Source organism: Leptothoe kymatousa TAU-MAC 1615, assembly GCF_018739865.1.
In the GTDB taxonomy this organism is placed as follows: Bacteria; Cyanobacteriota; Cyanobacteriia; order Phormidesmidales; family Phormidesmidaceae; genus Leptothoe; species Leptothoe kymatousa.
Map to the genome: position 1 here is coordinate 1 of NZ_JADOER010000014.1, position 57,671 is coordinate 57,671.

At 50.3% G+C, this 57,671-nt stretch carries 48 protein-coding genes (1 of these 48 running past the window's edge); 25 read left to right on the top strand and 23 right to left on the bottom strand.

The genetic code is table 11. From position 1 onward, the window contains the following. The first annotated feature begins 144 nt into the window (after positions 1 to 144). The gene (locus tag IXB28_RS15145; protein WP_246559814.1) at positions 145 to 831 is read left to right on the top strand and encodes a GUN4 domain-containing protein; all 687 of its coding nucleotides are present in this window, start codon (positions 145 to 147) and stop codon (positions 829 to 831) included. A 104-nt stretch (positions 832 to 935) separates the two neighbouring features. Here IXB28_RS15145 and IXB28_RS15150 read toward each other — a convergent pair whose 3' ends face one another. The 3 genes from IXB28_RS15150 to IXB28_RS15160 all read right to left on the bottom strand — a co-directional run bounded on the left by IXB28_RS15150 (position 936) and on the right by IXB28_RS15160 (position 2,892). Further along, positions 936 to 1,706, bottom strand: a complete 771-nt coding sequence (locus tag IXB28_RS15150) for a transposase (RefSeq protein ID WP_215619448.1) — start codon at positions 1,704 to 1,706, stop codon at positions 936 to 938. Between the two features lie 32 nt (positions 1,707 to 1,738). Beyond that, positions 1,739 to 2,317, bottom strand: coding sequence for a Uma2 family endonuclease (locus IXB28_RS15155; protein WP_215619449.1), 579 nt, complete (start codon positions 2,315 to 2,317; stop codon positions 1,739 to 1,741). A gap of 86 nt (positions 2,318 to 2,403) precedes the next feature. Further along, the gene (locus tag IXB28_RS15160) at positions 2,404 to 2,892 is read right to left on the bottom strand and encodes an ureidoglycolate lyase (RefSeq protein WP_215619450.1); all 489 of its coding nucleotides are present in this window, start codon (positions 2,890 to 2,892) and stop codon (positions 2,404 to 2,406) included. A gap of 164 nt (positions 2,893 to 3,056) precedes the next feature. On the opposite strand from IXB28_RS15160, the gene IXB28_RS15165 reads away from it, so the two are divergent. Together IXB28_RS15165 and IXB28_RS15170 are read left to right on the top strand one after the other, a co-directional pair. Further along, positions 3,057 to 4,211, top strand: a complete 1,155-nt coding sequence (locus IXB28_RS15165) for a hypothetical protein (protein ID WP_215619451.1) — start codon at positions 3,057 to 3,059, stop codon at positions 4,209 to 4,211. Between the two features lie 250 nt (positions 4,212 to 4,461). Further along, positions 4,462 to 5,613: a pyridoxal-phosphate-dependent aminotransferase family protein gene (locus IXB28_RS15170; protein WP_215619452.1), complete on the top strand. Its 1,152-nt coding sequence runs from the start codon at positions 4,462 to 4,464 to the stop codon at positions 5,611 to 5,613. A gap of 238 nt (positions 5,614 to 5,851) precedes the next feature. On the opposite strand, the gene IXB28_RS15175 is transcribed toward IXB28_RS15170, so the two are convergent. Both IXB28_RS15175 and nblR read right to left on the bottom strand, forming a co-directional pair. Then, the gene (locus IXB28_RS15175; protein ID WP_246559815.1) at positions 5,852 to 6,256 is read right to left on the bottom strand and encodes a DUF192 domain-containing protein; all 405 of its coding nucleotides are present in this window, start codon (positions 6,254 to 6,256) and stop codon (positions 5,852 to 5,854) included. Between the two features lie 313 nt (positions 6,257 to 6,569). Continuing rightward, the gene (nblR, locus tag IXB28_RS15180; protein ID WP_215619454.1) at positions 6,570 to 7,259 is read right to left on the bottom strand and encodes a response regulator transcription factor NblR; all 690 of its coding nucleotides are present in this window, start codon (positions 7,257 to 7,259) and stop codon (positions 6,570 to 6,572) included. Between the two features lie 269 nt (positions 7,260 to 7,528). On the opposite strand from nblR, the gene IXB28_RS15185 reads away from it, so the two are divergent. Continuing rightward, complete coding sequence (locus tag IXB28_RS15185; protein WP_215619455.1) at positions 7,529 to 9,043, top strand: cryptochrome/photolyase family protein; 1,515 nt, start codon at positions 7,529 to 7,531, stop codon at positions 9,041 to 9,043. Positions 9,044 to 9,338: 295 nt separating this feature from the next. Here the strand turns inward: IXB28_RS15185 and IXB28_RS15190 are convergent, their stop codons facing one another. The 3 genes from IXB28_RS15190 to IXB28_RS15200 form a co-directional block, all read right to left on the bottom strand. Then, entirely contained in the window at positions 9,339 to 9,503 is a 165-nt protein-coding gene (locus IXB28_RS15190) for a hypothetical protein (RefSeq protein WP_215619456.1), read from the bottom strand. Between the two features lie 492 nt (positions 9,504 to 9,995). Next, the gene (locus IXB28_RS15195) at positions 9,996 to 12,086 is read right to left on the bottom strand and encodes an FAD-dependent oxidoreductase (protein WP_215619457.1); all 2,091 of its coding nucleotides are present in this window, start codon (positions 12,084 to 12,086) and stop codon (positions 9,996 to 9,998) included. A gap of 268 nt (positions 12,087 to 12,354) precedes the next feature. Then, on the bottom strand, positions 12,355 to 13,098 hold the full coding sequence (locus IXB28_RS15200) for a TrmH family RNA methyltransferase (protein ID WP_215619458.1): 744 nt from the start codon (positions 13,096 to 13,098) through the stop codon (positions 12,355 to 12,357). Between the two features lie 360 nt (positions 13,099 to 13,458). Between IXB28_RS15200 and IXB28_RS15205 the strand changes: the two genes are divergently transcribed. The 3 genes from IXB28_RS15205 to IXB28_RS15215 all read left to right on the top strand — a co-directional run bounded on the left by IXB28_RS15205 (position 13,459) and on the right by IXB28_RS15215 (position 17,711). After that, positions 13,459 to 13,671 carry a hypothetical protein gene (locus IXB28_RS15205; protein WP_215619459.1) on the top strand — a complete coding sequence of 71 codons (213 nt, stop codon included), beginning with the start codon at positions 13,459 to 13,461 and terminating at the stop codon, positions 13,669 to 13,671. Positions 13,672 to 14,257: 586 nt separating this feature from the next. Next, entirely contained in the window at positions 14,258 to 14,845 is a 588-nt protein-coding gene (locus IXB28_RS15210; protein WP_215619460.1) for an RNA polymerase sigma factor, read from the top strand. Positions 14,846 to 14,930: 85 nt separating this feature from the next. Further along, positions 14,931 to 17,711: a pentapeptide repeat-containing protein gene (locus IXB28_RS15215; protein WP_215619461.1), complete on the top strand. Its 2,781-nt coding sequence runs from the start codon at positions 14,931 to 14,933 to the stop codon at positions 17,709 to 17,711. 31 nt (positions 17,712 to 17,742) lie between these two features. Here the strand turns inward: IXB28_RS15215 and IXB28_RS15220 are convergent, their stop codons facing one another. The 7 genes from IXB28_RS15220 to IXB28_RS15250 all read right to left on the bottom strand — a co-directional run bounded on the left by IXB28_RS15220 (position 17,743) and on the right by IXB28_RS15250 (position 27,572). Next, positions 17,743 to 19,593, bottom strand: a complete 1,851-nt coding sequence (locus IXB28_RS15220) for an ABC transporter ATP-binding protein (RefSeq protein ID WP_215619462.1) — start codon at positions 19,591 to 19,593, stop codon at positions 17,743 to 17,745. Between the two features lie 367 nt (positions 19,594 to 19,960). Then, positions 19,961 to 20,638, bottom strand: a complete 678-nt coding sequence (locus IXB28_RS15225; RefSeq protein ID WP_215619463.1) for a response regulator — start codon at positions 20,636 to 20,638, stop codon at positions 19,961 to 19,963. Between the two features lie 163 nt (positions 20,639 to 20,801). Then, on the bottom strand, positions 20,802 to 21,896 hold the full coding sequence (locus tag IXB28_RS15230; protein WP_215619464.1) for a sensor histidine kinase: 1,095 nt from the start codon (positions 21,894 to 21,896) through the stop codon (positions 20,802 to 20,804). Between the two features lie 432 nt (positions 21,897 to 22,328). Further along, the gene (locus IXB28_RS15235) at positions 22,329 to 22,850 is read right to left on the bottom strand and encodes a pentapeptide repeat-containing protein (RefSeq protein ID WP_215619465.1); all 522 of its coding nucleotides are present in this window, start codon (positions 22,848 to 22,850) and stop codon (positions 22,329 to 22,331) included. 104 nt (positions 22,851 to 22,954) lie between these two features. After that, the gene (locus tag IXB28_RS15240; protein WP_326521069.1) at positions 22,955 to 24,850 is read right to left on the bottom strand and encodes a hypothetical protein; all 1,896 of its coding nucleotides are present in this window, start codon (positions 24,848 to 24,850) and stop codon (positions 22,955 to 22,957) included. Between the two features lie 681 nt (positions 24,851 to 25,531). Continuing rightward, positions 25,532 to 27,343 carry a PDC sensor domain-containing protein gene (locus IXB28_RS15245; RefSeq protein WP_215619467.1) on the bottom strand — a complete coding sequence of 604 codons (1,812 nt, stop codon included), beginning with the start codon at positions 27,341 to 27,343 and terminating at the stop codon, positions 25,532 to 25,534. An 88-nt stretch (positions 27,344 to 27,431) separates the two neighbouring features. After that, entirely contained in the window at positions 27,432 to 27,572 is a 141-nt protein-coding gene (locus IXB28_RS15250) for a hypothetical protein (protein WP_215619468.1), read from the bottom strand. 407 nt (positions 27,573 to 27,979) lie between these two features. Between IXB28_RS15250 and IXB28_RS15255 the strand changes: the two genes are divergently transcribed. Continuing rightward, complete coding sequence (locus IXB28_RS15255; protein ID WP_215619469.1) at positions 27,980 to 28,720, top strand: cytochrome b/b6 domain-containing protein; 741 nt, start codon at positions 27,980 to 27,982, stop codon at positions 28,718 to 28,720. Between the two features lie 348 nt (positions 28,721 to 29,068). After that, a complete protein-coding gene (gene ndk, locus IXB28_RS15260) occupies positions 29,069 to 29,518 on the top strand; it encodes a nucleoside-diphosphate kinase (protein WP_215619470.1) in 450 nt (149 codons plus the stop codon). 132 nt (positions 29,519 to 29,650) lie between these two features. Here ndk and IXB28_RS15265 read toward each other — a convergent pair whose 3' ends face one another. From IXB28_RS15265 to IXB28_RS15285, 5 genes are all read right to left on the bottom strand, one after another. Beyond that, positions 29,651 to 31,732, bottom strand: a complete 2,082-nt coding sequence (locus IXB28_RS15265) for a glycosyltransferase (protein ID WP_215619471.1) — start codon at positions 31,730 to 31,732, stop codon at positions 29,651 to 29,653. Between the two features lie 334 nt (positions 31,733 to 32,066). After that, the gene (locus IXB28_RS15270; RefSeq protein ID WP_215619472.1) at positions 32,067 to 33,377 is read right to left on the bottom strand and encodes a cytochrome P450; all 1,311 of its coding nucleotides are present in this window, start codon (positions 33,375 to 33,377) and stop codon (positions 32,067 to 32,069) included. A gap of 88 nt (positions 33,378 to 33,465) precedes the next feature. Further along, positions 33,466 to 34,110 carry a vWA domain-containing protein gene (locus tag IXB28_RS15275; RefSeq protein ID WP_215619473.1) on the bottom strand — a complete coding sequence of 215 codons (645 nt, stop codon included), beginning with the start codon at positions 34,108 to 34,110 and terminating at the stop codon, positions 33,466 to 33,468. A gap of 108 nt (positions 34,111 to 34,218) precedes the next feature. Beyond that, complete coding sequence (locus tag IXB28_RS15280) at positions 34,219 to 34,734, bottom strand: GNAT family N-acetyltransferase (RefSeq protein WP_215619474.1); 516 nt, start codon at positions 34,732 to 34,734, stop codon at positions 34,219 to 34,221. Positions 34,735 to 34,901: 167 nt separating this feature from the next. Continuing rightward, complete coding sequence (locus tag IXB28_RS15285; protein ID WP_215619475.1) at positions 34,902 to 35,762, bottom strand: phycobilisome rod-core linker polypeptide; 861 nt, start codon at positions 35,760 to 35,762, stop codon at positions 34,902 to 34,904. A gap of 184 nt (positions 35,763 to 35,946) precedes the next feature. Between IXB28_RS15285 and IXB28_RS15290 the strand changes: the two genes are divergently transcribed. The 12 genes from IXB28_RS15290 to IXB28_RS15345 all read left to right on the top strand — a co-directional run bounded on the left by IXB28_RS15290 (position 35,947) and on the right by IXB28_RS15345 (position 49,831). Continuing rightward, positions 35,947 to 36,756 (top strand): phycobilisome rod-core linker polypeptide, encoded by an 810-nt coding sequence (locus IXB28_RS15290; RefSeq protein WP_215619476.1) that lies wholly within the window; start codon positions 35,947 to 35,949, stop codon positions 36,754 to 36,756. A gap of 26 nt (positions 36,757 to 36,782) precedes the next feature. Then, positions 36,783 to 37,652: a phycobilisome linker polypeptide gene (locus IXB28_RS15295; RefSeq protein WP_215619477.1), complete on the top strand. Its 870-nt coding sequence runs from the start codon at positions 36,783 to 36,785 to the stop codon at positions 37,650 to 37,652. Between the two features lie 223 nt (positions 37,653 to 37,875). Next, positions 37,876 to 40,059 carry an ATP-binding protein gene (locus IXB28_RS15300; protein ID WP_215619478.1) on the top strand — a complete coding sequence of 728 codons (2,184 nt, stop codon included), beginning with the start codon at positions 37,876 to 37,878 and terminating at the stop codon, positions 40,057 to 40,059. A 15-nt stretch (positions 40,060 to 40,074) separates the two neighbouring features. Beyond that, positions 40,075 to 40,455 carry a response regulator gene (locus tag IXB28_RS15305; RefSeq protein WP_215619479.1) on the top strand — a complete coding sequence of 127 codons (381 nt, stop codon included), beginning with the start codon at positions 40,075 to 40,077 and terminating at the stop codon, positions 40,453 to 40,455. Between the two features lie 4 nt (positions 40,456 to 40,459). Continuing rightward, positions 40,460 to 42,385 (top strand): response regulator, encoded by a 1,926-nt coding sequence (locus IXB28_RS15310; protein WP_215619480.1) that lies wholly within the window; start codon positions 40,460 to 40,462, stop codon positions 42,383 to 42,385. 161 nt (positions 42,386 to 42,546) lie between these two features. Continuing rightward, entirely contained in the window at positions 42,547 to 43,323 is a 777-nt protein-coding gene (locus IXB28_RS15315; protein WP_215619481.1) for a phycocyanobilin:ferredoxin oxidoreductase, read from the top strand. A gap of 522 nt (positions 43,324 to 43,845) precedes the next feature. Further along, positions 43,846 to 44,364 carry a phycocyanin subunit beta gene (locus tag IXB28_RS15320; RefSeq protein ID WP_215619482.1) on the top strand — a complete coding sequence of 173 codons (519 nt, stop codon included), beginning with the start codon at positions 43,846 to 43,848 and terminating at the stop codon, positions 44,362 to 44,364. A 63-nt stretch (positions 44,365 to 44,427) separates the two neighbouring features. After that, the gene (gene cpcA / locus IXB28_RS15325; protein WP_215619483.1) at positions 44,428 to 44,916 is read left to right on the top strand and encodes a phycocyanin subunit alpha; all 489 of its coding nucleotides are present in this window, start codon (positions 44,428 to 44,430) and stop codon (positions 44,914 to 44,916) included. An 87-nt stretch (positions 44,917 to 45,003) separates the two neighbouring features. Beyond that, positions 45,004 to 45,816 carry a phycobilisome linker polypeptide gene (locus IXB28_RS15330; RefSeq protein ID WP_215619484.1) on the top strand — a complete coding sequence of 271 codons (813 nt, stop codon included), beginning with the start codon at positions 45,004 to 45,006 and terminating at the stop codon, positions 45,814 to 45,816. 93 nt (positions 45,817 to 45,909) lie between these two features. After that, a complete protein-coding gene (locus IXB28_RS15335) occupies positions 45,910 to 46,779 on the top strand; it encodes a phycobilisome rod-core linker polypeptide (protein ID WP_215619485.1) in 870 nt (289 codons plus the stop codon). Positions 46,780 to 46,830: 51 nt separating this feature from the next. Beyond that, positions 46,831 to 47,097, top strand: coding sequence for a phycobilisome linker polypeptide (locus IXB28_RS15340; RefSeq protein ID WP_215619486.1), 267 nt, complete (start codon positions 46,831 to 46,833; stop codon positions 47,095 to 47,097). Positions 47,098 to 47,179: 82 nt separating this feature from the next. Further along, the gene (locus IXB28_RS15345; RefSeq protein WP_215619487.1) at positions 47,180 to 49,831 is read left to right on the top strand and encodes a phycobilisome rod-core linker polypeptide; all 2,652 of its coding nucleotides are present in this window, start codon (positions 47,180 to 47,182) and stop codon (positions 49,829 to 49,831) included. 18 nt (positions 49,832 to 49,849) lie between these two features. Here IXB28_RS15345 and miaB read toward each other — a convergent pair whose 3' ends face one another. Then, complete coding sequence (gene miaB / locus IXB28_RS15350) at positions 49,850 to 51,205, bottom strand: tRNA (N6-isopentenyl adenosine(37)-C2)-methylthiotransferase MiaB (protein ID WP_215619488.1); 1,356 nt, start codon at positions 51,203 to 51,205, stop codon at positions 49,850 to 49,852. A gap of 43 nt (positions 51,206 to 51,248) precedes the next feature. Next, complete coding sequence (gene ggt, locus IXB28_RS15355) at positions 51,249 to 52,802, bottom strand: gamma-glutamyltransferase (RefSeq protein ID WP_215619489.1); 1,554 nt, start codon at positions 52,800 to 52,802, stop codon at positions 51,249 to 51,251. Between the two features lie 879 nt (positions 52,803 to 53,681). Here ggt and IXB28_RS15360 point away from each other — a divergent pair. Both IXB28_RS15360 and IXB28_RS15365 read left to right on the top strand, forming a co-directional pair. After that, positions 53,682 to 54,449 (top strand): hypothetical protein, encoded by a 768-nt coding sequence (locus tag IXB28_RS15360; protein WP_215619490.1) that lies wholly within the window; start codon positions 53,682 to 53,684, stop codon positions 54,447 to 54,449. After that, positions 54,449 to 54,955, top strand: a complete 507-nt coding sequence (locus IXB28_RS15365; protein ID WP_215619491.1) for a DUF4174 domain-containing protein — start codon at positions 54,449 to 54,451, stop codon at positions 54,953 to 54,955. Before IXB28_RS15360 ends, IXB28_RS15365 begins: the two co-directional genes overlap by 1 nt. Positions 54,956 to 54,970: 15 nt before the next feature. Here IXB28_RS15365 and IXB28_RS15370 read toward each other — a convergent pair whose 3' ends face one another. After that, a complete protein-coding gene (locus IXB28_RS15370; RefSeq protein WP_215619492.1) occupies positions 54,971 to 55,453 on the bottom strand; it encodes an ankyrin repeat domain-containing protein in 483 nt (160 codons plus the stop codon). Positions 55,454 to 56,308: 855 nt separating this feature from the next. Here IXB28_RS15370 and IXB28_RS15375 point away from each other — a divergent pair. Further along, a complete protein-coding gene (locus IXB28_RS15375; RefSeq protein WP_215619493.1) occupies positions 56,309 to 57,514 on the top strand; it encodes a response regulator in 1,206 nt (401 codons plus the stop codon). Then, on the top strand, positions 57,511 to 57,671 hold the beginning of the coding sequence (locus IXB28_RS15380; protein ID WP_215619494.1) for a chemotaxis protein CheW. It continues 919 nt past the right edge of the window; only the first 161 of its 1,080 coding nucleotides appear in the window; the start codon lies at positions 57,511 to 57,513; its stop codon lies beyond the right edge, outside the window. Before IXB28_RS15375 ends, IXB28_RS15380 begins: the two co-directional genes overlap by 4 nt.

Below are 57,671 nucleotides of genomic sequence, written 5' to 3' on the forward strand. Positions count from 1 at the left end.
CAGATTCGTCTAGTGAGCGATCTAACTCAACCGTTGGTCGCTCTCTCAACGTTTTTTGTCTAAACTCCAGTTAATCAGTTGAAATTAGATGTCTATCGGCTGCAGAGAACAAATCCTGTTTTGGCGGAAAAGATTTGCATTCGATTGAATGCACTGGCCATGGGACAGGATTTGGAAGTGATTGATTTACTGACGGATATTCGTAATGTGGTGCGCCGTAGTCCCGCATCTAGTCCCGTATCAGCACCAACAACTACAGACTCGGCTCGAACAGCCTCTGCTACAGCAGGGACGCTATCGGTGGGTAAGGTTGTAGAGCAAAAGATGCCTCCAGTATCTCAGCCAGTTAAGCAGCCAAAAACATCACCAGATGAGCCTGCACTAAAGTCAGAAAAGGGAATTGACTATAGCAAATTGAGAGATCTCCTCAAAGCAGGCGACTGGAAAGCTGCTGATAATGAGACCTATGAGGTGATGATCCGAGCAGTGGGTAAAACGTCAGGGGCTTGGTTCACCAGAGATGAACTCCTGAACTTTCCCTGTGCAGACTTACTAACCATTGATCGACTTTGGGTGCACTATAGCCAGGGTAGATTTGGCTTTAGTGTACAAAAGAAAATCTATATCGAGTGTGGAGCTAAACTCGATGGAAAGTACCAAGGTGATAAAATATGGAAAAAGTTTGGAGACAACGTGGGTTGGCGCAAGGATGGACAGTTGTTGATGTATAACTCCCTAGTTTTTAGTACATCTGCACCACTTGGTCATCTTCCGGGCTGGGCGGCTGGTGTGGTGTTTTGGGGATCTCTTCTCTCGCATCGCGACTTGTAAAGTGTAACCCATAGGCGATTTCACCGTCTTTAAAGTTTTATTTCTAAGGTGCTAACTACCAGGTAATGGGAGTTTCAGAAAGTTGTTACCTAGCACCCTAACCATTACGTACTGTCACTAAATTGCAACACTGCAATATCTGGATTTAAGGCATTTGCCCATACAAATTCCTTGGCTACTTTATAAATTTCTCCGACTGGCACAGTCCAGTCATCCCAAGGTAAACGTTGTTGACCAGGGCTAGTTTTATTGAATTTCTTGCGCAGTTTCAGACCCGCCAGCATTTGTTTACCCCATGTGCGCTTTATTTCAGGTTTCGGCCTGGGACGATATTTTTTACAAAACTGACGATAGGCTACAGCACAGGCATCTAACGTGATTCCTAATGCGAAAAAAGCTGGATGCCACTGGCTGATACCATCCGGAACCACACGGTCATAGACACCATAGTTACTAAAATCATAAAACCAACCTAATTGCATAGCAGCTGATTTGGGATTGGCATGAATATAGCGAAGCGTATTCAAAGCTCGACGATAATCACTTCGAGGAAACCCAGAACTGTGATATCGCTTTTCCCAAAAATGTCCAGTGCGGTTCAACAATCTGTTAAAACACATAGCAGTAAACCAGTTAAGCCAGTGCATTATTTTGGGCAAATCCTCTGGCTGCAATGGCTCGAGCAGGTAATGCACATGATTACTCATGATACACAGCCCATAAAGCTTAAATTTGTACTTGTTTTGACACCGTTTAATTGCAAAAAGCAAAACAGATTTACAAATAAATTGGGTTAAGCAAAAATCTCTATTGTTGCAACGAGTTGTAATGTGATAACACCAATTTGGATGAAGATCGCGAGATTTTCGAGCCATGATTCACTTCTCTGTGCACTAGATCACCATTCTTAAGCCTCTCGAGTCAGCACCAGACCCCGATAAACCTGCTCAATCGGAAACCTAAGTCCAACACTTTTCAGCTCAATCACATCCCCTGCCTGATAATTAAGGATTATCCATTCCCCCGTATCTTTTTTATGATACAAATCCATCTCAACTCGGGTAGAACTCACCAACAAATAATCCTGCAAAACAGGATTGTTGCGATACAGCCTAAACTTACCACCCCGATCATAGGCTTCTGTACTATCCGACAACACTTCCACCAGTAAACAAGGGTAAGTAATATACTGAGTCGTTGCCTTATCCCGGTCATCGCAGGTAACGCTAACATCTGGATAACTATAGTTGGTAGTCTCGGCAATATTAACCTTTAGGTCTGAGTTACCAGTGATGCAACTAGTATTTCCCAAATGGGTTTCAAATAATGCAGTAAAGCGAACAGCAAGACGACTATGGTTAACACTGCCACCTCCCATGGCATAAACTTGACCATCAATATATTCATAATTCTCTAGCTGCGTCTCTTCCCAGACCAAGTACTCTTCAGGTGTTAGTTTGGGAAAATCCTCTTTTACAGCAACCATGATTACTTAGCCTCTGTCAGCATTACAGTCTTTATTCCCTTTAGGCTGAGCGGAGTCGCTCGCGAAGCGTCTCCTCCGGAGTTAGCCTACCCAACAATCTCAAAACTCACCCCAAAACTCTCCGCCAAATTACACGTGTCATGATCCACCACATTCGTATCACTTAGCTCTAAATTATAAAAATTAATCACATCCGTCTCAAACAAAGGCCCCGCATGCCAGGTACCCACCTCTAACTTAATAAAACAATCCCCAGGAATCTTAAACGCCCGAATCTGTTGCGGGTCCGGCGCAGTGCCCTCACAGGGCGGAGCCACCGCCATCAGCCACTCTTTCCCCTCCAGTGAACCCAAACACTGGGTACAAGCCAAATGACGCGTAATCCGATCAAACCGTCGGCCCTTGCGCTCTAGCTGCATAATGTAAAATCGAGGAATCCCCCCATCCAGCTTGAGCTGAGCATCCTCAGAATCATAGGGCTTACCATCCCCCTGGGGACCTAGCACCTGGCCAAAAGGACGAAACGCCTCAGTCGTCAAAGGTTGAGCCGTCAGCTGTTGCAACGTAGTTTCCATGGCGATTTTAAAGGAGCAGCTTCTATAGTTTGCTGGGTATTTTAAGACAGTAACAAGGCAACTTGATTTTGCGTCATAAATTAGGTTGCCAGTTTGCGAAAAACATAATGCAGCGTAGGGGCATTGCATGCAATGCCCCTACGGCTACCTGAATCCTCATACCCATGACCAAGGTTTACCAAATGCTGTGGGACTGTCAGTTCTGCGGTACGGCAAAACTACTCGCCAAAACCCACCGTGCCTGCCCCAAATGCAGGGCTCCGCAAGATCCATCGCGGCGTTATTTACCATCGGATGCCGATACGGTGGAGGTCAAAAACTACACATTTCAAGGTAAAGATAAGCAGTGTGCTGCTTGTGATGCGCTCAATGGGGCAACCGCTAACTTTTGTCGCAGCTGTGGTACATCCCTAACCGATGCCAATGTATTGCCCACAAACCTATCCTCGGGCCAGGGAGATGGCACCTTTACCCAATCGCAGGCACACAATGTCTGGAGCCTGGAAGAACAGGTGCGCATTACAGACGAGGCTCTGACCATAGGGCGCTGGCCTGATGAAACACCTGACGAAACGGAGCAACCGTTAGCGAAGAAGAAATCTACGCGAGGCCTGATAGCCCAAAAACCGGTGAGTCAAGGGCGTACTAAAAAGTTGAGATCGCTATTCGACCACAGCACCCCCATCGAAAAATTAGGGTTGTCTGTGTTCGGCTGTCTGGGCTGTGCTATTTACGGTCCCATACTGATAGCAACGATGCTTGGCGCTGTTGCCGCGCTGTCATCAGCCCTATGGCAAGAACCCGCTGCCACCACTCCCACTGTGCCCATTATCTTGAGGGTGACAGGCCACCGCTGGCAGCGCACCATCGATGTCGAAAAGTACCAAAGGCTCACCAAAGATGATTGGGAAAACCGTCTGCCAAGGGATGCCATGTATCACAAATCTATCAGCTGCGAGGACCGCGAACGGGAAACCGATGACGGTCTCGTCAACGCGTCTTACTGTACCTACAACGTAGACCGCTGGCAGAGCAGTAAGCAGGTGGTGGCCGCTGGCGATAGTCTGGCGGAAGAACCCCACTGGCCCAATCCTGACTTTAAAGCCTGTGACGATATTAAACTGGGCTGCCGACGGGAAGGGGCTCGTGGTGAGACCTATACTCTTAAACTGATTGACCCGATTGAGGACAAACAACATACCTGCAATGTCAGTTATGACGTGTGGCAAACCAGCCCCATCGGCACCCGAGTAAAAGTCTTGGTCAAATTTGGCAGTGGGTTGCGCGACAGCGACTGTCAACAGATGGAATTCCTCTAGGTCACCTTTCACTGGCTATGACAAAGAGACACTAAACACCGGATAAAACACCTGACCCGCCAATCTAGTTGTGGCGTCGGGTACCGGGTGAGGGGGTGAGGTTTAACCGTCCTGATATTAAGCATCTTTATGGGCATCGACTGTCAGCAATTAGGACGGCTGTAGCCCAAACCTTACAACACATCAAAAATGCAGTGAGGTGCGTCAAAACTTATGCGATTCTGGGGAATGCACTTTTTTCCCAGACCCCATGGATAACAAAGCAATGCTAATGATTCCGGGACCCACACCGGTTCCCGAGAAGGTCCTACAAGCGATGGGCAAACACCCCATCGGCCACCGCAGCGGCGACTTTGGCAAAATCATCGCCGAGGTAAACGAAGGCCTCCAGTGGCTATTTCAAACCAAAAATGAAGTCCTGACCGTGTGCGCCAGCGGCACCGGCGTGGTGGAAGCGGGCATCATCAATTTCCTCAGCGCGGGCGATAAGGTGCTGGTGGGCAGCAACGGTAAGTTTGGCGATCGCTGGGCACAAATTGCCAAGGCGTTTGGCCTGGACGTGCAGGTAATTCAAACCGACTGGGGCGTTCCCCTCGATCCCGAAGAATTTGGCAAGGCCCTAGCCGCCGATAGCGACAAGGCGATCAAAGCCGTTATCGTCACCCACAGTGAAACCTCCAGCGGTGTGCTCAACCCGGTGGAAGCGATTAATGAGAAGGTCAAGGCCCACGGTGAAGCCATCATTATTGTGGATGCGGTCACCAGTCTGGCTTCCTACGACCTAAAGGTGGACGAGCTGGGTCTGGATGTGGTGGCCTCCGGCTCCCAAAAGGGTTTTATGCTCCCCCCTGGCATGGGCTTTGTGTCGGTGAGTGAAAAAGCCTGGGCCGCCTATGAACGTGCTACGTTGCCAAAGTTCTATATGGACCTGGGTAAGTATCGCAAGTCGTTTGCGAAAAATAGCACCCCCTTCACGCCGCCGGTAAACCTTTACTTTGGTCTGCAAGCTGCGCTGCAAATGATGAAGGCGGAAGGGTTGGCCAATATCTTTGCTCGCCACGAGCGCCAAAAGCAGGCCTGCCGTGCGGCGATGAAGGCCTTGGGTCTGCCCCTGTTGGCCCCCGATGCGTTCAGCAGCCCGGCGGTGACATCTGTGATCCCCGATGAAATTGTCAGCGCTGAGGACATTCGCTCTACCATGCGCAAGCAGTTTGATATTGCGCTGGCGGGTGGTCAAGATCACCTCAAGGGCAAGATCTTTAGGATCGGGCATTTGGGCTTTGTGTGCGATCGCGACATCCTCACCACCATCGCCGCCCTAGAAACCACCCTCAATATCCTCGGCTACGAAGGCTTTGCCCCCGGCAGTGCCGTCTCAGCAGCCAGCCAGGTATTGCGGTAGTTTCGACTTCGCTCAACTACCGAGTGTTCGACTCCGATCAACCACCGGGTGTTCGACTTCGCTCAACCACCGGGTGTTCGACTTCGCTCAACCACCGAGTGTTCGACTCCGCTCAACGACCTTGAGATCACCAAGGGCTGAGCGGAGTCGTCGCTGGGTGAGCGCAGTCATCGCTGGGTGAGCGCAGTCGTCGCTGGGTGAGCGCAGTCGTCGCTGGGTGAGCGCAGTCGAACCCAGCCTATTCCCCTGCCAAATACCGAATCTCCACCTCATCCCCAGGTTCCAAACCCAGTTCCGCCGCGCGACCAATGCGCAGCTCAATCACGTTATCCACCAGTACACGCCCCGGACTATAGGTGGGGCAAGGATCCGCCGCACAGGGGGGTGCTTCCGCAATGCCCTGCACCTTACCCTGGTAAAGAAACACCATATCCAACCCCACCGGCACATTTTTCATCCAAAAGCCCACCGGGCGCGGCGGGCTAAAGGGAAACAACATGCCCCGATTATCCGGCAGTGCCTGACGGTGCATCAGCCCCAGCTGCTGTTGTTCGCGGGTGGTGGCCACCTCCAGATCAAAGGTTTCACCCGCAAGGGTAGCTTCAGCCGTAATCGGCAATACTTGACCAGGTCCAGTAAGCATAGAGGCAGGATCGACAGCAACAGGATCAGCAGAGGCCACCGTTTCGCCCCCCCTCGACACGTTAGAACAGGCAAGCAACAAACAGCACAGACCCAACAATGGAAAATATCGCTTCCTACGCCAATGGTTCAAATCTGGTTGTCCTTTACTAAACAACGGGGAGAAATTAGAAGTTCGGAAGTCGGAAGTCGGAAACTAGGAGAAATTAGGAAGTCGGAAACTAGAATGGCCCCCTTCACCCTTCACTCTTTCCCCTTCACTCTTCACCCTTTACTCTTCACCAATTCCTAATTCCCAACTCCTAATTCCCAACTCACGTATCCCGTAATACATAGCCAACGCCACGCACGGTTTGGATTAAGCGCTTTTCGCCATCGGCATCGATTTTAAGACGCAAATAGCGAATGTACACCTCGATCACGTTGGACTCCCCCATAAAGTTGTAGCCCCAAACGTTTTCGAGGATCTGCTCTCGGGTGAGCACTTCCCGAGGATGCTCCATTAGATATTTGAGCAGCTCAAATTCTTTCATGGTCAGGTCAATCATCCGGCTGCCGCGCATGGCCTGTCGGTTGGTCACATTCAGGGTAAGCTCCCCAAACACCAGCTGCTCCACGCCGTTTTCGCTGGGTTGCAAATAGGCACTGACCAAGGCCAAAAACTCTTCGCTGCGGTAAGGCTTAAGGAAATAGTCGTCGGCCCCGGATTCGATACAGGCCACGCGATCATCCAAGTTATCCCGCGCCATCAGCAGCAACATGGGGGTGCGATCCCCCTGCGATCGCAGCTGCTGACACAGGTCCAACCCCGACTCCCCCGCCAGCATGCGGTTGACCACAATCAGCGCGGGCTGCCGGTTGCGCACCTCTTCCATACCAGCATCAATGGTTGTCGCCACCAGAGGAATATAGCCAGATTCCCGCAGATCATTACTGACGTTGTGGGCTAATTCTTCATTGGCTTCAACCAATAGAACACAGGGGTTGGCTTCAGCAGCACTCATGGAGCTTATCTCCCGATTGGGTAACAAATAGCGCAGGCGCCGATGGGATGGTCGCGCACGTGAGCAAATGCATCAGGGGCATTCATCCTAGGCAAATACTAGCGTGTGGCGTTGCGGATCCCCTGCATACTTACAGGGATAACCATGGCCTACAGGGCAATTCCATCCACCCCATCGCCCCACAGCTTAGGAACAACTAGCGTGGGGTTATGCAAACGCGATAAAACACCCTAAGTTAAGAAATATATAGATACACAGCTAGGGCTTTTATGACTGTTGGAATTTGGGTACTAGGCGATCAACTATGGAGTCAGCAGGCAGCCCTAGGGAGTGAGGCCACGGCTCCGGTTATTTTTATTGAGTCCCATGGCCACAGTGCCGAACGTCGCTACCATCGCCAAAAGCTCGTGCTGGTGTGGTCGGCCATGCGTCATTTTGCCGCTGACCTCAAAGCCGAGGGCAGACGGGTCACCTACGAAATTGCAGCAGACTTTGAAACCCCGCTGCGGCAGTGGATCCAAACCCAGGGCATCACTGAACTGCGGGTGATGGAACCCGCCGATCGGCCCTTTGCCAATTTTCTGGCTAATTTGGAGCTGCCCTGCCCCCTCACCATCGTTGCCAACAACCATTTTCTATGGTCTGTGGACGAGTTTAAGCAGTGGGCCGACGGGCGCAAACGCCTGTTAATGGAATCGTTCTACCGCGAAGGCCGCAAACGCTACGGCATTTTGATGGAGGGGACACCCAAGAAACCCACCCCCATCGGCGGTCAGTGGAACTATGACAAGGAAAATCGCAAACCGCCAAAGAAAGGAATTAACCCACCCGCCCCCCACTGGTTTGAGCCAGACGAGATCACCCAGCAAGTGATGGCAGCGGTGGCCCAGCTAGACACATTTGGGGACCTAGAACCCTTTGGTTGGGCCGTCACCCGGCCACAGGCGCTCCAGGTGCTGGACTATTTTCTGCAGGTGCGGCTAGCGGGGTTTGGCCCCTATCAAGATGCCATGGTCACCGGGGAAGATACCCTCTGGCACGCCCTGCTTTCCCCCTATTTAAATATCGGGCTACTGCACCCGCTGGAGGTGATCCAGGCGGCGACAGCGGCCTATCACCGGCACCAAATGCCCCTAAACAGTGTGGAAGGCTTTATTCGTCAGGTGTTGGGCTGGCGCGAATATATGCGCGGTCTATATAGCTATGTGGCGGAGGACTACCCTGACGGTAATTATTTTGACCACCATCAGCCCCTACCCGACTTTTTTTGGACGGGCGACACCCCCATGAACTGCCTGCACCAGAGCATCGACCAGGCCAAACGCACCGGCTACAACCACCACATCCAGCGGCTGATGATCCTGAGCAATTTTGCCCTGATCGCGGGCCTATCGCCCCAACAGGTGGAGTCTTGGTTCCATGTGGCATTTATTGATGCCTACGACTGGGTGATGCAAACCAATGTGATTGGCATGGGGCTGTTTGCCGATGGCGGCCTGCTGGCGACAAAACCCTATGCGGCATCGGCCAACTACATCAATCGCATGAGCGATTATTGCAAAGGCTGTCACTATAATCCCAAGGAACGCACCGGGGACAAGGCCTGTCCCTTTAACTTTTTCTATTGGGATTTTCTCGCCCGCCACCGCGACAAATTGGCAAACCAGGGGCGGATGAATTTTATTTTAAAGAATTTAGATAAGATGTCCCAAGAAGACTACACCGCCATTCGTGACAAAGCAGAGAAATGGCACCAGGTCCAAAAATCTTCGGCAGCTTCATAGTTGGCCATCGCTACGTCAGGGAATGGTAAAGACCGGTGGAGAACGCAACGACTATGGTGAGAGAAAAATATTTTCTCCTATGATGATTGTCATAGCGTAGAACAGCTCAGTAAAAGACGCTGCCAATTCAGGCCATGATCGCCTCGGTAAGCAAACCGTACAACAGTCGCTTATCGACATCGACATACCAGAGTTAGCAACGTCTCGGACAGCTTCTGAGCTCGGAACAGGGTGTAACTGTCGATCATCAAGCTCTCCATGAGCAGGACACAGTCTCAGGGTGTGTCTACTTTCATTACGTTCCCCAGGAACGATTGTTTTCGGCTTCCCAGGCTGCGATCGCAAGCTCTAATGCTTCCACCACAATAGTATTCATCGACATATCCTTAGCAGCAGCCAACTGCTTAATCTCTTTCTTGACCCGAGGGGGTACATAAATTGTCATCTGTTCTGTAGGCATTTGTGTTCAATCCTGTTGCGCTGACGTCACAAAATTCACCACTGCAACTGTTTAACAGGCCTATACCCGAAACAATTTGCACCAGTAAAACTCACTTAACTTTGCAATTGCTCTCGCAAAAATGGCTTGTCCCCCTTCTTTGCGCCCTCAGCCGCACTAAAGGCATGCACCATAAACAATCAATGATAAAAAACTGCGGTTAGTACAATCTGCTTAGGACATCTAGCAGATCGCCATAGAGCAATTGCCATATTTGAAGTCTAGAGCACCCTAACCAGTCACAATATGTACAAATGGCCGATATTTGTGGTCATAAATGCGCAATTAGTTCTGTAACGTTGCTGATTTTGAGAATCAGCCAATCTGCGCAACCACACGGCCAGAAAGAGATCCATGCCCAAGGTTATCCCCAATATCACCCATCTCAGCTCTGTTGTAGCCGTCGATACATATATGCACTTACTACAAGAATCAATAGTTGAACAACACCGCTCAAATCCCCAGCTTAACTTTTAGCAACACATAAAATACCCGAGAGAGATCGCGACGTTGCACAATGTGCCGATCCTGGGATGTTTCAGCAAAGGCCGCTGGATACGCCTTGGGCATCGCCCGCCTAACCAAATAGCCCAACTGTTGCCGAGTCATGGCCTTATCCGGCATAAACCGCCCTCTCCCCATACCGGCGACCATGCCCTTGGCCTTCAAAGTTTCAATGCTGCCATAGGCCCAATGCTTACCAGGCCGTACATCCTTAAAAGCAGGCCGTGCCGCTTCCATCTTTTCCAACCCCAACAGATTGACCAGCGCGGTACACACCACGGCGCGGCTGACACTGCCATAGGGGCGAAAATGCAGATCCTTTTTACTTTCACTGGTAATAATGCCCGCCGCCGCCATGACCTGAATCGCTTCAAAATCCGGATCGTCATGGGCCACATCATCAAACCACACGATGGGAATACCATTACGGGTCAAAAATCCCTGCAGTTTTCGCAGCAGTGACGGCTGCTGCACAATCTCCCGTGGCTGCTTTTTCGACCACACACTAAACGCCGCCAAAAAGCCACTGGCTTCCCCAATGGCCCATTCCATTGGATGCATACGATAGGCCGCATTGGTAATGTGCGTCGTGCCAATACTCTTGGCGGAAAGTACCATGCCATCGGTGTCAATGGGCACTAACGCACTGGCAGGCAGGGTAAAGGGTAACGCATACACATCATCCTTTTTCGGACTCACATGGCCCTCCACCAGGTTGCCATGCAGATCGAGATAATGATATTGACCAATGCCCAAGGTATCTGAAAAGGTACGAGCCCGGGCCTGGTTGGGAAAAAAGCTTTTCGCCACATCCCCATGGCGAATGGTGGTGAGGGCAATCCCCCGACGAGCTTCGCGAATATAGGGCTCCAGAGCAATACCGTCCTTAGTCCAGGTCAGATCCCCCCGGGGCTTAAGATCCGACACCCCATTTACCTGCAAATGGTGAATATACGCCTGGGCTCGGGTGCGGGCGCGCTGAATTTGTCGATCCCGCTCCGGCCGACTCAGCCCCACTAAATAGCCCGTACGATAATCATTGCCACAGCATTGGCCCAGTTCAGGATGTCCCGAAGTACCCCAGTTAATGACAGAAACATCCCCCACCGAGACTTTATTTTTAGTCAGCGAGCGTCGCTGCAGTCGGCGATAGCGAAAGATGCCAAAGGCATCAAAGAAGTCTCGCTTTTTCCATGCCCCCTGTTTGCGCACCCAAAAGTCACCGGTAAATTCCTTCAGGTTTAACCAGGTAACTCGCCCATATTCTTTCGGCATGCCAATTGGCACCCCACGACCAGGGGCGGTACGCTCCACCAAAACATCAAAGGTAAAGGATTGCTGACACTGGGGGCGAGCCTGCTCGGGTAAAATCGCTTCCCCCGTATCACTACGAGCTTCCTGCCCCACCCGCGATGGCAAATTCCCCAGTTCTAACAAATCCCCCAGATCCGTGGCTTCCACCACAATTTTGGCCCGGACTGTAAAGCCATGGCGGGTGCGCCTATCGCGGCACGTCACCCCCGTCACTCGCCGTGGTGTCTCCCCATCCGCCCACAATAAGCCGGTGGGTTCTGCATAGGGAATCAACCTCAGCTTGCCCGACTTTAGATAGGGCATCAAAGCTTCATTGAGGGCGGTCGATGCCACCACAGGGGTGGTCGACAAATGCCCGACCCAAGAGCCGCCTGGATCCTCCACTCGGCGCCCCGCCACCGGCTGCAGCCGTCGCTGCTGGTTCCGAAACCATCGCTGAATTTTAGAAATGGCAAATTTCTCCCCATCTACGCTCACCAAATCAGCCCGGTGGCTCAACAAATCGCCATCGTCAGAGGCCGGCAGGGCCTGGGCCGTAAACTGCCCGCCCACGACACGCTGGGGCTGCACCAGACAGACATTCAGCTTTAGCTTCAGGGCAATCAAGGCCGTTGTATAGGCCGCCGTAGATCCCCCAATAACGGCAATCGAGCAGGTATAGGTCGCCCCTTCGTCTGGGCGGGTTAAAACATCGTCACTAAGCAGACCGTTGCGCTGATGGGCCATGGGTATCTCTCCAAACTCGATAGGCCGCTAGGTTAATGGGGCCATGGGTATCTCGCCAAAATCATCCCATCATGGATCGAGGGTTGAGCACCAGCGCAAATTGCACCGTAGTTTTTCATAAATCACGGTGGTGCAGTAATCTCAAATCATTAGATCATCACCATAAAAACCATGGCTAAAAAATCCCCCAACCAGCCCCCTGTTCTGGATATTGACCCAGCTACCCTACTCTTTTTAGGCAGTTTACTCATCCTACTGCCGCTCATCTTTACTGGTTTTTGGTCCCAGTAATAGGCTCCACACCCTGCTTTTCCCGCTGATCTAGGGCATAGTCCAGCGCCGACCGTAGCTTATGGACGACATAGAGATCCTCCCGTTCTAGTCGGGCCACTCCGTGCATAACATAGGTCTGGTAGCGTTCCGGCAGCCCCACCCGCTCCATCAGCTGGCGCAGTAGCTGTTTGAGGCTGGCATATTCGGCCGTGGGCATCTCTGCACTATTAAGGCGCTGATCGGCAATTTGGATTTGGGTTTGGTCAGCAGATAGGACAAAGCTATACACCATAACCGCCTGGGCCAAATTGAGCGATGGCTGCAGCTGGTGCTGAGGAATATTGGTAATCAGGTCGCAGGCTTCTACGTCAGCAGACGTTAACCCCGAGCGCTCTCCCCCAAACACAATGGCGACCCGATGGAGCCACTCACCCTTGGCTTGAAAATACGCAGGCAGCTTACCCACAGCGGTGTAATGGTGCTTTTCGTAGCGGTGACGGGCGGTGGTGGCACAGGCCAAACCACAGTCTGCCATGGCCTCAGGCAGGGTATCGAATACCTCAGCATTTTGCAAAACATGCTGAGAACCATGGGCCAACGCCATTGCTTTTTCCCCCAAGTGGTCCGCCTTAGGGCGCACTAACCGCAGGCTGTTGTACCCCATGGTGTGCATGGCCCGAGCCGCCGCGCCCACATTCTCTGGTTCTTCCGAATCGACAAGGATAAAGATTATTTCCATAGGGATGCATTATACGGCGATGGCTTGGCTTAGGAGCAGTCAAGAAACTGCTTCACGGTTTAATTCCTTCAAGGCCTGCTAAGCCATGGTTTCCATCAACCAGGCCATGATTTTTATAGCAAACTGCTGCATCCGGCAGTTTGCGCCAAGCTATATTTTTAACCGGCCCTTAATCCATCGCCCAAAATCACCCCATATTCAAATAATTCGAGCACTGGTGATGCATCCACTGACTCCAGCAATATCCAGCTAATACTACTGAAATCAGATGGAGCATACTTCAAACTAGACGGCCGATGTCACACATGGGCCTTTAAAGCTCACTAACTAATGTAAGCAACCACTGGAGTGGCTCTAGTCATGTTTTCAAGACAAGAGAGAAATGGCAAACAAAATGCTAATGGCTATGAAGGCGTAATTGATGCTGTCTTAACCCCCTACCAAGAATGGCGCGTCAAAGTACAAGGGGTCTACTGGCATGCCCGCACCAGAATCCCCAGAAACTTTATGCCAGGAGACATTGTAAAAATAGAGGGTCGCTATGAACTCAAGCTTTGGATCGCGCCCTTGTGAACATCGTGTCGAGCCAAATTTTATTGAGTAATTCCCCCCACCTGCTCCTAATAGCAGGTTTTTTAATGGCAAAATCGCATAGGCAAGCCAAAAACTGTCTCAATCGCTACATATCTAGTGCAAGCTCAACCAGTTGCAAATCATTGGAAATCTTCAAAACCCTTGAAATAGAGAGATTTCCCATGCATACTCAATTTTTATTTATTTAACTTGTCACACTTTAGAGAGTAAAAATCACATTATTTTATACCGTCGGTAGTATCAGCCCCAAAGCTTACTAGCCAACGCCTTACTTGCTTCAAACCAACTAACATAAACCATGCTAATCCGTGTATTATCCCTGCTGACTTTACCTAAAGCTCTCACCAGGGGGTCCTACCCTCCCCACACAGCCAACCAGGGGAATGTTCTATGAACGGAACATTCTCGCCAATCATCTCTGATCTGATCTATCACCCTGTATATGACGTATATCCATTACCTCAGCCAATAACCTTTCAAGGGGAAAAGGGAGGGTAACTTGGCAAAGAGCGTAACTAAAGAACTCAAGGTTTTTTAAGGTCCAAATACTCACACACACAAACACATGCCAGATCCCCTCAAACAACACACTAAACTCCACTGTAAAACGGAGGAAGAGCTGATGGCACATTCAACCTTAATTCTCAAAGAACCAGATGCTCTTTTTGCGACATACAAAATGCGGTTAAAGATTGCCCGCATCGACGGCATTCACACACCATCGGATGTATTTAACGAATCCTATGCAAGAATCGCATCGATGATCAGGAACGGCCAACCAATAAAGAACCTGGTAGCCCTATATCACTCCGTGGGACGCAACGTTATCCATGAATATAGTCGGGCCCATCAACGCCAAAAAAAAATCAGAGATAGAGTAGAAAAACATAAACAAATATTTCAACAAGAGCGCCCCACCCATAGCGAAGAAGAGGCCCTCAAAGATCTAAAAAGAAAAGTTCTAAATTGTGTTAATCCCTATGAAGCAAAAATCATCTTCCTATATCACAGTCAGGGAAAAACAACCTGGAAAGATGTGTGTCAGGCCTTGATTGATGCTGGCGATATTCCAGAAAAAGAAGTGTCTCTCACCCTGATTAACAAGATTAAAAAGCAATACAGTCGAGCCATTAAGAGAATTGAAATCAAATAAGTCAAATCTATTAGCCCTTCCTTGTTGACTCCCCTAAGCATTCTTCAACCATTCACCAACCCTAGAAATCGTAGAGACTGATGTTATGACCGGTAATTATCCCAACCACGAAGAAATCTTAGAAAAGGTAGAAAAAATCTGCAAAAGCCATAATGCAAACGATGACATTGAACACCTGATCCGTGGCTACACCAATATTTCCCTTAACCAGAACCCCAGCAAATCCGAGTCCAAAAAACTAGATAATATTCTGCTGGCAAGTACAACCAACGATTTTATCTACGACCTAATTCAAGAAGTTAACCAGTGCATCTGTGAACAGCTCAATTTGCTAGCTCCACCAGCAAAGCAGGAATATAGAGACCAAGCATCCATTGCCTTGGAGTTTATCGAAAATGTGGGCCATACGTCCCACAAAGTGGCTAGCGAAATCCAAGTTTCACAACAGTTGGATGACGACGGCGACGACGCCATGGATTCCTGTGGGTCAATCACCATCAGCCAAACCTACACAATACCGGCTGTCCCCCATGGTCTCAAGGTCGGGAGTCATCCTGAATTTTCCATTTCTAAGCCCCAGGCTGCATCCCCCCAGGCAACGGCAAACACCACAAAAGGCCGAGACTATCAAGGGGTCAATCTGAGCCATACTTGCATGAACCGCCACGATCTGAGCCATGCAAATTTTGAAAATGCCGATCTCAAAGCCATTGATCTATCCTATGCAGATTTACAAGGTGCAAATTTCAAAGGCGCAAATCTTGAGGAGGCAAACCTAAGGTTTGCGAATTTAGACAACGCCAATCTTGACTATGCCAATTTGTTTAAAGCTAATTTAGGTGGCACTTCCCTAAAAGAGGCCAGTTTATTTAGGGCCGACCTCAGCCACACTTGGCTGCGTGGGGCCAATTTGATGCAGGCCAACCTCCAAGAGTGCAATTTATATAAGAGTGATTTGAAGGGGGCCAAGCTGAAGAAAGCCAGATTGCAGCACGCTAATCTTAATCTGGCTAATATGCTCAGGGTCAACCTGATTGGTGCAAACTTAACTGGCGTCTCTGGCGGGGGTGCTCACTTCAATAACTCCGTCATGAGAAAAACAGTTTTGGATCACAGTGATTTCACCAGAGATCCCAATTATCCGAAAACAGAAACCACGTTTATTTGTGTCAAATTAGCCGGCGCCAGTATCAAATCGGCCAATATGGCGGGAATTATTGCCAGACGCAGTAACTTTAATGACGCGGATTTAGAGGGGACCAACTTTAATCGAGCTATTCTACTCAACACTAGTTTTGTTTTAGCGAATTTAAGTCATACAAACCTAAGTAAGGCCAAGCTAGGGGGAGCCATTCTAAATTCGGCAACCCTGGTGCAGGCAAACCTATACAAAAGTGATTTGCGGGGATGTTCGCTGAAAAAAGCAAACTTTGAAAAGGCGAATCTCCAATGTTCTAAATTAGAGGGCTCTTATTTTAGCCATGTCAATTTGTATGGAGCAAACTTAAGCGGCAGCCATGGTTCTCGAGCTAACTTTGATGACGCCATACTACGGGAGTGTAACCTAAGTCGGGTAACCTTTGAAAATGCTAGTTTTGAACGGGCAATTCTCGCGAAGTCCAATCTAAAAGATGCTAGGTTAACAGGCTCTCTTTTCGCAAACGCTGACTTAAGCGCAGCCAATCTCACCTTTAGCATATTGCAGGGCAGCAATTTAAAGGAGGCCACGCTGGACAATGCCCATATGCAACATGCGGAATTACAGGGGAGCTACTTGAAGGGAGCCTCCCTAATCGATGCCGTTTTAGACGACGCTAAGTTTAGCCAATCGCGCCTAAAACGAGCGAATTTACAAAATACGAGCATCGTCAATGCCTACTTTTCAGGCACCGATCTCAAGTATTGCTCGTTTAAGGATGCCCACATAGTCAATACACAGTTCGATAAATCTAATTTAACGGGGGCGAATTTTGACAGCGCCAAACTTGAAAATCTTGACTTCAGTTGGTCAGATTTATCATCGGCATTGCTCGAAAATTCCCATTTGATTAATTCCTGTTTCGCGGGGGCCAACCTTAGCGACTGCAGTCTTTCTAGTTCCCAGGTGCACGACTGTGATTTTCGAAAAGCTCGGCTGCATGCGGCCAATCTCACATCCATAAAAATCACTAATTCTCAGTTTTACTATGCCTATTTGAATGATTCTTTAGTGGCGAACAGCCATTTAGAGAACATTAACTTCAACTACGCTATCCTAGATGGCTTAGAATTTCTAAATTCTTCCTTGAAAAGGTGTAGCCTGCGGAAAAACAAATTAGTCAAAACGTTATTTGTTGACACAGGCATTGAAATGACTAGCCTACCAGTAACCGTTTTCTCCCAGAGAAAGTATGCTCATAAGAATAAGCATGGCCAAGAGAGGATAGAATTTCTTCCAGAGGATGCAACGGAATTTTCGTTGATTTTGCAGGATAGATTGCAGGATCTCCAGGATTCGTTAGACCGACTCAGCAATGCGAATGAATGCTTGGAAAGCGTTTATAAGGGATTTTCGGCCCACACGGTTAGAAATACAGCAATTATCGGATTTTTAGCGGAACAACTGGAGCAGGCCAGATCTATTCATACAACGCTAGATTCTGAATACCAAGGGATGAAACACTTGGGTGCCATGACGTTAGGGAAGAAAAAGCTTTTACACCTGCTGGATGAGATTCATATTTTCATCACCAAGATCAGCTCCTATAGACGCGACATTATCGCCATATGCAGCCACCCCCATCGGCGTCTTGCCACCCCGCTAGTGTCGCCCCACAGCAAGCGTCCCCAGGGGCTAGCAGGGCGTCTGCTGCTGAAAGCGACATAAGTTGTCGGCTGATATGTTGAGCCAGGGCGGACTATCCTTTGCCTAAGTAGCTTTCGGCTTGGAGCTCAAACATTTCGGCATATCGACCTGGTTGGGCCATGAGCTGGTCGTGGGTGCCTACTTCTGTAATCTTGCCTTGCTCTAAGACAACAATGCGGTCCGCCATGCGTACGGTGGAAAACCGATGGCTGACGAGAAAGGTCATTTTGCCCTGGGTGAGGTGACGGAAGCGTTGAAACAGATCGTGCTCTGCGATCGCATCCACCGCCGCTGTGGGCTCATCCAAAATCAGAATCTGGGCATCGCTCATAAACGCTCGGGCTAGGCCAATCTTTTGCCACTGGCCACCGGAAAGATCCACCCCCCCCGCAAACATTTTGCCAAGAATAGTTTGATAGCCCTCCTCTAGCTGCTCAATCACAGGAATTGCCCCGGCCCCATCGGCCGCTTGGGTAACTTGCTCCATATCGTCCCGCTGGGGCAAATTACCAAACCCAATATTGTCTTGCACATCGAGGGCATAGCGAGCAAAGTCTTGAAACAAGACACCAATCTGGCTGCGCAGATCCCCCAGGGAAAATTGTTGCAGGGGGATATCATCAATCTCGATCGCGCCACGGTCAATATCGTAAAGGCGAGTGAATAACTTTAACAACGTTGTTTTACCCGACCCATTTAAACCCACCAGCGCAATACATTCGCCGGGGGCCACCGTCAGGTTAATGCCCTTCAGGGTGGGTTGCTCAGACCCTGGATAGGTAAAATACACGTCCCGTAGCTGCAGGCCTCGGGTCATCGGCTGGGGAAAGGGATGCGGCTGGGGCGGGCTGGTCACCTCAGGGGCAATATCCAACAGCTCAAAATACTGGGACACATAGAGATTATATTCATACAGGGTGGCCAGACTGACCAACAGCGACTCAATCAGCGACTGGGCCTGCTGAAATGCCCCCGCGTAGAGAGTCAGGTCCCCCAGGGTCACCAGGCCACGAATGGTTTGCCATAGCACCAAACCATAGGCACCATAGAACCCAACACCGCCCAACAGCTCAATACTCAGCTGGGCCAGAGACTGCCGCTGGGCCAACCGCCGCGACTCCTGGTTAAACTCCTGACGAATGGTGCGGTATTGCTCCACCATGTGGTGGCCCAGGTTAAACAACCGCACCTCTTTGACATACTTAGGATCGGTCAGCACCTCATAGAAATAGTCCGCCAGCCGTCGGGAGGGTGTTTGGCGACGACTCATCCAAAACCGCCGCTGAGAATAGCGAATACCCACCCACAGCGTCGGCAACACGCTCAGCAGCAACAGCAGCATCACAGAGGGGCTAAACCGCAGCAACAGGGTGAGCAGCCCGGCCAGGCGGGTGCCACTGCCCAATATGCGGGCCAGCAGCTCCACCACCCGCACCGGATAGTTACTGCCACTTTGCTGGGCCCGGTTCAGCACATCATGGAATTCGGACGACTCATAGTGGGCCAGGTCTAACCGCATGGCCTGTTGCAACAGCTGCACATTGGCATGGAGCAAAAACTGATCGTTCAAGATACGATTGACCAGCCGATTTAGCTGACTCAAGACCTCCTGCACTAGCAACAGGCCAAACCCCACCCCCACCAACATGATCAGCGATGGCGTAAACCCAGGGGCATCACTGGCTAAAATAAGCACCACCTGGTCGACCACCAGCTTACTGATATATAGCTGTACTACAGGCACTAGGGCCGCCCCCAGGGTGACAGCAATGCGCAACAGCAGCCAGCCAGGTGCCGCATCCCACACCAGATGAATTAACCGGGGAGTATTGCCTAGAAGGCTAAGGATTTCAATGTAGTATCGACGATAGCGGGAAACAAATGTAGAGAAGGTAGAACGCACGGAAAACAAAAGACACGGAAATAGTCGCCATTGCGAGCGGACAAGGCGCAGCGACTCGTGGAGTCGGCCTTGGCGGGCAGGGTGCAGCCGAGGCGCAATTGCCCCAGGCAGGTATCAACTAAAGCGGGATAGATTACCTGGAAATAGAAGAGTCAGAACACGACAGTTAGAAAAGTGGCACATCCCGAACCCCACATTCCGAACTCCGCATTCCGCATTCATTCCCCATCTGAATTTCCCAGCTTAAATTGTTACCCCCTTATCCCGGAGATTATCTCCAGGGTTAGCAACGCTCACAGACATATACCCTAGCGCGTTTTACCGGCATTTATCCGAGGGGGTGGGGTGGGGGTGGGCGCCGTCCCGGCTAATCAGCTTCCACCAGCCCCAGCTTAAGGGCCTTGACAATGGCCTGGGTACGACTGCGCACCTTCAATTTTTCGAACACGGCGGTCAGGTGTGCCTTCACCGTCGCGACGGTAATGTATAGCTCCTTCGCAATGTTTTCGTTGGAAGCCCCCTGCACCAGCCAATAAAGCACTTCACGCTCGCGATCGGTGAGGCGAATTTTCGTGCCCTCGATGGGCACCGGCCGAATGGAGGTGGAGGAGTGGAACAGTCGGAAAAAACGACTGGTCAACTGGGGATCTAAATAAATTTCATCCTGGAGAACGGTGCGCAGGGCGTCATAGAGCTGTGTTGCGAGTTTGTCTTTAGCCACGTACCCCTTCGCCCCCGCTTGCATCGCCTGAAAAATCCATTCATCTTCGCAGTGGGCGGACAAACTCAACACCCGGGTCTCCAACCCTAGGGTCTTGAGCCGCTGTAACACGTCTAGCCCGGTACCTTCGCCCAAATCCATATCCAATAGGGCAATTTTCGGGTTATGGGCCTCTAGCATTTCTATGGCTTGCTCAGCCGAATTGGCCTCTGCCACGACTTCAAAGGACGCAGCTTCATCAGTGTAAAAGCCCAGTAGTGTGCGTAAACCTTGCCGAAACTCGGCATGGTCATCAACTACCAGAACAGAAATAGCATCAGTCATTACGGATGCGTCTAAACATATGGGTGACGAATACATGTTTTAGTACGGTTCTGAATAGAAGGTTATGCATGTTTATGCCAACCTCTTGGCAATGATGTTCGTAATCTCGGCCACAGGTAAGATATGGCATGCTCTTGGCATCACAAAAAACGATTCTCCAGCCCTAGCATGGTAGGCAGACTGAAAATCTGGCACCTCCTTCGGGAAGGGTTTCAGCATCAATACTGCCTCGATGGTCGAGAACAATCTTTTTTGCGATCGCAAGCCCTAACCCAGTGCCACCGGGTCGCTTGGTATAAAAAGGCTGAAATAGCTGATGGCTGCCCAGTGCTCCTAGACCGGGTCCCTGGTCGCTCACCGACACCAGCATGGTCTCACCATAGTCCTGCCAGTGAATCGTCAGGGTGCCCCCCTGCGGACTGTGGTGAATCGCATTGTCCAGAAGATTGTGTAGCACCTGCTCAAACTGCCAGCCGTCCACCGTTACAGACATGGATTTGACTGGTTGTATCAGATTTAACTGTTTTTGTTGTATGACTGGCGCTAGCTGAGTTAACACCTTCGTCAACAGATCCGAAAGCTCATAGGTCTCCCGTTGCAGACAGTCTTGTTTACCACAGTGCAACAACTCCCCTAGCTTGGCGGTCACCTCATCAACCATTTGCCGAATACACCCGGCCTGCTGCCGCTCATTTTCATGTTCTGCCCCTAGAACAATCGTCTCCGCATAGAGGCGAATTAAAGAGAGGGGGGTCTTTAACTGATGTTCTGCCTGGTGTATTGCTTGTTCTAACAACTGAACTTTTGCCCGTTGCCGCAGATAGTCTTGATATAGGGTGAGATATTTTTGCAGCAGTTGGGCATTATCCCGAACAACATCCTGTTGTGGCCGAGAAATATGGTTTTCAGTCAACAATAATAGGTAGTCCCAATGGGTGTCTGTTTTACCCAAACCGCACACATAGGCCTGGGAATCATCGGAATTAAGCGATAAATGCTTCAGTTCCAAAAATGGCAAATTTTCGCTAATCCAACGTTCAGAGTCCAAATATAGCCTTACTTTTGCTTCTGCCTCACTATTATGCCGATAGGACAGCATATCGTGCTTATTTTCCAGCTGATTCCAACATACTAACCAAACGTCTAGGACTGGCAATTTCTCACTCAGACGTTCAATCTGAGACTGACATAACTGTCGAATGTCAGCAGATGCGATTTCCGATTGATGATTAGCGCGTGAAGGGGGTGTTGGATACATGCTTAACTGACTCCCACCTGAACCCAATGAATGGGGTATCGATTGCGGTTACTTGAACACCTGTGCCCTTATCTAGAATCAACATATTTTTATCAATATGCAAGTATTTCAGGAAATTTAGGTGTAAACACGCATCTCTCCCAATTCATACAAACATGCATGGCTGAGCCCTGTGGCGTCCGATGGTCTCACCCCTCAAAATTTGGGTCAGAACCGAGTGTGATTACGCAAACTCCAAAAATGGTCTTGATTTTAGTCAGTAGTTTCAAGGGATTAGACCTTTGACCAATTGGCCTTGAAATGAACTACAGCCTAGGCTAAGGACAAGCGCATTTCGTTGACATGTTCGCTATCGTAGACTCGTTCCACTTGCGTGAGGAGCGAGTCTTTTTATTATTTGCGGGTTGTTAAGGCTGTTATTGCCGCCCTACGTTAGTCGTCGCAACCCAGGCTTTCCCTAGTGGTTACACCGGTTTCAGGATTTATGCCCTCGGCGCGATCGCACAGATAGTTCACCTGAAATCGATCCAAAATCGTATAGGAAAAATCGGCCCCCGTAATTTCCGCATCTGCGAATGTACTACTGGTCATCAGGGCGTCCGTAATAATCGCGTTAGTCAGATCAGATCCGGTGAATTCCACCCGATCGGCAAAGGAATCCGATAGGTTCGCACCGGTCAAATCGGTGCGAATAAATTTGGCTTTGGTCAAAATGGTGGTGCTGAGGTCAGCGCCACGAAAGTTAGCATCCCGCACCTCGGCGGCAGCTAAAGACGTGCCGGCCAGGTCAGCATTTTCAAAGTTCCGCCCGGTCAGGTCGGTCAGGGTGTAGTTGATCACCCCAGGCTCTGCGATCGCAGCCGACGGCCCCCCCAGGGTTACCAGCGCGACTATCCCTAAAAGGCTCAACCAACCTACCAGCGCCCTTAGGCCTAATCGCCGCCAATTTACCATCGAGAATGCTCCTGCAAGTGTCGCTACTGCGGTGTCGCTACTGCGGTGTCGCTACGGCGATTACCGATACCATTCTAAGGGAATTTAGCAGCCGCCACAGCAGGTCAAGGGGCCATATCGTTAATTTCTAGATTGTTGCTAATATTTTCGGAATCTTGAGCAATCAGCATATCGAGCTGCTTCAGCTCATCATCCACATCCAGGGTGTCCAAGGGGGTATTGACAATCAACGGCATCGAGCTGCTGCTGGAGCTGGGCTGCTGCTGCAAATCGCCCCATAGCATATCGGACACTTGCTTCGTATCCCGATTTAGGGTGGTGGTAATCGACTCAATTTCCATCAACACCTGGCGCATGGTTTGGGCCGCCGTCACCATCGCTTGGGATTTGGCAATGGTGGCCTGCCTCGCCTGGGTCAGATCGCTGGTTTGGCCATGGAGCTTTTCCAGGGAGTGGCGCTGCCGGTCGTATACCTTCAAATTGGCCACATCGGCAATCAATTGGTTAATCAGCGCCTGGGAATGGGCTCTATCGGTTTGGTGCGCCGTATCTAGGGTGCCGGTCAGGGCCAAAATCCGCTGATCTAAGGCATCAAACAATTCGGCAGCGTCCTCTTCCGACGGCAAACTTTCCAAAAAGCCCCCCAGGGTTTGGGCCAGGGTAAACAGCGCATCTAAACGACTGTCCACCGAGCGATATTGATCTGCCTGGTCCGTCAGCTGCTGCTGTACCCGATCAATCAGCACCTGTTGCTCCTTCACCTCTTCGTCCACTTGAGTGGTAAAGGCTAAAAACTTTTCGGTCACCTGATCGGCATGGCGATTGCTCTGGGCAATGGCCTCCTCCTGCTGACGGATTGTATCCTGGTGCAAATTGACCTGATTGAGAATATTGAAGAAAGATAGGGACAGCTGCTCTAGCTCATCTTGCTGAGGCGACGCGGGCAGCAACGAGTCGCGATCGCGGGCCGCAAACTCATTGCCCTGGAGCAAAATGGGTTTAATCCGCTGGTTGAGCTTACGAATTGCAAAAAAGACGACCGTGCCCAGCAGCAAACCCATTAGGCCAGTGGTGATGGCAGCAATCCTAACAATGCGACCGTAGATAGCGCTGTAGGGCACAAACCCAAACAGTCGCCAGTTCTGTCCCGGCACATTCGTGTAGGCCCAAAATCCGGCATCGCCCCTGACAAAGCCCGATGTTTCACCATCAATGCGCTGCCAGATTTTGGCCAAGCCCGGAATGCTGTCGTAGTTTTGGAGGTCGGCGACGGCGCGAGTGGGGTTGGCAATCACCTGGCCGGCATCGGTCACCAGGAAGAAATTCCCCGATTGCTGAAACACCGCATCATCGAGCAAGCCATTGAGATAGGCGGCATCAATATCCACCAAGGTGGTGCCCAACCAGTTGCCCTCTTGGTTGAACAGGGGATAGTAGTAAGTCAGAAACTGAGTTTTCTCATTCTGGTAGGGTTCAGTCCAAATGTCGCGCTGGGGCACAAAATATTTTTCATAGCGCGGGCTCTCGGGGTAAAACTCGCCCTCACCGTCGGCAAAGTCTTCGTAGCGAATCGCGTCGGACTCATCATCAGCCGATGTGCCTGCCGCAGCGGAATAGTATGGAAACAGCCAGGACTGACCGACCAGCAGGCCTTTTTCACTTTGCCCCATACCCAAACCAACAACGAAGTCCGGGCGGCCCTCAAACAGTTGCTGCACCAGTTCACGGTACGTATCGGCATACTGGGCCCCCCGCTCGTGCAGGGTGGTGGCACTTACCCCCAAGCTATAGGCCAGGGTTTCGGCTGAATCGGTTACCGATGCGATCGCATTAACCTTACTGTCGATGCTGCTGCGTACCTGATCCTCAGCCTGGCGCTTCAGCATCTCACTAAACAAAAATGCCATGCCCCCCATACCGGCCAGGGCCCCCAGCATAATCATCCAAAACAGCCGACCACCAAAGGAATTTAGCCGTAACCAGCCTCTCAACGTACCCACGGGCCCACGCTTAGGATAAAAATTCGGTGCTATAGAAGGAACAACTGGAGAGTCTGCCTCAAGCGACGGTGGTTGCTCAGGTGTGGGCAAGTTCAAGGAGGACATAAGTCAAGAATTATAGCTATCTTCCATAAGGGCAAAACCTGCGTCAATACAAGAAATGCCACTGTGTTCAAATTATAGGCTTTATATAAATTATCCCAATTTTAAGGGCCGACTTCACAGCTTAACCGTATAAGCACGCAAAATGTGAAGGCGGTTTATACATATCGCCTTTATAGCGGTAAATTCAACACCCTCGAATGCCCTAACGCCCTGTTGGCGAGGCTTTTTATTTAGCTCTCAGCTAAGACAACTCTGGCCAACCATAGAAATAACTAGCCAGAATTACGGACATCTCGTTTTCCGAATTATAGACAAATCCCAGGGGATCTGCCCCCTATGCCTCGCACAAATATTGATTTTTTCTGCCATAAATCCGAATAAATCAGCTAATTCAGGCCGATTTATTTTTCTCTCTCCCCGAAATCAACGTTTAATGACATTTTTAGCGCCAAGGAAACCCTGGCCAGACCTAGGGAATATTCCCATACAAAAACCAGGAGTTAGAAAGCTTCTAACTCCTGGTTTCCATGGCTCAAACTAAAAAATTAGCTCGCATATTTAATTAGGGCAGACCGGTTAATCCAGCGCAGACAGGACCGACTTGGCACGCTGGGTCAGCAGGTTGGCAATGCGCTCCACCTTAGTCAACTTTTCAGTCATGGATCTAGACGTATCCACCATGGACCGGGCACCTTCTGCGGCCACTTCCCCTGCCTTGGTGATGTTGCCCGTCTGCTGCTGCAGACTGTCAATGGAGGGCCAGCGTCGGTCGTGGGCCCTCAAGGTGGCAATATTTTGCGACGCCAAACTCGCCAGGGTCTGAAGCTGGGTCGCCGATGGATGCTCTACCCGATTGATGGCACGGGATAGTTCCTGCAGCTGCTGCTCCAGCATGACCAATGTTTCTGACGAATGGGCGGGCACCCGTCGCAGTTCCCCATCCAGAGCTCGGCCCATGGTGCTCAGGGCATCTAGCTGAATATCCACAGACTGGGAGTTATTAGTCAGTTGGGCCCCCAGTTCCTGAACATGGCGCAGCAGCATCTGTTGTTCCTCGGCCTGATCACTAAATAAGGTGGCAAATCCTTCAAACTGCTCGGACACTTGCCCAGCATGGAGCGTTTCTGTTTGAATTTTTTGCTCGTGACGGCGGATCGTCTCCTGGTTTAGGTTCAGCTTCTCCAACATATTGAAGAAGGCCAAGGATAGTTGATTGAGATCATCCTGGTTATCCCACTGGGCCAACAGATTGTCATCTGTTTTGGCCAGCTGGTTACACTGATTGAGCACCGGCCGCAGACGACGACCCAAATTACGAATGGCTAGGGAAATGGCCACCGACAACAGTGCCACCATCAAACCTGTTGCCGTCAGGGTAATCAGGGCAATGCGATTAAAGACCGCAGCATAGGGAACAAAGCCAAACACCAACCAGTCCTGCCCTGGCACACTGGCATAGGCCCAGTAGCCCGCTTCCCCTTCAAAAAAGCCAGTGTCTTCAAAGGTGGAGTCGTACCAAAAATCCTTTAAATCAGCAATGTCTTCATAGGTTTGGGGCCCAGCATCGGCATCGGCAGGATCGGCAATCACCTGTCCCGAACGGGTCAAAAGAATAAAATTCCCCTGCTTGCGAAATACGGGGACATCTAACAGATCCCGCAGGTAGCTGGCATCAATATCGACCAACGTGCTCCCCAACCATCGACCTTCACTGGACAATAAGGGGAAATAGTAGGTCAGCAGCTGGTTATTCTTGGACGTGTAGAGATCGGTCCAAACTTCTTTTTGGGGTAAAAAGTACTCTCGGAAACGCTGACTCTCCGGATAGAATTCTCCATCGTCATCGGCAAAGTCTTCGTATTGGACAGGGGCCTGACGCCCCGAAGAGTTTTCGCCAGGGGAATTGACCCAGTAGTAGGGAAATAGCCAGGCTTGGTTGGCAACTAAGCCATTCTCTCGCTGCCCCAGACCTAACCCCACCACAAACTCTGGTCGTCGTTCAAACAACTGCAACGTTAGCTCGCGATAGGTATCTGGATATTGGGCCTTGCGCTCGTGGAGGGTGGTCGCGCTGACGCCCAAGCCATAGGCCAATGTCTCTGCGGCCTCTGTGACCGAAGCAATGGCATTAACCTTACCGTCGAGGGTACTACGCACCTGCTCTTCAGCCTGGTATTTAATCATCTCGCTAAAGAGAAATGCCATGCCGCCGATGCCGGTGAGGGCACCTAGCATAATCATCCAAAACAGACGGCCACCAAACGAATGTAGTTGTAACCATCCCAATAGGTTTTTCTGCCAATTCGTTTGCTGCTTAGTAAGTTGGGCGGGGCCAGCAGGAGTTGTAGTCGGGGTAGTTGAATTAGCACTCGATACTTTAGAACGCATGACAGTAAATTAATAGGGGACGGACATTAGCAGGTCAATACTGTTGCAAGAAAACTGCCGCAACGCCCAATAAACAGCTAAGGCATTACTAATCTTCGGGATGATGTCCTCTGTTTAGGGCAGGCACTAAGGCGGTTAAACAGAGGACATCATCATCCACATCAGTAACGGCATATTTGATGATTGTTATATTGCCGCTAGAAATTTCTGGGTAGTTGGGAACTGTCAAGAAACTACTTCACGGTTTAATCCGAACAGGCTGGTTAAGCCATGACTTCAAGGAAAAAGACCATGATTTTAGTTTTTCAAAAACCCGTATCCCCAGAATTACCAACTGCTCCGGTTCAATAGGAATCCGTACATTCGACTAATTGATACCCGGTGATAGATACAACTATTACCCTAATGCTTCCATTATTAATACCAATCCGTATGATGGGTATCTCTTTGTAGCTACTTCACTAGATCCATACCCAAACTTCAAACCCACGACAACAAACCCGCTAAAACTTTAAAGGAATCATCCTTGATATAACGAGAACCGGAGAAAAACAAGAAAAGATTCCGTGGAACATTTTATTTTCTCGGATTGTCGCTGGAGCTATCACGCCTGCTCAAAGAGCAGTTTGGCTGTTCATGAAGCCCCCTTTTCTTTACCAACCGTTTCTGCTTCGCTGTCTCCATGGCATCACTGGACTGTGCCTGGTGTTGGCTATGGTGACCGCTGCTTGGACCTACAATACCTACGATGGGCGCTGGGGCCAGTTGCCGCTACCCAACTACCAAGAGATTGAAGGTATCCACGGTACCTTTGGTCTATACACGTTGTTGATTTTTCCAGCGTTTGTTTTCTATGCCTTTCGCCGGGGCCACAAACGTCTAGGACAGGCAGACTCTCTGCCCCAACTGACGCAGAAAATTGGCACGCCAGTCTGGTGGTATACCCTGAGTCGCTGTGTCAATACTGTCACCCTCTTAGCCCTAACATTTGCCCTATTTAGTGGCAAGATGATGGACGAAAAATGGCTGCCCCAGGGAGAACTTGACCATTTTTGGTACTACGGTCATTTAATATCCTGGGTAGTGATGGGAGTTGCGATCGCGCTCCACCTATTAATGAATGCCAAAGTCGGGGGCATCCCATTTTTGCTATCCATGCTAAATAGCAAATTCCTAGCCCAAGATAGCCCCAAACTCTGGAAAAATCACATCCTAGCCTGGTGGTCGAATACCCAACTCAGTTCCTGGTCAGACCCCATCAGCATTATGTCTAAGCGACCCAAACTAGAGCTGATTATTTGGTTCAGCCTGATCGCCGCCTGGCTCATTTCCCTCACCAAGGAACTGCTAGGCCTCCTCAACACCGTAGGCATCTAGCCCATGGGCTTCGCCAGTCGCCAGAGCCAGTCGCCAGGGCCCAGACCCAAGCCAGGGGTGCCAGAGGCCATGGGTAGATGCCTGGCCCACCTAGGTCAGCAAGGCCCAACAAGGACGGAAGGCAGAGGTCAGTCTGGACATTTCAAACGAAAGCATCGTAGTTAGATGCCGGATCTTTCCAAGAGCAATACGTAAAATGACCGCAAAGGGATATACCCTAGATCTGGCTCTATTGCGGGGCAAATCATCCAGTGTGGATGATGCCTGCCCCAACCCTTATAGGGCACACCGACTCAATAGCGCGGTGTTCTTTTGAAACTCAATAAACGTATTGTTAGGAGCAAAGCTGTGGAACGCACTTTCATCATGATCAAGCCTGACGGTGTTCAGCGCGGTCTTATTGGCGATATTATTAGCCGATTTGAAACTAAAGGATTTTCCCTAGTGGGCATGAAATTCATGTCCGTTTCCCGTGAGTTAGCGGAAAAGCACTACGGTGTCCACAAAGAGCGCCCCTTCTTTGGCAGCCTAGTAGACTTCATCACCTCTAGCCCCGTTGTGGCCATGGTCTGGGAAGGCGACAGCGTTGTCACCTCCGCCCGCACCCTGATCGGTGCCACCAACCCCATCACCTCCGCTCCTGGCACCATCCGTGGGGACTACGGCGTTACCATCGGCCGCAACATCATCCACGGTTCCGATGCCATCGAAACGGCCCAGTCAGAAATTGCCCTCTGGTTCTCCGAAGAGGAGCTAGCCACCTGGGAATCTTGCGCTAAGAGCTGGTTATACGAATAACCCCACCTAGCCCTTGAAGCACACGCTAGCAGCGTAGAGATTTTCAACGGCCTGGCACGTTGTGCCACACCCTAGCCATATTGAGGGGTTGATCTAAGATCAACCAGTGCTCAATATGGCTTTTGCTTTTTCCTAGCGCCGTCGAGAAAACGGATGTAGCTGATATAGCCCGGCCCAAATTGCCCGTAGGGTATCCCACTCATTGGCCAAATGGGGCACCTGCCAACGGGTGGGGCGACAATAGGAAAAGTTCACCAACTTCCATCGGGTTTGAGGATCTAGTTTCGTAAACAGACATCCAGTCACCCTGCCAAAGTGCCGCACCTCTGCCTGCACCCGCACCGGAATAGAGGGAATATCTAACCAAATCTTTTCATGGCGGCCCAGGGTAATGGTTGACACATCTAGCTTCAGCCCGACACCGGCCTCAGAAATATCAATAATGGTGCCGTCCCCCTCATATCCATTGTCCTTGACCACCCGACAGGGCACCTGGCAGGCCACTCGCGGATAGCCCCGATCTTTGGGGGTGCTGGCCCCTGCCACTAGGCCCGCACTCAGCAACACCACATTGACCTGGGCCCAAACCAAATACACTAGCGCACTGGCACACTTAGCGGCTTCGCCCTGCCAAACACCATAGAACACAGCCACTAATGTCAGCATCAACAGTCCTAACACCGGGAACATGGTGTCCAGATTCAATCGTGTTTGATAGTCGGCCAATGTCTTATCGGTGACCTTAAACGTAATCTTGCGTTTGGGTCGTGTCAACACACTCAGCACCACCCGCAACACATGGGTCCCCTGCAAAACGTTATAGATGCTCAACAAAATCAGACTGCCCCGCAGCCAACTGATGATCATCAAAATCATCAGGCCAAGCATCAGACCCTGGGTAGCTTGAGCATCAAAGCTGATGGCAACACTTTGCACACCTAACAAAAAATATAGGATGGGGGCAACATAGCTGACTAATTTTAGACACTCTTCCATCCAGAACAAAACCCCCGACAAATAGGTAAAGCGCTGTAGGGGGTTTAGCCCTGGCAGCCACAGAGGGTTGTAGTGGCTACAGACGGTTCTCAGGGTGCCCTCGGCCCACCGGCCCCGCTGCTTAATGTATTCACCAATGGTATTTGCCGCCGCCCCAACACTCAAAATCTCATTCAAATAAACCGTTTTAAAGCCCTGGGCCTGCAACAACATACCCGTGACATAGTCTTCGACAATCGAGTCACAGGGAATGCCCCCGATTTTCTCCAGGGCACTGCGACGATACACAATGGAAGACCCGGAACAAACCACTGCATTGGCGGCATCACGGGCGGGTTGAATCACATGGTAAAAATTAGTTTGGTCCCCCGGCAAAAATCTTGCCCCCAGGTTCTTTTGGGGCGGATCTGGATTGTAAAAATGCTGGGGGGTGACCACCATGGCCAGCTCCCTATTATCGACAAACAAACTCAAGGTTCGTTCCAAAAACGTATTCACAGGAACAAAGTCAGCATCAAACACCACAACAATTTCACCATCGCTATGATCTAAGGCATAGCAAAGATTCCCCGCCTTGGCATGACGATGCTCGGGGCGCGCTAGGTAGTGACATTTCAAGTCTTTGGCCAGTTGACAAAATTCAGGCCGATCACCGTCGTCTAGCAACCAAATTTTCTTATGCTGCCGGGGATATTTCAGAGACTGGCAGCCAATCAACGTGCGCGTTACCACCTCAATGGGCTCATTGTAAGTAGGTACAAAAATATCTACCGTGGGCCGATATTTACCAGTGCGTACTTGGGGCAGCCGCTGCTCTACCTGCAAAGAACGCTGGGTAGATGCCGCCAACAATAGGTTATTAATCCAACTATTGAAAACACTTAACAGCTCAAACCCCAACAACCCCAGGCTAAACAAAATATTAGGCCACGTTAAAACCAGCGTGTGGTTAATGCGCCAGGTTAGATAATATACCTGCAGGCCAGTCATCCCCAAAACCAGACAGATCAACAGGGGTTTCGGGGGATATTTAGGGCTGATGCGCCGCAACAGCAACAACGCCAGGATAGCCAAACCATAGGGCCAGATACGTTCCGCAAGAGCGCCCGCCGTGGAGAAATAAGCGCTAAACAGCCAAACATCGTAAATAAGAAAAAATACGGTTGTGCCTAAAATTAAAGACTTCCAACCCTTGAGACCAATCCATTGGCCCATCATTGATGTGGTTCCCAGAGAAAAGCTACTTTAATTATTCCCAGGCAACACTATGGGGCAGAGCCCATGGAACGGCCCATGGGGGATGGAACAAAAATAATGGACTAGGGAAGGGACGTGGGTCGTGAATGGTGAGTGGCGATTGGTGTTTGAATTGAAGCTGTTTTCAGCAAATAACTTATCGATTTTGCGTCCTATTTCCTAGCGGGGCTTACGGTCTAACGGAGTGCACGGTCCAACGGAGTGCACTCACGAGTTCATAAGAATAGGGATGGTTTATTGGACGCCCAGCCCTTAGTACCAATGACTGCACTGGGAACCGACAACATTTTTCACGCTATGGCGCATAGGTCTGGAAGCGTACTTTTAAGTTGTCTCGGGGGTGGGGGGTGGGCACAATCACCATGGATAAATCTTGATCTGGCAATAGATCCCACTGATAGTTTCGCAGTAACTCCACGGCAAATAGCTTCATTTCTAAACGGGCAAATTCTTTGCCCAAACACTCGCGGATACCACCGCCAAAGGGCACATAGCTATATTTAGACCGGACACCTTTGGCAAATCGCTCCGGACGAAAGTCCGCTGGAGTCTCATAGTCGTCTGAGTTTAGGTGGGTTTGGTTAATCTCATAGAGCACCGTCCATCCTTCAGGAATGCGATAGCCGTTAAATTCACAGGTTTTGAGCACCTTACGAAACCCACCGCCCACCGGGGGAATCAAACGCAACACTTCCTGAAGCACCTGTTCTAAATAGGGCATTTGCCGCAGGACATCCAGGGTCATGGGCGTGTGCACACCGATGCTGACCTGTTCTGCCCGTAAAGCCTCTAGGACGTGGGGATGTTGAGCCACCAGCAAACAAAAGGAGGCTATGGCCGACGTGAGCGTTTCATGGCCAGCGAACAGCAACAGCAATACTTGATCTTTAAGTTCGTCAATGGTGAGTCCCTGGCCATTGTCGTCCTTGGCCTGAATTAACAAACTGAGGGCATCATTACCCACATCAGGGCTCTGTTGCCGCTGACGAATAATCTCTTCTAATAAGACCAATACCTGCTTACGGGCTTGTTTTGCCTGACCAAAGCGAGTCCAGGGTAACGCAAGGGGAATTGAAAATAACCCGGCACACCAAGTTTCGAATAAATGCCCCAGTTCGGTTTGAGCGCCTTGATCCAAGCCCACTAAAAGCTTACATGCCACATCAAACGTGTAGTTCCTTAGTTCTGGATACCAGGTGAGGTTCTGGGTTTGGACCCAGCGTTGGGCATAGCTGTGGGTGATGGCTTCTACGGTGTCAATGTAACCGGATAGAGCCCTGGGCATAAAGGCCTGGGCCAGCAGTTTACGACGGTTTTGGTGTTCTCCTCCAGTTTGCAAGGCTAGGGAGAGATTTCCTAGGAGGGCTTTTGTGCTCGGAGGCCAGCTGATGGCAAAATATTTGTTGTCGTTAGTCAACACAAATTGGTTCGCGTCCGCACCTTTTACAAACAGTGTGGGACTACCCAACAGTCGGGTTTTAAAGATGGGGCCGTATTTTTCATGCTGCTTTTGGCCGTAGTTGGGATCGCGAAAAAAATTGAGGGTATCGCCAATTAGGGGGAGGCCAAAATCACCGGGGGGTAAGGGCAGGTTAGACGCAGTCATGGAAGAGATCGCAGGCAGGGTTAAAACGCCTTTACTGTAGCAAGAAAATTAAATGCGGACATGGCTATGGAAATGAAGCCCCGGCTGGCTAGTCGTTTAGGACACCGGTCAAAAAACTCACTAGATCGGTGGCGATAATTTGATCGATGGTTTTGTGATCGACAATGTCGAATTTGGCCCCCTTTTCCCGCAGGTTATCGTCTAGGGTGACAAGAAACCCTTTGGTAATGAAGTCATCTCCCACTTGGACCCAACCGATGCCGAGCTCGTCGTTATGGTCTAGCTTTTGGGATGCGGCTACGATTTGCTTTGCGATCGCAAGCCGATCGGTGGGTTCACTATCCAGCAAGACCAAAACAATTTCGCCATTGGCCGGCAGCTGGGCCCTGGCCTTAGCCGCAAAATACTGCTCTAGCACCGTTGTCAGCACCGGGGTGAGTTCCACCTGGGACGCCATGGGCGCATTGGCCATCAAAGACTCAAAGTTAGCAACGTTCACATTCTGATGGGCCTGAAAGTCTCCATCAGCCGCCGACTGTCGATATACGGTTAAACCATGGGTAGCCAACGCGTAACACTGCTCAGCCACCCTTAACAGATGAGCATGGGCCCGCTGCCAACGATGTTCAAATCCAGGGGGCATAGCGACCCGCTGTGGCTGGGTGGGCGCATAGATCAGCGTGTAGTTACGATTGCTTAACCGGGCAAGCGGAGAATTAGGCAAGTCTGCCATTATCACTAACATCCTCAACGGCGTCTGCCCCCAGGGTGCCCCCCAAGGGAATGGGATATATCGCTCGTACCATTTAACCAGGAAAATCTGCCTAGCAAGATGGCGGGGCTACGGCGACCAACTCTCCACGGTCATGGCCCAACGTTCATGGTCACGCCACTCACCATTGACACGCAAATATTGTCGAGAAAACCCCTCACGGGTAAACCCCAGACGGGCAACTAACTTGAGAGAATCCGCATTGCCCGGTTGAATATTAGCCTCCAGGCGATGTAGCTTCAGCGTAGTAAAAGCATGGTTGATGGCCAGGGTTACCCCCTCCGTCATTAGCCCCTGCCCGGCATAGGCCACACTGACGTAGTAGCCCAAATAGGCACTTTGAAACCCACCATAGAAAATCTGGCTGAGATTGACCACTCCCACCAACGCCTGGTCCACACCATGGCAAATCAGCAATCCTTCAACCGTACCGGCTTGACAACGCTGAATATAGCGCTTGCAACCCCGTTCGTCCTGGGCCAACGACACCCACGGAGCATGAAAATCCGCACTGCGCTGATGGAGATCTAAAAGCACAGACCAGTCGTCTTCGTCAGGCGTTCGAATAAATACGCGGGACCCCATAGCCATGTCTAGTCACTGAATCTACAGTTACTTTTATCGCTATTGTGGTGCCATATCAATGTGTTCAAACCGCAGGGTTACTCAGTAAATACCGAAGGTTGAAACGGATAAAGCACTGCCATGGGGATGAGCGGGACTCAGCCTATTAGTCTTGACAAACCACTAGATTACTGGGTGAGTTCTTTCGCCATATTGAGAAATGAAATTGCTTTTGTTGGCTGCTGCCGTCGTCTCACAGTGGTTGGCCCCGAGGAGGCCATGGGCGATGGCTCAGAATCAACGGTGCGGTACGGCACAGCCGTGGCAATATCAATGTTGTCCACAGATACATGGGGGGGCCTAGGGGCTTGGGGGGTAACCCGTTTAGCCATATTGAGAAATAGTTCAGGGCTGCCGGTTTTAGGCTGCTGGTCGTAGGGACGAAACGTCTGCACCACCCCTTGCCAAATCGGCTGGGGGAACCCTAGTTGTTCGCGATGGTAGGCCCCATAACGAGGGGAGGCAATGTTGAAGGGGATGTCACCAACATTGCGACAGGGGAGAATTCGACGCCTGTAGTAGGGCACAACGTTCTCTCCAAAATTTTCAAGATACTCATGACTGTTGAGTAGCTCATCAATAAATCCTGCAACACCTTTGCCCATGACAACGGCTGACCAAGAAATTTTCTCTGCCTGGCCATATACTCGTCGCCCTAACACCCTTTCAATACAGTGCTGCACAAAGCGATAGTTATTATTTTTAGTGTAAAAGCTATCAATAAATGTGTTGGACAGTAGCAGCCCTCGAATAAAATCACGCACCGTGATCTGGCGGTTGCGGAGCTGGGATTCTAAGGCCGTTTCGCGATCCCAATCGAACGCATGGAAGAAGATTTGTCGATAGGCTGCACTGATGAGCGCTCCCATTTCCGATGGGGAGAACAGTTCATCGGTGGAATAAACAATGGCTTCATCATCCGGAGCACCGAGGGCATCAACACGGTGATTGGGGCAGGAAAGAGAATACGCCAATATAGGTATAGTCATGGTTATACAAACCTTGGGTCTGATGAAGTGAAACAGCTGTATCGCTTCAGTGAATTATAATTTCTGCTCGATTTGTTTTATATTTCATATTCTTTATTTTAGCCTGCACAAATTCTGCACAATGCAGTTGGTCTAATAGTTGAACATGGAGATTGGCTTAGTAAACGATGTTTGGGAGACTATTATGGCGGGTTTACAGGAAGCTAGCAGATTAGGGATTAAGCCCTTTGATGAGACGAAACCGATTGAATTGAAATCGAGTTGGACCCAACGTGATATAGAAACTGTGATTGCAGCGGCCTATCGCCAGGTATTCGGCAACGAGCATCTCATGGACAATGAGCGGTTGGTGGAACCTGAGTCATTGTTGACTCGCGGCATTCTGTCAGTGCGAGATTTTATTCGCGCGATCGCAACATCAGACCTATACCGCAGAAAGTTTTTATATCCCAACTTCCATGTTCGGTTCATCGAACTAAACTACAAGCATCTCCTCGGCCGAGCCCCCTATGACCAAACCGAGATTTCATATCATTTAGATCTATTTCTCACCCAAGGATACGAAGCCGAAATTGATTCATATATTGACTCGGCAGAGTACGAAAGCCGATTTGGAGATAACTTGGTACCGTCCCACCAAGATTTTCAAACTGACCATGCGGGTCAACGCACAGTTGGGTTTAGCCGACTGCTACAACTATATGGCGGCTACGCCAGTAGCGACCGGGCTCGAGGCCAAAAACAACCTTATTTAACCGAGTCTGTCGCCAAAAAATTGCCCGCTCCCATCAGTTCATCCTCGGCACCAGCCCTAGCGGGTCCCCTAGCCCGTGGGTCCGTTTACCAACTGCGGGTGGTCCGGGTCGCCTCCCCCGGCGCACCGGTCGTACGCCAAAGCCTCACAGAGCTGCTAGTCCCCTATGATCAGCTGACAACCAAGTTACAACAACTCAATCGAGCAGGCAATAAGGTCATTAGCGTGACTGCCGTCTAACAGCGCAATATCAAGGAGATTTTTAGATGGCTATTACCACGGCTGCCGGACGGCTAGGAACATCCGCCTTTAGCGAAACATCCCCCGCTGAGCTCAAGCCCAAAGCCACACCGCAAGATGTTGAAACAGTGATTCTTGCCGTATATCAACAGGTGCTGGGCAATCCCCATTTGCTGGACTCAGATCGACTCAGCATCCCAGAGTCACTGTTACGGGATGGCAAAATTACTGTGCAAGAATTTGTGCGTCAAGTCGCCAAGTCGGACCTGTACAAACAAAAGTTCTTCCATAACACGTTTCAAAGTCGCACCATCGAGCTGAACTGTAAACATCTGCTCGGTCGCGCCCCCTACGATCAACAAGAGATCGTCGAACATCTAGATATTTATGAATCTAACGGATTCGAAGCGGATATCGATGCTTACATCAACTCCGCCGAATATCAAGCTTACTTTGGGGAGAACATCGTACCCTACTACCGTGACCTGGTCACCACAGGGGTGGGCCAACGCACCGTTGGGTTTGCCCGCCTGTTTCAGCTATACCGGGGGTACGCCAGCAGCGATACCGCCCAGTTCACAGACAACGCCCCCCAGCTGGTCAACGACCTAGCCAAGAAAACAGCCGCCGTTATCAAACCACCCCTAGGCAGCACCCACCGTTCCCCATTTATCCCCGCCCCCAAGGGGGATGCCTGCCGCAGCGCATTTGGGGGTTCCAAAGCCTTTGGCACCGGGAGACTATTCCGAGTCGAGGTGGCCAGCATTAATAGACCTGGGTATCCGAAGGTGCGCCGGGTCAACAAAGCCGTCACCATTCCCTACGAAGAGCTAAGCCGCCACATGCAACGGGTACAGCGACAAGGGGGAAAAATCGCCAGCATTATAGAGCTTTAATTCTGGACCCAAATTGGAGTCCAGACCAAACATTGTCTTTCGTCAAGCACCCCATTGTCAGTGGAGAAGTTTTTACTTTTCTACTGGCAATATTTTTGTAGCTACTGATTTTAAGGATGGATACTTCAAACAATGACTTGGTTTTTAAAGAATAGAAACAATTGCTTAATAGTTCATCAAATACCCCGTAGATTATTAGGTAATAGCCTTTAACAAACCGCTAATGGAATGTGACGATGGGGTAGGTGAACATTTTTTGTGGGAAGAGGTCATTGATCCTCATCCCATTACGGCCTCTAGCCAAACTTCGCTATCGAGGGCATTAGCCAAGTTGACTGCCCAGCCAGTCAAGGACTGTATTGTGGTTATGCGTAGCAATCGTGTGGTCGGCATTGTCACCCAACAGAATTTATTAACCGCCATTTCCCAACGGCACAACTGGACAAAACTGAGGCTGGCTAAGGTGATATCCCAGCCAGCAACAACCATACTTCAGGCAGATTTATCCACCCCTGCCGCCGTACTAGAGATTTTTGAACAGCAGCCCATTAGCAAGCTGCCGGTATTAGATGAGCAAAATAATTTAGTGGGCGTGATTTCCCATCAGCGTCTCCTACAAGCCACTAGCCACCCAGAACCTGTCGTTAGCATACAGCGTCAGCATCAACGGGCACAGCTATTTGCAGAAATCACCCTCAAAATTCGTCAGTCCCTACAGCTCAAGGATATTCTCCAAACCACGGTGGAAGAAGTGCAGAATCTGCTCAATGCGGATCGGGTGTTAATTTACCAGGTGCTGCCCGATGGCACCGGCAAAGCCACCAGCGAAGCTGTAAAGGACGCTTATCCGGCTGTTTTGGGCATGGCCTTTCCTGAGGAGGTGTTTCCTAAAGACTATCAGCAACTCTATGCCAAGGGGCGGATTCTGGAGATTAAGGATGTGCACGCCCCGGATGCGGGCATTGCCGAATGTTTACTGGAATTTATTGAGCAGTGGGATATTCAATCTAAGCTGATTGTGCCGATTGTGTATCCCCTAACCCCAGAACAATCCCAAACAGAACCATCGGATGGCCATGAGCTGTGGGGTTTGCTAATTGCCCACCAGTGCGAAAGCCCACGCCAGTGGACCGATTTTGAGTTGGAGTTAATGCAACAACTGGCGGCGCAAATTAGTATTGCCCTGTCCCAGGGCCAGATGCTGGAGTATCTAGAAGAACGGGTGAAACTGCGCACAGCAGAACTCACCGAAACCAATCGAGCATTACAACAAGAAATTCAGGAACGCAAGCAAATTGAAATGGCCCTGCGCCAGAGTGAAGAACAAATGCGGCTGATCACCAATAATCTGCCGGTGTTGATCGCCTATGTGGATGCCCAACAGCGCTATGGCTTTAATAATCAGGCCTATAACTACTGGTTGGGGCAAGACCCTGTCACCCTCCATGGCAAATCGATCCAAAGCGTCACCATTCCAGAATATTACGAGAAAATTCAGCCCCACATTGAGGCCGCTCTCCAGGGGGAACAGGTGACCTATGAAAGTGAGATTATCTTCAAAGACGAACGTAGTCACTCGGTGAGCGTCAGCTATATTCCCCATGTGGAACTGGGCTCCAGGGGTAAGGCTAAAATCAATGGCTTTTTTGCCCTCACAACGGACATTAGCGATCGCAAAGCCATCGAACGCATGAAAGATGAATTCATTGCCGTCGTCAGCCACGAACTTAGAACGCCCCTCACCTCCCTCCATGGTTCCCTAAAGCTGATTGCCACCGGGCGGTTGGGCCATCTTTCCGACGAAGGTCAGCAAATGCTCGCCGTCGCCGACGAGAGCACCGACCGCCTGGTGCGCTTAGTCAACAATGTCCTGGACCTACAGCGCATCGAATCCGGTGACGTCACCATGGACCACGGGGTTTGCAATGCCGCCGACTTGGTCGAGCAGGCAGCAGAAGCCATGCAAACCATGGCGAAACAACACAGAATTGAGATCCAAACCCAGCTACAGTCCCTGTCGATTTGGGCTGACCCCGACTACATTGTGCAAACCCTCACCAACCTGATTGGTAATGCCATTAAATTCTCAGCGCCCAACAAAAAAATTACATTGAGCCTGCAGCCTCTAAAGACTGCACCAACGGACCAATCCCCAGAACAATCTTCACCCGCCGCCCTTTTCTGCGTCCAGGACCATGGCCAAGGCATTCCCACCGATAAGCTAGGCAGCATCTTTGAGCGCTTCCACCAGGTAGATTCATCCGATTCTCGCAAAAAAGGTGGCACCGGGTTGGGGTTAACCATCTGTCGAAAAATCATTGAACAACATGGCGGCACCATTTGGGCCGAAAGCCAGCTAGGAAAAGGCAGTAAGTTTTATTTCACAATCCCACTCTCTGCTAATTAGGCATTAGACATTCCCATGAACTCGAAACTTATTCTGATCATTGATGATGAAGAACCCATCCAAAAGGTAGTTCGCCTCAGTTTAAAACTAGAGGCCAACTGGCAAATCATTTGTGCATCATCGGGTCTAGAGGGAATTGACCTAGCAGAACACCACCACCCAGACGCCATCTTATTAGATGTGATGATGCCTGAGATAGACGGCATTAACACCTTTGAACGGCTCAATAAAAACGTTGACACCCAACATATTCCGGTGATTTTATTGACCGCTAAAACAGGCACCGCCGAAAAACGTCTGTTCCAAAAAATTGGTGTCACCGGAGTCATTACCAAACCCTTTGACCCGCTGACATTGGCCAGTCAAATAGCCAAGCTACTGCAATGGACGCTCTAACTCAATGAAAATCTTATTGGTGGACGATGACAATGCCCTGGCTGAAGTCTTAATACAGCAGTTGACGGTGCAAAACTATGTTGTCGATCGGGTAGCCGACGGTGAAATGGGCTGGTCCTATGCGTCCACTTTTGATTATGATCTGATTGTTTTAGATTGGGTACTGCCTAGCTTAGATGGACTGCAGCTATGCCAACGATTACGCAGTGGCGGCTATGGCGTGCCCATCCTCCTGTTGTCCTCTAAAAATCAGCAAACCGACAAAATTCAAGGATTGGAAGCAGGCGCTGACGATTATTTAGTGAAACCCTTCGACGTGAAGGAGCTAATAGCCCGCATTCAAGCCCTGGTGAGACGCACATCCTCCACTGAACCCCAGCCAATTTTAGCCTGGGGAAATTTGTGTTTGGATCCCATCAGCTGTAACGTCACCTATCAGGGCTATCCAGTGGCGCTCACCGCCAAAGAATACGCCCTGCTCGAATTGTTCTTGCGCCACAGCCACCAGGTATTTAAGGCATCTACCCTGCTAGACCAAATTTGGTCTTCCGATGAATTTCCCAGTGAAGCCACAGTGCGGTCCCATATTCGAGGACTGCGACGAAAACTCAAGGCCGCAGGTATTACGACCAACGTGATTGAAACCGTACGGGGGTTGGGGTATCGCCTGGGCACATCCCCCACCGACACCCCACCGACTCAAAAAAATAACGCTCTCTCCTCCGCTGAACGTCAGGCCCAGTATTTGGCCGGTCTAATGCAAACTTGGCAAACCCATAAGGGGGAAAGCCTCAAACGTTGGAACTACCTGGTGACGTTATCCCAAACCCTGAAAGAACAGGGGTTAAATGAACAGCAACGGTTGCAGGCACAACAAAAAGTCCACAGTTTAGCGGGCACATTAGGGATTTTTGGCCTGGTTGAGGGCCATCGGTTAGCCCTCCAAATAGAACAGTTGTTAGCAACCGCTACATCCCTCTCCCCCAGACAAATTGCTCAATTTCAAGTCCTGGTTACCACCCTGGGACATGCCCTGGATAATCCCCCCCAACTGGTGTCTTGGACCGAAGGCCCACCCACCCACCTGCCCAAAATTTTGCTATTGGATGTCACCGGGGCACCCTACATTCAACAACTCATGGCCCTAGCGGTCACCCAAGGCTTAGAGGTGGATATTGCCACCTCCACCGATATGGCAGCGGAGATTTTAGGGTTAAATGCTCCTGGGGACAATAATCTGGATGCCCTAGCCGAGCTACCAGATCTCGTACTGCTCAATTTAGTGGGAAGCGACAACGCCTTGGACTTAAATGAAGTCAGTCTGCAGCTGTTATTGCAGTTGATGTCCACCCTCAGCCAACAATGGCCCCAATTGCCCCTGGTGTTGATCACGCCCCAGGGAGACTTTGGTAATCGTCTGGATTTGGTGCGGCGGGGGGCGGCCATGGTACTAGAATATCCGGTCAGCCCTGCGGAAATTTTAGAGGCGATCGATCAGGCTACCTATTTAAGGTATCGCCACAGCAAAATTATGTTGGTGGATGATGATAGTCACTATTTGGATAAGGCCATGAGACTGCTCAAACCGTGGCATTTTCAAATTACCCCCCTGGCAAATCCTAGTCGTTTTTGGACTATCTTCAACCAGATTATGCCGGATGTGATTATTCTAGACATTGAAATGCCTGGCATCAATGGCTTTGAGCTATGCAAAGTGATTCGAAGCCATCCCCAGTGGCAGCATTTACCGATTATTTTCCTGAGCATCCATGCGGACCCAGCAACACAATCCCAGGCATTTGCCGCCGGAGCAGATGACTATATTACGAAGTTCAGTCAGGAAGACAATTTGGTATTGCGCATTTTAAATCGTCTTAAACGTTACCATGCCTGGTGTAATCAGGAAAGTGCCCTATTAACTGTTGACTAGTTGTTATTTTTATAAAATTATCCCCATCGGGCCAGGTGCACAGGGTCTGCACAGGTGTGCGCCATGGTAAGACTATGCCCTGGGATTATTTCCGTGGCCAGCCGGTAACGTGCGATCGCACAGACCGCCCCACAGATTTCACCACGACTTAAGAATTCACCATGGATCCAGCTTATTCCACCTCCCTGCGCCAACACCAACACCCCCTAATCACCCAGTTAGCCAACACCATTGAAACCGCTTGGAACAAACAGTTTGCCCTCTATCCTTACCAAATTCCCAAAGACCTCGGCTATGTAGAAGGCAGCCTGGAAGGGGAGAAACTAACCATCGAAAACCACTGCTATCAAACGGTGCAGTTTCGTAAACTCCACCTAGAGCTCGCCAAAGTCGGGCCACACCTCGACATCCTACACTGCGTCATGTTCCCCCGCACCAACGTTCCCTTACCGATCTTTGGGGTTGATATCGTGGCAGGCCGAGGCAAAATTAGCGCAGCCATCGTGGATCTATCCCCCGCCAACAGCCTTAACCGCCTACCCATCAACTATCACCAAGCCCTGCAAAAGCTGCCTAGTCAGCAGTTTTCCCAACCCCGCACCCTACCCGCCTGGGGAGACATTTTTTCAGATTTTTGTTTATTTGTAAGTCCGACCAACGAGCAGGAAGAAGCCGCCTTTCTCAGCCAGGCCAGCCTCTTTTTATTAACCCACTGTCAGCTCAGCAAACAAACCCAGCCCGTTGACTCCATCGAACAAGAGGCCCAGCTCGTTTCAGGGCAGCGACGCTACTGTTTGCAACAACAAAAAAACGACAAAACCCGACGTATTTTAGAGCGCGCCTTTGGAGAAACCTGGGCAGACAGATACCTACGTACCATGCTGTTCGACTATACAGAAACTGCAATCACGGGTAAAACTGCAACAGAATGTAAATAAATCCACGCTTGATTAAGCCCGCTGCCCAAAGCAAAAGGCCTATCCTCAAAAAGGTTGAGCAATTGTAAGCATTCAGACACACATAGGTGCACAGAAGCTGCACAACCAAATTGATTAAATCATGTTGGTTCAAAAGTCAGAGTCTTGATTGTATCAAGGCTCTTTTCCCTCAGATCTTGTCGATGAATCTTTGATAATCGCACAACAGATTCAGGCTACGTTGCCACACCCTAGAGGCTGTTCAGGCCCTTCAGCTATATATTAAGGCTGCCTTCCAACGGTCCTAATTATGTCAAAAGGGGCTTCTCAACGGTGACAACAACGCCTTTATCTAGAGGGATTTTTAGAGCCCTCAGTCGATAAATTGAGGCTCACCTTTATCTCAAGGGATTTTTAGAGCCCTCAGTCAATAAATTGAGGCTCACCTTTATCTCAAGGGATTTTTCGAGCCCTCAGTCGATAAATTGAGGCTCACCTTAGCAGCTTCAGTGCCCATGCTTGTCTTAAGTAGGAGATTTTTCCATGTTCGATGCTTTTACAAAGGTTATTGCCCAGGCCGATGCACGGGGTGAATACATTGGCGATGGCCAGATTGACGCGCTAAATAAACTTGTTGCCGAGGGCAGTAAGCGCATGGATGTGGTTAACCGGTTGACAGGTAATGCCAATGCAATTGTCACCAATGCAGCACGGACTCTTTTCAAAGAGCAGCCCCAGCTAATTGCCCCTGGCGGTAACGCATACACCCACCGTCGCATGGCCGCTTGCCTGCGCGATATGGACATCATTCTGCGCTATGTTACCTACGCCATATTCACCGGTGACGCCAGTGTGTTAGATGACCGGTGCTTGAATGGTCTACGGGAAACGTACCTAGCCTTAGGAGTCCCTGGCACGTCCATGGCAGAGGCCATCAACAAAATGAAAGCCGCCGCCATTGCCATTGCTAACGATAGAGCGGGCATCACCCAGGGTGACTGTAGCTCTTTAATGGCAGAACTCAGCGGCTACTTTGACCGAGCGGCAGGTGCTGTCGGCTAACGGCCCATCTAGTTAAAAACTTTTTCGTCAGTTTTGTAGATATTTTTAGAGAGATTTAGCATCATGAAGACCCCCATGACCGAAGCTGTTGCCACCGCCGATTCCCAAGGCCGTTTCCTCAGCAGCGTTGAAATGCAGGTTGCCTTTGGTCGTTTTCGTCAAGCCCAGGCCGGTCTCGCCGCTGCCCAAAGCCTAGCTAAGAATGCCAACAACTTGGTGGAAGGTGCGGCCCAAGCGGTCTACCAAAAGTTTCCTTACACCACTCAGATGCAGGGTGACAACTATGCCTCCACCCCCGAGGGCAAAGCCAAGTGTTCCCGTGATATTGGCTATTACCTACGGATGATCACCTACTGCCTAGTGGCGGGTGGCACAGGGCCCATGGACGATTATTTGGTGGCTGGCGTATCTGAAATCAACAAAGCTTTTGAACTATCTCCCAGCTGGTATGTTGAAGCGCTGAAGCACATTCGGGGTAACCACGGTCTGAGCGGTGATGCCGCCGTTGAAGCCAATTCCTACATTGACTATGCCATTAACTCTCTGAGCTAAGGGTTAAACCTACTCCGTAGCCTGATGCTGTCAGGCTACGGAGGTTACTAGCGCATCAACCATCAACGACAGTTCTGGAAAGCAATTATGACAAGTGCCGCATCAGCTAGTCCCCTAGGATTTGAACCATTTGCTCAAGTAGTTCCCACTGAACTGAGGGCACACCCCAGTGAAACAGATGTTGAAAATGTTATTTGGGCCACCTACCGTCAGCTGCTGGGCAACGATCATATTATGCGCTCAGAACGTCTTATCAGTGCTGAATCGCTGCTAAAACAGGGACACATTAGCGTGCGTGATTTTGTGCGTTCATTAGCCCTTTGCGATCTATACAAACACAAGTTTTTTACTAACGTCCCCCAAGTTCGCTTTATTGAACTCAATTTCAAACATCTGTTGGGGCGTGCCCCCTACGATCAAACCGAGATTGCTGCACATGTTGACCTCTATGTGCAGCAAGGGTACGAAGCTGAAATCAATAGCTATTTAGACTCTGCTGAATATCGTGACAATTTTGGCGATCAAACGGTCCCCTACTATCGAGGCTTTGCCACCCAACGAAGTCAGAAAACAGTGGGTTTTGTCAGAATGTTTCAGCTATATCGGGGCTATGCCAGTAGCGATCGCACCAATAATAAACAGGGGCGCTTGACCACAGCATTAGCCACCAATGCGGCCACCCCCGTGAGGGCGTCAGGTCTGAGCAAAGAGCTCCAGGGAATCACTCGGGGAAAACGGGAAAAGCTCTATCGCATCCGCGTATCCCAAGCCTCCAGCAATCGCACCCCCCAAATTCGCCGAGGCATTCAGGAATATTTAGTAGCCTACGAACAGCTATCGCCCACCTTAAAACGACTGAACCAACGCTCCAGCCGCATCATTAATATCACCCCCGCCTAGATTGGTGTATGTCTCAACTGTGGTCCCATGGTCCACCCTTCAGCACTGGGTCAACCGGACCCCATTTAATTATTTTAATCAGGAGATTGAGCTGTGGCGATTACCCAATCGGCGGCATGGTTAGGCACCAGCCCGTTTAATGAGCAAAGCCCTGTAGAATTTCGCGCCAAAGATTCAAACAGTAATGCCCAGGTTGTTATCCAGGCAATCTATCGGCATGTCCTAGGGAACGACTACTTAATGGCGTCGGAACGGCTGACGGGCTTAGAATCTTTATTGAGCAATGGTAATTTAACCGTGCGAGAATTTGTGCGGGCCGTTGCCAAGTCGGACTTGTATAAGGGCAAGTTTTTATACGCCAATTTTCAGACGCGGGTAATTGAGCTAAATTTTAAGCACCTGTTGGGCCGTGCCCCTTATTCTGAAGCGGAAATTATTGAACATTTGGATCGATACGAAAACCAGGGCTTTGATGCAGACATCGATTCTTACATAAATTCAGCAGAATATGAAAGCGCCTTTGGGGACAATATTGTGCCCTACTACCGCAGCTTTAATACCGAGGTGGGCCAACAGATGACGGGGTTTTCCCGCATGTTTAGTCTATACCGTGGGTATGCCAATAGCGATCGCTCGCAGCTCGCAGGCAAAAAATCTCGTTTAGCAACAGAATTAGCCCGGGGAACAACCTCTGCCATTAATAGTCCCTCAGGGGCTGGCAAACGGGTGAGCACCTATGTGCCTGGGGGCAAGACCCCACCCAATCGGGTGTTTGGCCGCCCCCAGTCTAGCCAGGAACGGGGCGCCCTCTATCGGATTGAGGTGGCTGGCATGTCCCAACCGGGTTATCCCGATATTCGACGCAGCAACCGAGTTTTTGTGGTGCCCTACGAAGCATTATCCAAAACACTCCAGCGCATTAACAAAACGGGTGGGCAAATTGCCTCCATTACCCGTGCGTAATAGCAGTGAGATGACATCATTGTTTCGCCTTTTTATTGAGAAAGAACTGCCATGTTAGGACAATATTCAACCAGTAGACTGTCTACGACAGATAGCCGCATATTCGTGTATGAATTGGCAGGATTAAACGAGAATGAGGTGACGGCAAATCACCGCTCTCCCATCCGCCAAAGCCATACCCAGTTTGTGCAAGTTCCGTTTCATCGCATGAATGAAGAAATGCAGAGGATTAGTTTATTGGGGGGAAAAATTGTCAGCATTCGCCCGCTGAACAGTGTTTCGACAACAACAGAAAACAACGGCCAAGACAACACCTAACCCGCAGAATTAGATTGCCCACAACAGTTTAATTTCAAATCTTGTTCTCACACGATTCTTACCAGGGAGCTCTTTAAACGGAATGACTGTAACCGCTAGTGGTGGAAGCCCTTTAGTACGCCCCAAGCTCTATCAAACCGTACCGGTTGCAACCATTATGCAAGCCGAGCAGCACGATCGCTATATGGATAAGGGCGAGTTTGGAACGCTGACGGAGTTCTTTAAGTCTGGGCAACAACGGCTTGCGATCGCAGCCACCCTCACCGAATATGCCGAGCTCATCATTTCCCAAGCAGCCAACCGCATTTTCACCGGCGGCTCCCCCCTGTCATACCTAGAGCGGATCGAAATCGAACTGCCATTAAGTTCCCCGCCACCAGCCAAGAACGGAACAACCCCAAGCAAAGGCTCCAATGGCATTCTAGGGGGCTTGCGGGAGTTCCTAACCGTTAAAGATACCCCCGCCCCTGCGAACTTTCGCCCCATTAACATTGGTCGCTACGGCCCCAATAAAATGCAGAAATCCATGCGGGATTTAAGCTGGTTTCTGCGCTACCTAACCTACGCCATTGTGGCGGGCGACCCCAATATTTTGGCGGTTAACGTCCGGGGGCTAAGGGAAATCATTGAACGAGCCTGCTCATCCGCAGCCACCATCGTTGCCCTACAAACGATGCGCGCTGCCAGCCTCAACTATTTCCGCCAAGACATCGCCGCCCAAAAACTGCTGCTGCAATACTTCAATATATTAATTAACGAGTTTAAAGCCCCCGCCCCCGGCCCCAAAATCCGCCAGCGACCTTCTACGGATTTACAGGGTCTCAAGCTGCCCCAGAGCTACTTCAATGCCGCCGAACGCCGGCCTAAGTTTGTCATGAAGCCAGGGCTATCTAACTTCGAAAAATGTTCGGTGATCAAAGCAGCCTACCGCCAGGTATTTGAACGAGACATTACCCGAGCCTATTCCCTAAAGATTTCCGACCTAGAATCCAAGGTCAAAAATGGCGAAATCACCATGAAAGAATTTATTCGCCGTCTGGCCACATCCTCCCTATACCGCAAAAATTTCTTTGAGCCGTACACCAACAGTCGTGCCATTGAACTGGCCTTCAAACATATTTTGGGCCGGGGTCCCAGCTCTCGCAAAGAACTCCACACATGTTTCACAGCCGTTTCAAACCAAGGGCTACCTGCTCTGGTGGATGCCTTAATCAATTCCGACGAGTATGGCGATTATTTTGGCGAAGAAACCGTTCCCTATGAGCGAGGCTTTGGGCAAGAAGCGCAAGAATGCATCAACTGGGGACCCCAGCACGATCTCTTCAACTACAGTGCGCCCTTTCGTAAAGTTCCCCAGTTCATCACCACCTTTGCCGCCTACGCACAACCCTTACCCGATCAGCATCCCTATGGGTCGGGCAATGACCCCCTCGAAATTCAGTTTGGCGCCATTTTCCCGCAAGAAACCCGTAACCCCAGCCGTCGCCCCGCCCCGTTCAATCGAGACACCCGGCGCATTCTCATCCATCACGGAGCCGCCATAGATAGCCAAATTAGCAACCCCAAAGCCCACAACCAACAGAACGGCAGCTTCAGATCTCCCATCTTCAAACTAGATCACAGTCCGGCCCACGACAGTCTCAACTTCACGAAAGGCTCTACCCAAAGAATTATTCGCGCCGCATATCGACAAATTTTTGGGCGCGATATCTACGCAGGGCAAGCCCTACAGGTTGCCGAAACTCGCTTAGAAAATGGCGAGATCTGTCTACGGGATTTTGTCAGACTGCTGGCCAAATCTACCACCTTCCGCCAGCTCTATTGGACCCCCCTATATGTGGTCAAAGCAGTGGAATATATTCACCGACGGCTGTTGGGACGCCCCACCTACGGGCGACAGGAAATAAACAAGTATTTTGATATCTGTGCAAAACAGGGGCTTTATGCCCTGGTGGACACTCTCATCGACAGCCCAGAATACATTAAACATTTTGGCGATGACGTTGTCCCTTACGAGCGCTACATTACCCCAGCCGGAAAGTCTCTACGCACCCTACGCCCAGGCACCCTAGACACCACAGGTCTGAAAGCCCCTGTCCCATCGCCTCAGGTACCCAGGTTTATAGAACTTGGGGCCACAAAAGATGACCGTGGCACCCTTGAGCTCAACCGCCGAGTGGGGCAAGGGGTAAATTCTCGTCGGGTGCAGACCAAACTCTTCAAGCTCACCACCCTGACCGACAAAATTCACCTCCAAACACTGATGCGGGCGGCCTATACCCAAATCTTTGAACGCGACATTTCCCCCTATAGGGTCAAAACCGAATTTACGTCCCTGGAAAGCAAGCTCAGCAATGGGGAAATCACCGTCAAAAAATTTGTTGAAGAGTTAGGCTGCTCCAGCCTCTACTTGAAAGAGTTCTATGCCCCCTATCCCAACACCCAAGTGATTGAGCTAGGCACCAAACACTTTTTAGGCCGAGCACCGCTCCACCAGTCAGAGATTCGTAAATACAATCAAATTTTGGCCACCCAGGGCATGGGTGGGTTTGTACATAGCCTGGTGGAAACCGATGAATATATACGGTTGTTTGGTGACGACACGGTCCCCTATCGTCGGTTCCCTAGCTTACCGGCAGCTAATTTTGCCAATACGGAACAGCTACACCAGCAGCTCCCTCGCCCAAGCGCCAGTGCTAAGACACCCCCAGGCATTTACACCGTCGCACCGTAATTATTAACGAATGCCCAGCTATCCCACGCCAATCAGCGCCTCTACTCGCTCGCCGGTCAGGCTAAAGGGGCGTACTTCGGTAATTTGTACCTGAATAATTTTGCCCTTGAGCTGGTTGATATCGCCTTCGCAGAAGGTGAGTCGATTGGTGCGGGTGCGCCCCATCACCTGGTTTGGATTCTTCGGGTTCACATCTTCCACTAGCACCCGCTCCACCCGATTGGCATAGCGTTGGGAGCGTTCAGCCGCTTTCACAGACACCAAATGATTGAGCCGCTGCAAGCGATCGCTCTTGGTGGCTTCATCTAGCTGGTTGTCCCAAAGGGCCGCGGGGGTATTGGGTCGGGGGGAATAGGCCGCTGTGTTCAACTGGTCAAAGCCAATGTCGTCCACCAGCTTGAGGGTGTTCTCAAACTGCGCTTCGGTTTCGCCAGGGAAGCCCACAATGGCATCGGCGCTAATGGCGGCATCGGGCACATAGCGCCGGACGTTGTCGATGATGCGACGATACTTTTCTTGGGTGTAGCCCCGGGCCATGGCCTTGAGCACGTCATTGTCGCCGGACTGAAACGGAATATGGAAATGTTCACACACCTTGGGCAGCTCGGCACAGGCTTTGATCAGGCGCTCGGTGAAGTAGCGGGGATGGCTGGTGGCAAAGCGAATGCGCTCGATGCCGGGGACATCGTGCACGTAGTACAGCAGGTCGGTGAGGGTATTTTGGCGACGGCCCTCGGGGGTAATGCCGGGGAGGTCGCGGCCGTAGGCATCAATGTTTTGCCCCAGCAGTGTGACCTCGGTGTAGCCCTGCTGCCCCAATAGTTCCATTTCGGCGCGAATGGCTTCCGGTGTGCGGGACTGCTCGGTGCCGCGCACGCCGGGCACCACGCAATAGGTGCAGCGCTCGTTGCAGCCATAGATGACATTGACCCAGGCGCTAATGCTGCTATCGCGGCGGGGCTTGGTGATGTCCTCCATAATATGGACGGGTTCGGTGGCCACCACCTGATTACCGGCAAAGACTTGCTCTAACAGGTCCTCCAAACGATTGGCATGCTGCGGCCCCATGACCAAATCGAGCTCTGGCACCCGACGGAGTAATTTCTCGCCTTCTTGTTGGGCCACACAGCCCGCCACCACCAGGGTGACGTTGGGATCTGCCTGTTTGCGCTTAGCCTGCTTACCCAAATAGGAATACACCTTTTGTTCGGCATTATCGCGAATGGTGCAGGTGTTGTAGAGCACCACATCGGCCTCCAGGGGATTTTCCGTCCAATTCAATCCCATGTCGTCTAAGATGCCAGCCATACGCTCGGAATCAGCCTTGTTCATTTGGCAGCCAAACGTGGTGATGTGATAACGACGGGTATCCATAGGGAATGTGGGAAAATAAGACCGGTTCCCTATTGTGCCACAGCTACCGTGCCACAGCGACGGATCCCTGGCGACGCGGGTCCCCGGCACCGTGCAAATCGCCATCATCGCCTAAGCCCACGGCATGCACACCACCGAAGAACATATTCTGAGCCTGCCACCACACGGGTGTGGCCTCTCCGAGGATGGGGGCTAGAATGGCGCGGTCGTAGCCGGGTTCTAAATGAAACGTATTATTTTCCCAGTGAATGCGGGGGGCGGCCACCGCGGACTCTAACGGCATCTGAAAGTCCACCAAATTAGAAATCACCTGGAGAATGGCGGTGCGAATGCGGTTAGACCCACCGGACCCCAGCACCAAATAGGGACGGCCATTTCGCAGCACCATGGTGGGGGCCATCATGGAGGAAATCCGCTGGTTGGGCTGCCACTGGTGGAATCCGTGGGGGTTGAGATCTTCTTCCCCCAACATATTGTTAATCATGATGTCGGTGCCAGGCATGACGTGGGACGAACCTTCACCGTTGGAGGTGGTGACGCTGGCAGCATTGCCATCGCCATCAATGACGCTGAGGTGGGTGGTGCTGCCGAGTTTGTTGGCGGGGGCCGAGTCGGCGCCCAGGCTAACGATGGCGGCGTGCAATTCACCACGATATTGATTTAAGTGCCCAGACGATAAAAACGCCTCTGCCACAGTGGGGTCGTGCAAACGGGCATCGTAACCATCCCGGCGGGCCACATTGGTAAACCGCATGGCCTGACTCAGGGCTAGCAAATGCCCAGGGCTACCATGGCCTTTGAGCTCACAGTCCGCTAGTAGGGCTAACGTACAGGCAATCAACCCGCCACCGGCGCTAGGGGGGGGATTGGTCAACAGCTGGGTGCCATGGTAGTCCAGGCAAAGGGGCTGACGCTCAATGATTTGATAATTGGCAAAATCTTGAGGGGTTAAATAGCCCCCCTGGGTCTGGGTTAGATGTGCGGCCATCTGCTCCCAGAATGCCTCCATGCCGATATCCACCAGCCGTTCTAGGCTATTGGCAAAATCGGGCATATACAGGGTTTCACCAGCCTTTAGTAGATCGCCCTGGGGCGCATAGATCGCGCGGGAACGTTCAGTCGCCAGCAAGATCGGGCCTAGCAACTGATAGACGTAGGCGAAAAACTCGTTGACCACCACACCATTGCGCGCCAGATCAATGGCTGGGGCAGCAACCGCCGCCAAAGGCAACCGCCCCAACCGCCGATGCACATGCACCAATCCCTTCACCACCCCTGGCACGGCCATGGACCCGAGGCCGACATGAAACTCTTGCACGGTGTCGCCAAAATCCGCGTAGATTGGGTAAAAATCCAAGGGATATTTCAACGCTTTTTCCGCTGGAGTTTGGCTAAAAAAGTCAAACAGCACCGACTCTCCGGCAGCGGGGTGCGCCAACAAAAAGCCTCCACCCCCCAGGGATGTCAACACCGACTCAGCCACACAGGCCGCCAGCACACCTGCCACGGCGGCATCAAAGGCATTGCCTCCCTGATTTAAGACCTCAACAGCAGCTGCAGCTGTTTGCTTATGTCCGGCCGCAACAACTCCTTCCATGATCCTCCTTAGGCTTTTTTTGGGCTTTTTTTGGGCTTTTACCGCCGCCATCGATAGTCAACTTATCAGTAATAGTACCGCCGGCAATTTAGGGCCCAAACCAATCGGTGGACCCGCACCCCAAACATCACTAGGACCAGGGGCAGCAAAACTAGGACTGGAAAAGCAAAGGGAAAAACCAACACCTACACAGATCAGCCAGCGTGGCGTCTGAATTCACAAAAGTTACTGAAGATTACTGAACTGATACAAACCCATAGTTGATGTCTCTACTCAACACCGTTATCGCCTCCCCCCGTGACAGCGCAGAATCAGCGATGGATGATGGGTCAGGGGTGCAGCCCTGATACCATTCACTCTTTTTTTCTCTCTGGCACTAAGTGTTCACTCTCGGAGATTGTTAATTTTGCGCTACAAATCTCGCGACACCAATTGGATGATCTATATTGTTATTGAAGCGAATACCGCTTCCCTGGCAGATTAAACAGCTAGAGAAAACAAACAAGAGGTAATGCTGTTGTCTATTCTGTCTCGTCTAAACCAACACCCAGCAGTTCAAGCTGATACATCCTATCGCTGTTAAGTTGGGAGCAATGCAAATGTTGTTAACCGAACCACTTATAGGGTGAACGTTAACAAGATGCATCTCCATTTTTAGCGCACCTATGGAAAGGATGTTCCCCAGGGAGACAGTTGGGTGTTGATCTTTTAAAGGGCCGCTCGATACATGGGCCCGTTATCGGTATTTTTCGACTGCCAAATTGCTTTAATAGTACACATGATCTAAAATTGAGAATCTTGCAATTCCTGCAGGTGTGTGTGTCTACAGTCCACAGTTGGGCTACCCTAGACCAGAGCTAATTATCTGGTTAAAGCAGTATGGCGATTATTGCGCTCAAGGCTTGGTATCTTCAGGATTATGAACCGATTCGGGACCTGGAGAAGCGGCCCCATGATTTGAGGTTGGCCAAAAATAGTTTGCTGAAGTCAGCTCTGCGGGCTGATTTTCTGGATGATATTGATGATGTGCGTGATGCTGATTGGTTTCAGCGCTACCTGGAAGGGGATGCGGTGGAATTTTATGTGGAGGGAAGTGGCACCTATGCGATCGCAAATATCGACCTCATCAGCCACGAAATCTACTTTGCCAAAGCCGACTCCCTCGCAAATTTAGACCCCGTCATTTTTCTCTGCTACCAAGAAGAATATCCAGACTCTAGCGACCTGCTCCAGACCGCATTAGAAAGCTACATCGAAAAATTTAACCGCCGTTCTCGCATCCCCGTTCAGCTAATCGAATCCCATCGGCTCAGTAATGGCCCCGTCAGGCTCAACAGCACATTGATGCGTCACATTCGGCGTAGCCTATTATTTATCGCCGATGCTACGCCCATTGTAGAAATTGATAGCGATTTACCCTTACTCGTCCCCAACCCAGCCGTGTGCGTAGAACTGGGCTATGCCCTCGCCCACAAACGACCAGAACAGCTAATCATCGCCCACCACGAACGGGACGATCTGCCCGGTCAGTTTCCCTTCGACATTGCAGCCCAGCACAAACTAGAATTTAGCAACAAGTCCAATTTACAAAAAGCACTGCCCAAACTTTTAGATGCCAAACTGCAGCGCTTTAACCTGGCGGCCTAATGAACGTATCCATCAAAGTCTCGATCCAACGTTTTATCCTGCTGGGGGTCGCCAGTTTAATGGTGGCGGCCCATGGCCAACCGGCCACAGGCCTAAGGTTAGAGCCTAAAAACACCGCCACGGTGGAAACTCGCCTCAACGACTACCAATGGCGAAACCGGGTACTGCTAATTTTTTCACCGGACCCCGCCACCGCCGATTTAGCACAACAACTGGACCACCTATCAGGCATGGGGGCCGGTCTCAACGCCAGGGATTTAGTAGTGTGGAAACTGATCAACAGCGACGGCTCCGCCTTCGTCAATGGCACTGGGGACCCCTCCCTTTCCAGCCACTCTTTTTATCAGCACTTCGCTGTCAAAGATACAGACTTCACCGTCATCTTGTTGGGCAAGGATGGCACCGAAAAACTCAGACAGCGTCAGCCCGTTACATCCCGCCGGTTGTTCTCCATCATTGATGCAATGCCCATGCGCCAACGAGAAATGCGAGAACGCGATCGTTAATGGGTGGACCAGGGGCTACTGATGCGCTTGCAACAATTGAACAATGGGGTCGGCAGGCCCCCGACGCAGAGCATAGTCCAGGGCGGTGCGATGCCATTGGTCTTGCACAGTAATATCGGCCCCATGGTCTAGCAACAGTTGAACAATCTCCTGATGGTCCTTAAATGATGCCAAAATTAATGGCGTAACGCCCTCGCCATCAATCCAATTTACATCGGCTCCATGGGCCACTAATAACCGGGCAATGTCTAGATAGCCATCGCGGGCGGCATAGGTCAGGGCGGTATTGGTTCTATAAACCACATTAGGATCAGACTGATTTTGGAGTAACTGCTCCACAGCAGTCGCATCAGCCCTTAGCGTTGCCCGGACTAAAGGTGGCACATCAGCGGCAACGGAGACGGTCGTAAGCTGACTGGCCTGACCACAGCTAACCACCCAGAGCGGCAGCAGCCCTGCAAATACGACTAGGCCAAAGCATCGTCCAATCACAAGCATTTTAGGAGTTGGCAAAAAACTACTTCACGGGTTAAGCCTGAAAAGCTTGTTAAGTCATGATTTCAATGCCCAGGGCCATGGTTTTATTCGCCTGTTAAGCCCTTAAAATCATGGCCCTTAACCAGCCCTTAGCCATAGGTCGAAATTAACGGCGATATCCTCCCAACCCACCGAACACCAAAAGCATCATCGACCCAACCCATGGGAGCCACATATGCCGCTAACTCACCCAGACAAAATATGCCAATAGCAACCCTCTAAAGTTTACACTGACAACAAGATCCGAAGTTCATATTTTTGACAAACTTCAAACCCCAAGGAGAGATAATATGGGTACCCTAGCCAGCGAAAAAGCACTCTCCTAAAGCGACAAAACAACTAAAAGTATTGTCCGGATGGGTTTATGTATATTGAGTAAATTAAATAGGTATGCCATGTAAGTTGGCATTATTTATTCATGCATGTGCCGACTAGATATAGTTAAGCGTTTACCCTCTAATTCTTAAATAGAGTTGTTAGCACTCTAAAGCGAACCACGTTAACACTTAAGTAATCGGCCTGTATGGGAGATCGATTCTCTTATACGCGATTTTCTTTTTCACCTAAGGAAATTTTGGCTAAGGATTAACAGACACTCAATGTCGTAACTCCCTAGTCGATCATTTTTTTAGGTCCTAAATCAATCGAGTTTTAGTTAGAAGAGATTGGTCTTCTAATACATTCGAACAGCTCTATTTTTATTTAGACAGTTTATTTTTCATAGAAAACAAACTAATAAATCCCCCCAGGAGGCAATAAAAGAGTTTAACAACCTGAGAATTATTCATCATTTTTTTGAAATTTCTAAGTGAATTTATGTTGAAATTTGAAGCAGGAACCTTAGAGCATACAATTTCAAATCTAAAAAATAAGAATTTTTCTGGAATCGCCTACATTAGGCCCCTCACCTCCCAAGAGCCATTGAACTCGCTGCATATTTTTAACTTTCTCAATGGTGAACTAACCTATGGGGGCTCATCGCTGCCACACCCCTATGAGCTATCTAAAATAATTGGGGAAAAGCTCAAGCTAAAGACCATGGATACCGCCCTGCGACTAGCCACAAAAAGGGTGAAAAATCCATTATCCCTGCGTGAGCACATCGAGTTTTATATTCAAATTGAGTTATTCCAGTGGAAAGATCTTGAAAAAATCATCCGCAAGCAAATCATTTTGAATTTAGAACAGGTTTTACCCGGCGCTGGAGTCATTAAACTAAGTTCTTCTAGCTCCTTTGATCTCACCCTTGGCAAAAACGGCCACGGTCTGCCCTGGGAAAATCTACAGCAAGAAATTGCCCAACGCCAGCAGCTATGGCTGTCTTTATCACCGACGATTCCATCTAAACAAGCAATTCCCAAATCTGTAGCTATATCAGCAGACAGTATTAGCAATGAATGGGCAAAGCGACATCTCAAGAAATGGGTGAATGGCCAACGTAGCTTAGGGGAAATTGCCCACCACATGGGAGTTGACCCCCTGGAGTTAGCCCAAAGTTATATGCGTTTCTTTAAATTGGGTTGGCTGACGTTTCAGCATATTTCACCTCAAACCGACGATAAACAGAGCGCCGCACGCCATCAATCGCCATCTTCTTCCAATCGTCGCCCCACCATTTTGAGCGTTGATGATAGCCCCATCGTGCAGGCGATGATTAAACGATCGATTGGAGAGCACTATCATCTCTTGTTGGCGAACAATGCAATAGATGCGCTGAATTTACTAAATGACAATGACGTTGATCTTTTACTGTTAGATGTGACGATGCCAGACATTGATGGCCTAGAACTGTGTCGAACTATTCGTAAAATCACCAAGTTCCAAAATCTACCTGTGATCATGCTGACGGCGAAGGATGGCATGTTCAACAAAATTAAAGGCCAAATGGCAGGTTCAACCCAATATTTAACCAAGCCCGTCGATAGTCAAAAATTGCTCGAAGTGCTGAACAAGTATTTCCCCAAACAGCCAGAGACTGAAAGATATATAGCCCCATCTAGTTTTTCAGAACAACCATCATGAAAGCTAAGGACTATCTGATTTTTGAGCTCGATGGTCGGCAATATGGCATTGAAACAACTCAGATACAAGAGATTTTTAAACTGCCTGAGTTGCGAACAATAGCCAATGCCCCCAGCCATATCATTGGCGTTCTCAACCTACGTGGCGCCGTTGTGCC

Coding starts and splice junctions, on each gene's coding strand:
- IXB28_RS15150 (WP_215619448.1), bottom strand. CDS start 1,706: ATGGCTCGAAAATCTCGCGATCTTCATCCAAATTGGTGTTATCACATT.
- IXB28_RS15155 (WP_215619449.1), bottom strand. CDS start 2,317: ATGGTTGCTGTAAAAGAGGATTTTCCCAAACTAACACCTGAAGAGTAC.
- IXB28_RS15160 (WP_215619450.1), bottom strand. CDS start 2,892: ATGGAAACTACGTTGCAACAGCTGACGGCTCAACCTTTGACGACTGAG.
- IXB28_RS15165 (WP_215619451.1), top strand. CDS start 3,057: ATGACCAAGGTTTACCAAATGCTGTGGGACTGTCAGTTCTGCGGTACG.
- IXB28_RS15170 (WP_215619452.1), top strand. CDS start 4,462: ATGGATAACAAAGCAATGCTAATGATTCCGGGACCCACACCGGTTCCC.
- IXB28_RS15175 (WP_246559815.1), bottom strand. CDS start 6,256: ATGCTTACTGGACCTGGTCAAGTATTGCCGATTACGGCTGAAGCTACC.
- nblR (WP_215619454.1), bottom strand. CDS start 7,259: ATGAGTGCTGCTGAAGCCAACCCCTGTGTTCTATTGGTTGAAGCCAAT.
- IXB28_RS15185 (WP_215619455.1), top strand. CDS start 7,529: ATGACTGTTGGAATTTGGGTACTAGGCGATCAACTATGGAGTCAGCAG.
- IXB28_RS15190 (WP_215619456.1), bottom strand. CDS start 9,503: ATGCCTACAGAACAGATGACAATTTATGTACCCCCTCGGGTCAAGAAA.
- IXB28_RS15195 (WP_215619457.1), bottom strand. CDS start 12,086: ATGGCCCATCAGCGCAACGGTCTGCTTAGTGACGATGTTTTAACCCGC.
- IXB28_RS15200 (WP_215619458.1), bottom strand. CDS start 13,098: ATGGAAATAATCTTTATCCTTGTCGATTCGGAAGAACCAGAGAATGTG.
- IXB28_RS15205 (WP_215619459.1), top strand. CDS start 13,459: ATGTTTTCAAGACAAGAGAGAAATGGCAAACAAAATGCTAATGGCTAT.
- IXB28_RS15210 (WP_215619460.1), top strand. CDS start 14,258: ATGCCAGATCCCCTCAAACAACACACTAAACTCCACTGTAAAACGGAG.
- IXB28_RS15215 (WP_215619461.1), top strand. CDS start 14,931: ATGACCGGTAATTATCCCAACCACGAAGAAATCTTAGAAAAGGTAGAA.
- IXB28_RS15225 (WP_215619463.1), bottom strand. CDS start 20,638: ATGACTGATGCTATTTCTGTTCTGGTAGTTGATGACCATGCCGAGTTT.
- IXB28_RS15230 (WP_215619464.1), bottom strand. CDS start 21,896: ATGTATCCAACACCCCCTTCACGCGCTAATCATCAATCGGAAATCGCA.
- IXB28_RS15235 (WP_215619465.1), bottom strand. CDS start 22,850: ATGGTAAATTGGCGGCGATTAGGCCTAAGGGCGCTGGTAGGTTGGTTG.
- IXB28_RS15245 (WP_215619467.1), bottom strand. CDS start 27,343: ATGCGTTCTAAAGTATCGAGTGCTAATTCAACTACCCCGACTACAACT.
- IXB28_RS15255 (WP_215619469.1), top strand. CDS start 27,980: ATGAAGCCCCCTTTTCTTTACCAACCGTTTCTGCTTCGCTGTCTCCAT.
- IXB28_RS15265 (WP_215619471.1), bottom strand. CDS start 31,732: ATGATGGGCCAATGGATTGGTCTCAAGGGTTGGAAGTCTTTAATTTTA.
- IXB28_RS15270 (WP_215619472.1), bottom strand. CDS start 33,377: ATGACTGCGTCTAACCTGCCCTTACCCCCCGGTGATTTTGGCCTCCCC.
- IXB28_RS15275 (WP_215619473.1), bottom strand. CDS start 34,110: ATGGCAGACTTGCCTAATTCTCCGCTTGCCCGGTTAAGCAATCGTAAC.
- IXB28_RS15280 (WP_215619474.1), bottom strand. CDS start 34,734: ATGGGGTCCCGCGTATTTATTCGAACGCCTGACGAAGACGACTGGTCT.
- IXB28_RS15285 (WP_215619475.1), bottom strand. CDS start 35,762: ATGACTATACCTATATTGGCGTATTCTCTTTCCTGCCCCAATCACCGT.
- IXB28_RS15290 (WP_215619476.1), top strand. CDS start 35,947: ATGGCGGGTTTACAGGAAGCTAGCAGATTAGGGATTAAGCCCTTTGAT.
- IXB28_RS15295 (WP_215619477.1), top strand. CDS start 36,783: ATGGCTATTACCACGGCTGCCGGACGGCTAGGAACATCCGCCTTTAGC.
- IXB28_RS15300 (WP_215619478.1), top strand. CDS start 37,876: ATGGAATGTGACGATGGGGTAGGTGAACATTTTTTGTGGGAAGAGGTC.
- IXB28_RS15305 (WP_215619479.1), top strand. CDS start 40,075: ATGAACTCGAAACTTATTCTGATCATTGATGATGAAGAACCCATCCAA.
- IXB28_RS15310 (WP_215619480.1), top strand. CDS start 40,460: ATGAAAATCTTATTGGTGGACGATGACAATGCCCTGGCTGAAGTCTTA.
- IXB28_RS15315 (WP_215619481.1), top strand. CDS start 42,547: ATGGATCCAGCTTATTCCACCTCCCTGCGCCAACACCAACACCCCCTA.
- IXB28_RS15320 (WP_215619482.1), top strand. CDS start 43,846: ATGTTCGATGCTTTTACAAAGGTTATTGCCCAGGCCGATGCACGGGGT.
- cpcA (WP_215619483.1), top strand. CDS start 44,428: ATGAAGACCCCCATGACCGAAGCTGTTGCCACCGCCGATTCCCAAGGC.
- IXB28_RS15330 (WP_215619484.1), top strand. CDS start 45,004: ATGACAAGTGCCGCATCAGCTAGTCCCCTAGGATTTGAACCATTTGCT.
- IXB28_RS15340 (WP_215619486.1), top strand. CDS start 46,831: ATGTTAGGACAATATTCAACCAGTAGACTGTCTACGACAGATAGCCGC.
- IXB28_RS15345 (WP_215619487.1), top strand. CDS start 47,180: ATGACTGTAACCGCTAGTGGTGGAAGCCCTTTAGTACGCCCCAAGCTC.
- miaB (WP_215619488.1), bottom strand. CDS start 51,205: ATGGATACCCGTCGTTATCACATCACCACGTTTGGCTGCCAAATGAAC.
- ggt (WP_215619489.1), bottom strand. CDS start 52,802: ATGGAAGGAGTTGTTGCGGCCGGACATAAGCAAACAGCTGCAGCTGCT.
- IXB28_RS15360 (WP_215619490.1), top strand. CDS start 53,682: ATGGCGATTATTGCGCTCAAGGCTTGGTATCTTCAGGATTATGAACCG.
- IXB28_RS15365 (WP_215619491.1), top strand. CDS start 54,449: ATGAACGTATCCATCAAAGTCTCGATCCAACGTTTTATCCTGCTGGGG.
- IXB28_RS15370 (WP_215619492.1), bottom strand. CDS start 55,453: ATGCTTGTGATTGGACGATGCTTTGGCCTAGTCGTATTTGCAGGGCTG.
- IXB28_RS15375 (WP_215619493.1), top strand. CDS start 56,309: ATGTTGAAATTTGAAGCAGGAACCTTAGAGCATACAATTTCAAATCTA.